Source organism: Paenibacillus sp. P4_A9 (assembly GCF_056402415.1).
This window is the reverse complement of the sequence record NZ_JBFUHL010000024.1, coordinates 1-57671: the sequence shown is the minus strand read 5'-3', so window position 1 is coordinate 57671 and position 57671 is coordinate 1. Positions and strand designations below refer to the sequence as shown.

Here is a 57671-nt window from a genome sequence, read left to right as displayed (position 1 = left end):
GGTATGACGAAAGTAAGAAACCGAAGCCAGAAATGAGCTTCAGCCCTACGAATGTGCCTGTTTATCTCTATAGCGTGATGAACCCAGAGCCTGCAAATAAAAACTTGAACGCACATAATAATGCGTTGAGTGCGATTGCTTCAAACGATCCTTCTAAGCTGACAACGGAAGAGAAGGGTTACTTCGACAAAATCGTGGACTTCCGTAAAGGAAACAAAGCGAATTGGGGAACAGAGCGCGTATTCGGTACGCCAAGCAGCTTCGACGTAATCAGTAATTACGTGAAAGACGATAACTATCTGCTGGATGCTTTCTACGGTGCAGCGACACCGACTATGGTAGAGAAGAATGCTTCGCTACTGAAGTTGGAAGAAGAAGTATTTACGAAGATTATTATGGGCCAATCCATCGATACGTTTGACAAATTCGTTGAAGACTGGAAGAAGCTTGGCGGAGAACAAATTACGAAGGAAGTCAACGATTGGTACGCAAAAAGTAAATAAGAAGTTGACGGCTTAATACGAGATTGGAGCTTAGGGGGAAGCGGTCGTAYACTGCTTTCCCCTTCGTTATTTGTCCTTATATGCAAACGGAGAGGAGTAAAAACGGAGATGAATAAAAAACTGCAGGAAATTCCTTTGCATCTCATGCTGTTACCTGGTGTCATTCTTACGATTATTTTTAGCTATGTCCCCATCGCGGGGATCGTTATTGCTTTTCAAAAATTTGTACCGTCCAAAGGGATCTTTCATTCCAAATGGATCGGACTCGATAATTTCCGCTATATGTTGGATATGCCTAATTTTTCGAGTGTTGTGTGGAATACGGTTTTCATTGCAGTGATGAAGATCATCGTACACTTAATAGTTCCAGTTATTTTTGCCCTGCTTTTAAATGAGGTCGTGAGTTCGGCCTTCAAAAGGACCGTACAAACGATCATTTACTTTCCTTATTTTCTGTCCTGGGTTATCTTGGGCGGCATTCTGATTGATATTCTCTCGCCTTCAGGTGGCATTGTGAATCAGATGCTTGGCCTAGTTGGCATCAAACCTATTTTTTTCCTTGGCAACGAAAACTGGTTTCCATTTACACTTGTCGCATCTGACACGTGGAAGGAATTCGGATATAGCACGATCGTTTATTTAGCCGCCCTGACGGCAATAGATCAGTCTTTGTATGAAGCTGCGGTTGTGGATGGAGCTAATCGTTGGAAGCAAACACTCCACGTTACAATTCCCGGCATGCTGCCTATTGTCACACTGATGACTGTTCTGAGCTTAGGAAATGTGCTGAACGCTGGGTTCGATCAAGTGTTTAATCTGTACAGTCCGATGGTTTACAGCACAGGAGATATTATTGATACGATGGTTTACCGGATCGGCTTAGTAGATGCGCAATACGGCGTAGCGACGGCGGTAGGATTGTTTAAATCCGTTATAGCTTTCATCTTAATTGTGATTTCGAATAAGCTTGCCAATCGGTATACCGGCTATCGGATATTTTAAGGTAAGGGGGAAAGGCTATGCAGAAAGTTTCAACAAGCAGAAAATTATTTCTGTTCATTAACTATCTATTGTTGGGTTTGATAGCATTCCTATGTCTATTGCCGCTTATTAACGTGCTAGCTGTCTCCTTCAGCTCTAGCAGCGCTGCGGCAGGGGGCTTCGTGAAGCTCTGGCCAGTAGATTTCACTATAGCCTCGTATAAACATGCTTTAACGAAGAAGGAATTCATTGAAGGTTTGTTTGTTTCGATCCAAAGAGTGACGCTTGGTTATGCGATTAATATGGTGATTACGATCTTGATTGCCTATCCGCTTTCGAAAGAAACAACTACGCTTCGTGCAAGGAATGTATACGCTTGGTTCTTTATCATCACCATGCTATTCCACGGCGGACTTATTCCTAGCTATATGACGATGAAAGCACTCGGGTTRCTGGACACGATTTGGGCGTTGGTGCTTCCCGGAGCTGTACATGTATTCAATATGATTTTGCTGCTGAACTTTTTTCGTAATTTACCCAAGGAAATTGAAGAGGCTGCGTACATTGATGGAGCGGGTCATTGGAAGGTGCTTTGGAGCATGTATATTCCATTGTCCAAGCCTGCGTTGGCAACAATTACTTTATTTACCGTGGTCATGCATTGGAATTCGTGGTTCGACGGCCTAATTTACATGAACTCGCCTTCGAATTATCCACTGCAGAGCTATTTGCAAACGATTATTGTTAATCCGGACTCTAGTACACTTTCGTCAACTGAACTGTACATGTCAGAGGTATCAGACCGTACCTTCAAGGCGGCGCAAGTATTCTTAGCGGCATTGCCGATATTGGTATTCTATCCATTCTTGCAGAAATATTTCATGAAGGGCCTAGTCATGGGCAGTGTGAAAGGATAACGGGGTGGGCTGCCTAGGGCAGTCCATTTCTTTTAGGGGAGGCATTTTACATGAGTGAGAATATGATAGATCGGCTTCGCGGGATATCCGTGGAGGAGCAGTTAGGTCAGCTGAAAAAGGCGACAGATCGCGATGTGCTTAAAGAGTGGCAACGATCCGGGGTTAAGTTTACATCGACGGGCGGTCGTCTGGAGGAAACGTATTACAATGCGCTGGGCAAGCTGTTCGATTGCATTGTACCTACAATGGGGGATGCGCCTGTGCTTCACGAGGGTGGCATTTATTTAGGCTGCTGGATGGAAAGCACGGGAACGATCAACAATGAACTGCTGTCGCGTTTCCTGCCAACGGTGTCGGAGGATACCTTTCAATTGTTCGCAGATTACCAGAAGGAAGACGGTCAGCTGCCATATAAAGTGACGGAAAATGGACCGGCCTATCGGCAGATCCAGATGGTGACCCCGCTTGCTCGAAGCGTGTGGAACCACTATGAGTTGAATGGGCGAAACCAAGATTTTTTGCGGAAAATGTATGAGGCGATGGTGCGATATGATGAGTGGCTTGTGACTTATCGCGATACTAGAAAAACCGGCTGTGTGGAGGCATTTTGCACGTTCGATACGGGGCATGATTTGTCTCCGCGATTCTGGCATGTGCCGGATTCCGCACATCTGGACGATGCTCGGCAGTATAATCCAGACTCACCGACCTTGCCATTCTTAGCGCCCGACTTGACGGCGAATGTATACTGCCAGCGTCTCTATTTATCGCGCATGGCGCTGGAACTAGGGGATGATCAGGCGGCGAAGGCGTGGGAATTTAAAGCAGAGATGAGCTTGAAGAGCTTGTTCAGTTATTGCTTCGATGAGGCGGATGCTTTTTTCTATGATCGGGATCGGAACGATGAGTTTGTTCGCGTACAGTCTGATGTTTTATTGCGAGTGCTTGCCTGTGAGGTGGGCGATGGTGAGTTTTTCGCGAAGTCGCTTCGGAAGTATTTGCTTAATACAAGTAAGTTTTTTGCTAAATATCCCTTTACATCCGTCGCTATGGACGATCCGCGCTTTGACCCGTTCTCCAGCTATAATACGTGGGCAGGCACGTCGAATTTCTTGAGTTTGATTCGTACGCCACATGCCTTCGAGCATCATCATCGCTATGTGGAGCTGACTTGGGTACTGAACCCGATCATAACTGCGTTGGCACAGATGACACGATTTGCCCAAACCGTAAGCCCATGGACGGGGAAAGAGGGATATACCGAGAGCTATTCGCCAGCCCTATTGTGCCTGCTTGACTTCGTTGAGCGGCTGAGTGGCATTTTGCCTAGACCAAATGGAGAGTTATGGTTCACTTCGTTGGTGCCATATCCGCAGGATCACGGAGAGGTAATGGCTGCGGAGACTGGCTACAGTCGAATCGTCGATGGGGTCATTTTCGAATTCGTAACTACGAGAGAAGGAAGCACCGTTTATCGCAATGGTGGGGCTTATTTGAAGATACCATTCGGGACTAGGGCAGTGACAGACCGTAAGGGGCAACTGAAAGCCATCATCGGGATGAGTGTTCGCACGATTGAGGGGACTGTGTGGTATGAAGGGCACGAGATTCCTCTGATTGTGAAGGGGAATGAGCAGATAGAATTGACGGATGGTCAATTTATTAGTGTACGCGATTTAGGCGTTATTTATCCAACATATCGGTAATTGGGGAGGTAGCTAGGTATGGCGATGATTAAAAATAGTGATATACAGATTAGGGACCCTTTTGTTGTACCTGTTGTTGAGGAAGGACAGTATTATCTGTTTGGCAGCACCGACCCGAATATTTGGGGCAAAGGGACTGGATTTGATGTCTATGTGGGACGAGACCTGCAGGAGTGGGAAGGGCCTTACACGGTCTTCCGGCCTGAAGCGGACTTCTATGCGGAGAACAATTTTTGGGCGCCTGAGGTGCACAAGTACCAGGATCGTTATTATATGTTCGCGACCTTCCGCCGGAAGGACAACAATTTGCTGGGCACAGCTGTCCTGGCAAGTGACAGTCTGTTAGGGCCTTTTACACCGCACAGTGAGGGACCCGTTACGCCGAAGGACTGGTGCTGCTTGGACGGGACGTTGTTCATCGATGAGGAGGGGCTGCCTTGGATCGTGTTCTGCCGTGAATGGCAGCAGGTCGCTGATGGTCAAGTTTGCGCAGTAAGATTGACGCAGGATCTTAGCGGCACAATCGGTGAGCCAGTCGTCCTTTTCTCCGCTTCACAAGCGTCTTGGCCGACATCCTTCCAGCATCCGCGTTTCCCAGGTCAAGATAACTACGTGACGGATGGTCCGTCCTTCTATCGCGCAGCGAACGGTGACTTGCTCATGCTGTGGGCCAGCTTCATTAATAATACCTATGCACTGGGAGTAGCTGCGTCCGCATCGGGTAACGTGCTGGGTCCGTGGGTGCAGGAGGAGCAAGCACTCTTTCAGAGCGATGGTGGGCATGGGATGCTGTTCCATGCGTTCGATGGAAGCTTGATGCTAGCTGTCCACACGCCGAACCAGACGCCGAATGAGCGGCCGCTATTCCTGAAAATCGAAGAGGTTGCGGGCAAGCTGAGGGTGCTTGGAGTTTAAGAAGTTAGGTTGAAATTGGAAGAGCTACCGCGAGGTAGCTCTTTTTGTGCATTAGTGCTGAAAAGAGAGGAGTTAGTCGAAAAAGTCGAGTAACTCGAGCACAGCGATCGTGCCGTTTGGAGTTGAGATAGTCGATGAAATCGACTAATTCGTACGCAAGAGTGCCATTTGGAGTGGAGATAGTCGATGAAATCGACTAATTCATGTGCGTCGTGTCATCTGGAGTGTAACTCGCATACGAATAAATAGGCTGTCCCAAAGTAGATTCCGCTACTCCAGGACAGCCTAACCAATTAAGGGACTATAGTTCCCATTCGATGTTCATTTCTCGCATTCAGCTACAATGGCGCATGCTAGTTCTCTTTCCTAGCAGCCAGCTTTTGGCTTCCTAAATGACACCTTGTGCAATCATGGCGTCGGCCACTTTGGTAAAGCCAGCAATATTGGCGCCTACGACGAGATTGCCCGGATGGCCATATTCTTCTGCTGCTTGGACAGCGCTTCTGTAGATATTTTTCATAATAGCATGAAGCTTGTCATCTACCTCATGGAACTGCCAGGAGTATCTCATGCTGTTTTGTGACATTTCCAGGGCTGATACGGCAACACCGCCTGCATTCGCTGCCTTAGCGGGTCCAAACAACACGCCTGCTTGCAGGAATACATCGATCGCTTCCAAAGTAGATGGCATATTCGCGCCTTCCCCGACTGCCTTTACCCCGTTGCTGACAAGGATACTCGCTGAAGCCTCATTAATCTCGTTCTGTGTTGCGCTCGGAAGTGCGATATCACATGGAATGGACCATATGCCGTTACAACCTTCCTGATAGGTTGCGGACGGATGCTCTTTAACATACTCGCTAATTCGCGTTCTTTCCACTTCTTTCAAACGACGAACCGTCTCAAGGCAGATTCCGTTTTTATCATAAATATAGCCATTGGAGTCGCTGCAAGCTACGACCTTAGCGCCTAACTGCACAGCTTTTTCAATGGAATATATGGCCACGTTGCCGGATCCGGAAACGACCACAGTACTTCCCTCGAAGCTAAGCCCCTTGGATTTCAGCATCTCATTCACAAAGTACACACAACCATATCCAGTCGCTTCGGTACGTCCCAAGCTACCGCCATAGATAATCCCTTTGCCAGTCAATACACCGGCCTCATAAGCTCCGCTAATTCGCTTATACTGACCGAACATGTAACCAATTTCGCGAGCGCCTACGCCAATGTCACCAGCGGGAACGTCCGTATCTTGTCCGATATATTTATAAAGCTCTGTCATGAAACTTTGGGTAAAACGCATGATTTCGTTATCTGACTTTCCTTTTGGATCGAAATCGGATCCGCCTTTACCGCCGCCGATCGGCTGACCTGTAAGGGAGTTTTTGAATGTTTGTTCAAAACCAAGAAATTTGATAATACTTGCATTAACGGAAGGATGAAAACGTAACCCACCCTTATAAGGCCCGATTGCACTGTTAAATTGAACACGGAAACCGCGATTCACTTGTGTTTTCCCTTGGTCATCTACCCATGGTACTCGGAAAGTGATTAAACGCTCCGGCTCCACGAGTCGCTCAAGAATACCGTGTTTCATATACTTCGGATGCTTGGAAAGAACCGGTATCAGAGACTCGAGAATTTCTTTTACAGCTTGATGGAACTCAGTCTCATACGGATTACGTTTGACTACGGTTTCGTAAATGCCATGTACGTATTCCTTTGCAACTACATCATTGTCTACTTGAACTAACACCATGTCATCCACCTTCGCGATTCAAATATAATAAAAAAGATTATTAGTATAGTTTTACCCTATTACAGCCATTTGGGCAACTAAAACTTACATGTTATGTAAGTTTACAAGCTTGTGTGATTAAAGTGCCCATATAAAATGGGGGATGTTACTTTTGTAATTATATACGGATAATCGAACTCCACGCTATTGGCAAACTATGGTATGATTTTGAAATAAAATAAAATCTATCTCCGATAACTGCCATTTTCATAGTAGCATGTGATTCTCCTAAGGACGGTGTCTTAAGAATGAGTAATAAAAACAATCAAATTCAGAGCTATCTGGATCGTATCGGTTTTAAAGGATCGCTCAATGGCAGTGCAAAGACGCTTGCCGACCTGCAAGAACGACATCTGTACACGGTTCCATATGAGAATTTAGATATTTTGGAACATAAAGCTTTATCCCTTGATCCGCAGGATCTGTATCAGAAGATCGTCATGCGCCATCGTGGTGGGTACTGTTTTGAGTCAAATGCATTATTCGGTTGGCTGCTGCGGGAACTTGGTTACAAGGTAACTGACTTGGTCGCCCGTTTTTGGCGCGACGAGCCGAATCAACCGCCAAAAAGGCGCCATCACGTCCTGAAGGTAGAAGCCGAAGGTGTCGACTACCTGTGCGATGTAGGTGTGGGCGGGATCGTACCCCTCAGGCCCATTTCTTTAATCGAAGGACTTGAACAACAGCAAGGCGATGAGTGCTACCGCCTCGAAAAAGATCCGTATTATGGCTGGGCCCTATGTGAACAGAAAAACAAGGGATGGCATCGCATTTACTCCTTCACAGAGGAGCCGCAACTACCAAAAGACTACCTATTTGCGAGTTTCTGGTGTGAAAATGCCCCTGATTCGATTTTCAACAAATACCCGATCGTTGCGATACGCACGCCGGAGGGACGGAATACACTTGCTGACCGCGAGTTCCGCATTTTCACCTCTACAGGTGTGAGGACCTTCACCCCGGAGACAGATGAAGCTTATAAAGAAGCTTTGTTAACGTATTTTGGGATTCAACTAATCTAAATTGGAATGAAAGCGCGGCTATCCCAAGCCGCGCTTCTTCAGCTCGCGTAGACAGTAATTGAAAATTGATCGGAGGACAGCTGTGATGAAACGTATGGTAGCCTTGTGTCTTTTGCTGCTAATACTAAGTGGATGTAGGGAATCTTCCCAGAGCTCCTTATCCGAAACAACAAGTTCACCATCACCAACACAACTTGCGGAACCAACGGTGCAGACAATAACTCAATCACAGGAGTCTCCATCTATGAGAATCTCCAAAGTAGAGGAAATCACGGGGCAATCCTTTCAGGTGGATTTGGAATCTTGGGGGAAAGTTCGGTTCGTTTCAGCCAAAAGTGTTAACGGGGATGGTACGACAGACCTTCAGCTCACTTTAAAGGATTTGGAAGGGAATCAACTTTATACGTTCCCGAATCCAAAGATAGTTGAAGGGTGGGATTTCTATTCCGTTAAAGCTATTTCCTTCAAAGATGTAAACCAAGACGGAAAAAAGGATGTTATCGTTTTGGCCGATTACTTAACAGGCATAGGTTCGGAGGGAAGTGTGCCATTTACGGTTCCAATGATTTATATTCAGAAGGGCAAGGAATTTCTCTCGGATTACAATGTGGATAACAGTTTGTCCAAATCTGGAAAAGTAAATACGATCGATGATGTTGTCACATACTTTAACCTGAAATTGCAGTCAACGGTTACTCCAACACCTGTGTCAGCAGTTCAATCTATAGAGGAAGTAAACAAACGGTTATGTAATTATGTTCTCGCTTCTAACTTGACCGAAGATGAGATCATCCATGCTTACTATACGGAGTACACCAATCAAAAGTTGGATCAATCCGAAGCTGGACAGGACCAGATGTTTGGTTATTTAGGCGAGTGCTTTGAACAAGAGATGGACAAACAACTTGCAAATCATAGTGAATTGAATAGCAAAGTGGAAAAGATTTATAAGACACTCGGGGAATGCATTGCACAACTTTCTACGATTGATTACATTCGCAATGGAGGTGGTACCATGTGGGGGCATAATGGGAATAGAGAATTAGGTTTGTATAAATATTACATGAATACGTATGTGAAAATGAAGCAAAAAGGTCCTTCAGCAACGCCTGGGAAATATGAACAACTTGCTAACACGCTGGACTCTCAAATGGACAAATTAAAGTCTCAAGGTGTTAAAGGTTTGGAAGAGTTTTTAGAACCCAAGAAGGTGAAAGAAGCTGAAAAAGACTTCGAGACAGCGTTCTTGCGTTTAAAAGAAGTCGTCCAGAGGTTTAAAGAACTGACAGCAGAAAAAGACGAGGCCTCCTTATTTTTATTGCAACATGTAGTGGACCGCGTGGGTTATTCAATTAATGAGTAATTATATGCTTATTTGAAAAAACAATTGTTTGGGGTGGGCGAAGCTCACCCTTTTTTGGTCAGGTTACCAACTTGGATGGTAATCTTTTTTTCGTTCAGCATTCTCACCCCTCAACGTCATCCTGTTAACCCAACGAAAACATGTATATTGAGCCAGCCGTTCTATCTGGGTATGCTTGGAGCATTCAACGGATGGGAGTGTACAGATGATGACAAGAGAACAATGGATAGGAGATGCCTGGGAACAAGGCGTCCGAAAAGTGAAGAACACGAGTCTCCGAGTAGGTGCGGGATTCCCGCATGGCTCGAACGAGGGGCAATTTCAAATGACCAGTCCGCATTACTGGACAGCAGGCTTCTGGCCTGGGATATTATGGCTCATTTATCAGGATCGGCAAGATGAACAACTACGCCTCTTGGCAGAGAGCTGTGAAACACAAATGGATGCTGTGATTGAGGCCTATGAGCCCTTAGATCATGATATGGGCTTCATGTGGACGCTAACTTCGATAGCGAACTGGCAACTCACAGGCAATGAGCAGTCCAAGCGCCGTGCTTTGAAGATTGCCAGCCATCTAGCTGGGCGATTCAATATCAAGGGAAGCTTCATACGCGCGTGGAACAGCCCTGAGCGCATCGGATGGGCGATCATCGACTGCATGATGAATTTGCCGCTGCTCTACTGGGCATCGCAACATACAAATGACCCTCGCTTTAAGCATGTCGCTGAAGCGCACGCCTTAATGGCTGCGAAGCAGTTTATCCGCGAGGATGGCTCCGCGTATCACATTGTTTGCTTCGACCCGGAGACAGGCGAACGCGTCGGCGCTCTTGGCGGCCAAGGCTATGCGGAAGAATCCGCATGGGCGCGGGGTTCGGCATGGTCGATTTATGGCTCGGTGCTCAGCTACCGCCATACCGGCCGTGCCGATCTTCTGGAAGCAGCGGAGCGTGCTGCCGCTTTCTTCCTGGCACACCTCCCCGAGGACCGTGTGCCATACTGGGACTTCCGCTTGCCGAGCTTCGAGGCGGCATCGCGTGATACGAGTGCCGCAGCGATTGCGGCAAGCGGGCTGCTGGATCTGGCTGCGCTCTGTGCAGGCGATCGCGCACTCTTTTATAAGGAACAAGCGTGTGCAATCTTGCAGTCCCTATCAGGCCATTACGTTGCAGATGATTCCGAAGAAGCAATTCTACTCGCTGGTACGGGCAACGTGCCGATGAATCAGAACATCAACAAGCCGCTCATTTACGGCGATTACTACTACATGGAAGCTTTAGCGAAACTTCAAGGATATCCCTCATTCTGGGAGCTAGGAGCACCAAAAGCTTAATATATCTAGCAAAATTCACATGTATATCCCTAGAAAAAGTGTATATCAGACAGCGAATATCCGCATTGTATAAGCCTGTTAACTGATCGAAATCATGTATATTGTACGGATGGCGGATCAGCAGGTACGATGAGTTCAAATTACAGAGCAAGGATGTGACAACATGAATCAAGCACTACCGCCTGCATCATCAGAGATAACAATCGAGCATGAGCGCAGAGTGAATTCCAAATCCAATTGGTTGGTTAGGAAGTATGGCAAACGCGTTCTTAAACAAAACATTCCCTTGTACATTATGTTTCTGCCCATCATTGCTTTCTTCCTTATATTTAAATACTACCCGATGACGGGGCTAGTTATTGCCTTTAAGAAGTACAGCTTCATTAAAGGGATCTGGGGCAGCCCTTGGGCAGGCTTCGACAGCTTTAAAATGATCTTTCAGAATAAACAAATTTTTGGTATCGTGTGGAACACTTTAAAACTGAGTGGGTTAAGCATCGTTATTGGTTTCCCCATGCCTATAATATTGGCGCTGTTGCTCAATGAGGTAAGGAAGATCCAGTTCAAACGGTTGGTACAGACATTGGTCTATCTACCGCATTTTCTTAACTGGGTTATTGTTGGGGGCATCGTTGTTACTGTCTTTTCACAAAGTACAGGTACGCTCAATCATTTTGTTGAAAAGATTTTTGGTGAGTCATATCCGTTCTTATATAAGGAATTCTCATGGATTGCCATCTTTCTGACATCGGGCGTGTGGAAGGAAGCAGGCTGGAACGCGATTATATATCTCGCTGCGCTAACAGCCATTGACCAAAGCTTATATGAAGCATCAAGCATAGATGGCGCCAATAAATGGCAGCAAACCATACGGATTACATTGCCTGCGCTTTTGCCAACAATCATTATTATGTTGATTTTGAAAATCGGACATCTGATGGAATTAGGCTTCGATCAAGTGTTTGTCCTTCAGAATAACGCTGTATTGGAAATCTCTGAGGTGATTAGTACATTCATGTACAAAATTGGTATTCAGCAAGCGAATTTCAGTCTTGCGACAGCGATGGGATTGTTTGAATCCTTGGTAGGGTTAATCTTGGTGTTATCTGCCAATCGCATTGCACGCCATTTCGGCCAAGGCTTATGGTAGGCGATTACATATCGCACTGACATCGTAAAGAAGGAGAAACTTATGAAACATACCCGAGGAGAGAAGTTATTTTACAACCTCAACTATATATTTTTATTGATTATTGGTCTCAGTTGTTTGTTACCTATTGTTCATATTTTAGCAATGTCACTTAGTGATAAGCATGCGTTGATGTCGGGAACGGTTAGCTTTTGGCCTGTTAATTTGAGCTATGACGGCTATAGGGCGCTGTTCAAGGAAAGCCCAATCGTCCAGGATTTTACCAATAGTTTGATTATTACAGTGGTAGGGACATGCCTGAACATGGTGTTCACAATCCTAGCTGCATACCCCTTGTCTAAGCGTTATTTTATCGGACGTAATTTCTATTCATTCGCTATAATTTTCACCATGATTTTCTCAGCTGGTCTCATTCCTACTTATTTACTGGTCCAAAAATTGGGGCTCATCAATAGCTACGGCGCTCTGTGGCTGCCTGGTTTGATTACGGTGTGGAATCTCTTGGTTTTGAGAAGCTTTTTCGAAGGATTGCCGGAAGAGTTGGAGGAGGCTTCGCGAATTGATGGTTGCTCGGAATGGCGCTTGATCATTCAGATCGTGTTGCCATTGTCATTGCCAGTCCTAGCTGCGTTATCCTTATTCTATGGGGTGGGCCACTGGAACGCCTTCATGAATGTACTGATTTACATCAATGATTCCAGCAAGCTGAATTTAGCGGTACTCGTGCAACAAATGATTCAGAATCAATCCTTGATGCAGGAGCTGACGAATACACAGCCTGAATTAGCAGCAGCAATTACGCCAGAGGGGGTTAAAGCGGCAGGGATCATTGTTATGACATTACCGATGTTGATCGTGTATCCGTTCTTACAACGCTTTTTCGTCAAAGGTGTCATGATCGGCGCTGTGAAAGGATAATGGTAATTCTATGAAAGGGGTGATGTGCAGCGCTAAACATGGTAGTCTTAGTTTTACAAGTAGATGATTTAATCGGGGTTATCTTAAAATTGCACGTACAAAACATGAGGGGTGACTTATTCATATGAATAAAATCAGCAAAATGAAAGCAACATCCATTTCCTTAGCTTTGGTACTTTCAAGCACGACGCTACTTGCGGCTTGTGCATCGGATAAAGACAAAAAAGATAGTGCAACGACGACACCAGGCGCTGCAAGCACGGTTGCGGCAAGTGCGACACCGGCAGGACCTAAGCCGAAGATTACGGTTTCCATTTATGATCGTAACAATGTACCTGAGGGTGAAGGCACGATTACGAATAACCGCTGGACAAAGTGGATTAATGAAAATGCACCTGTGCAAGTTGAGTTTATCCCTGTTCCACGCACGAACTCTTCGGAGAAGTGGAACGTCCTGTTCGCTTCGGGCCAAGCACCTGACTTAGTCATGGAATTCTCGAATCCCTATATGAAGGATTTGGCAGCCAAAGGGCAAATTATTCCGCTCGATGATGCCATTGCCAAGTATTCCACGAATTACAAAAAGGTGATCACAGGCAATGAGTCTTTACAGAAATTAACGAGATTTTCTGGCAAAACATTCTTCTTCGGTCGCACATTGCCGTTTACAGCCAACCATTATGTGATGATTCGCCAAGATTGGCTGGATAAATTGAAGCTTCCAATGCCAAAAACAACAGAGGAATATCTCCAAGTTGCGAAAGCGTTTACTGAGCAAGATCCTGACGGTAACGGCAAGAAGGATACACTTGGTTCGACTTTCTACGATGTGGACTATTTCTTCCAGTTAGGGCAAGCGAGTGATGAGACATTACCAATGATCACGTCTTATCATCTGAACAATGATCAATATCTACGGACATGGGATCGTCCAAAATCAGATTTAGCATTTAAAAAGAGTCTGTATGATGCAGGCGCTATCGATAAAGATACGTTCACAGATAAAAATGGTGCTAAAATGCAACAGGATTGGGTAAACGGTAAGCTTGGTATTTATGGTTCAGATGTGTTAGAAGGAATTAAAGGATACGATGTCTACAGTGCGCTGATCAAAAATAATCCAGATGCCAAAGTGACGATTCTACCGCTTCCGAAGTCTGAATTCGGTCAATTCTCACCTGCCGGTGCTGTACCAATGCAATTTACGTCTGCCATTAATGCTACAGCGAAGAACGTAGAAGCCGTTGTGAAATACGTCGATTGGCTTATGCAACCTGAGGTTCAAACGACATTGATGTATGGTATGGAAGGCGTTCATTACAAGATGGTAGACGGCTGTCCGAAACCAATCGACACGGAGAAAAACAAGAAAGAATTAAATTGGAATGGTGATTTCCAAATGATGTCTCAGACAGGCACGATGGGGAAATGTGTGGAGTATACGAACACATTGGATCCTTCGAAGCCGGTTGATAAAGCGTATATCGATTTAGTCAAGCAAGGTAGAGCTGCGTATATCACAGCGGATCGTCCTACAACGTCTGAAGTCGTGCTTCCAGTTACTCTAACGGATGATCTGACAGTTATTAAAAACACGTTGAAGAATACACTAACGAATATTTATACAAAAGCTGTTGTTAGTGGAGCAAGTTATACGGTTGAACAAGCGATGAAAGACGCACAAGAGGCTTGGGAAAAAGGCGGCGGTAAAAAAGTCGATGACTTCTATACAAAAGCCTATACGGATAACAAAAAAGACGTTATTTACACGAAAGATTATTATAAATTGTTGACGAAGTAACAAGTAATTAACTGAAATCATTTACGAAATAAGTTAATTTCCATGCGTTACTACATCATGTGCTTCCTTCCTGCTGCAAGTTAATTCGGGAAGGAAGCATATTTTGTATATATGACAACTCGAAGGGGCACTCCCTTCCATGATACGTGGAACAGAACCTTACCGGATTGAAGGGGTTACCTTTGATCAGATCTATATGACGGGAAGCACGAAGCCGGCAGCAACTTTGGAAGAGATGAATATACGTAATAACGAACTATATATTTTGAATGATATCCGATAATGACTGAAGGAGGTGATCTTATTGCGCATACTGCTAACGGATTTACCTTATAGTGGACAAATAGAAAGAAACCAATCACAAAAACCTTGGGAGCAGACGACGGGTTGGCCTTGCCGTTGGGTATCATGCAGTGAGGCCGGACAACCTCCATTCGTCATCGTTTACCGTTGCAAGTTCACTTTAAGTGAAGCTCTTCGCGTAAGGATACACGTATCTGGAGACGAAAGGTATGAGCTGTTTCTGGATCATAAAAGGATCGGCCGAGGCAGCGAACGTGGAGACCGCAGCAATTGGTTTTATGAGACTTATGAGGTCGAGCTCGCTGCAGGAGAACATCAATGGATTGCGCGCTGCTGGGCACTTGGCGAGCATAAGCCTTGGGCGCAGGTCAGCGTAAAGCCAGGCTTCTTGCTTAGTCCGGATGATGAAGCACTCGCACCGCTGATGGGGACTGGTGTTGCTGAGTGGGAAGCGAAGCCTATGCCGGGCTATCGTTTTGTGCCGCTGCCCTCCAGCATTGGTACCGGTGCAAAGTTGGACATTGACGGCGCTTCTTACGATTGGGAGGCTAATCTTGGGGAAGGCGACGGTTGGTTTCCGGTACAATTGGGAGAGTATGCCTACCATAGCACGGACAATTATCATTTCTCGTCGACACAGCGGCTTATGCGACCGGCTACCTTGCCTGCGATGCAAGAGGTTAGCTTCAAGCCGAGCACTGTGCGCTTTGTTGAGCAAGCAGGTATCTCGGGATCAGAAGGACAACCGATCGACGCAAGTCGCGATTTAATGGATGAGCATGAGCGTTGGCATGGAGTACTTAATGGTCAATCGATTTACATTCCTGCTCATACCCGAAGACGGGTCATTATTGATTTAGATGACTATTATTGTTTCTATCCTGAACTTGTCGTATCGGGAGGGAAAGGTGCTGTTATTCAACTTCATTGGGAGGAGTCCTTTTACGATGAAGCGGAAGGCGGACGCAAGTCGAATCGGAATGAGATTGAAGGTAAATGGTTTAAAGGTTACGGTGATACATTTCGTCCGGATGGCGGAGTGGACCGAAGCTTCGATACGTTGTGGTGGCATGCGGGACGCTACGGCGAGTTGATCGTAGAAACGGAAAGCGAAGCGCTACACCTTAATGAGTTTAGACTGTTGGAAACGAGATATCCCTTGGCAATGGAGGGTTTTATTGATAGCAGTGATGCACGTCTAAATCAAGTCGTTGCCAAGTCTTTCAGGACTATGCAAATGTGTGCACACGAAACTTACATGGATTGCCCTTACTGGGAGCAGCTCATGTATGCGGGGGACACGCGCATTCAGTCGCTTGTTACTTACGTGAGCACGCTCGACGATCGATTACCACGTAAAGCACTGGACATGTTCCGTGCTTCCCGCAACAACCATCTTGGACTTGTGAATTGTGCTTACCCGGAAAACGGCGGCAAACATATTTCCTCTTTCTCCCTATGGTGGGTGGCGATGGTCTATGACTATGCCCTTTGGCGAGGCGACTCGGCATGGATTCGTTTCATGATGAGCAGTGTACGGGACGAATTGGATCGGTTATTGCAAAATCGTTCATCGAATGGGGCGGTAAAGCTGCCTGTTTCATGGAACTTCATGGACTGGCAGACTGCGCCTTCAGATGCATGGAGCTCTGGTACCCCGCCGCATGGGGCGGATCGATTGAATGCGGCATACAACCTGCAGATGATTCATACGTTGGAGCTGGTCGCCAAGCTTGAAGCCTACTTAGGTGAACCAGAGTTGGAATCACGTGCGAATCGGCTGGCAAAGGATTTGAGCAGAGTGGTCCTGCAGCTGTTCTGGAATGAGGAGCGGGGGCTGTTTGCGGACGATACTGGCCATCAGTATTATTCGGAGCATGCTCAGGTGCTTTCCTTATTATGCGAATCATTTTCACCTAGACGAAAACGACAACTAGTGACTGACATGCTCAAGGCATCCGACTTGATGCGCACAAGCATTTATTTCGATCACTATACGTTCGAAGCGTTAGCGTCTGCAAATCACATTGAAGCGCTGTTGGGCCGACTCGAGCCTTGGTTTGGCATGGAGGCGAATGGTCTACGGACGACGCCGGAAATCTTCCTGGATTCGACGCGTTCAGACTGTCATGCTTGGGGGGCTCACCCGATCTACCATCTCTACACCAACTTGCTTGGCATTCGCCCGGCGTCGATGGGTTTTGACTCGGTCGTGATTCGTCCACAGCTCGGATCTTTAACCTGTCTGCACGGTAAGCTTCCGCACCCGGCTGGCTTAATTGAAGCGAAAGTGGAGAGCCTGGGAAGCCATTGGCTTGTTGAGGTTGCACTGCCCCAAGGTTTGCCTGGCACTTTGGTTTGGGGCAATGACATCTATCCCTTGAACGAGGGACAGAATGAGTTCAAATTTCCCTTAATTTTTTGATGCGTAATCGAAGTATTGAATTTATGTGTAAGTGCACCCGCAAGGGTGCGCTTACGGTGTTTTTGCGAACTTCAAAAGCCTCTTGCAGCATTGCTGTAGAGGCTATTTTTATGTATGGAGTAAGTCGATAATCGGCTTACTCGGTGGAAAAGGCAGTCAGCGGCCCGGAGATAGTCGATAAAACCGACTAACTCGGTGGAAAACGCGGCCTGCAGGCTGAAGATAGTCGAAAAAATCGACTAACTCGAGCGAAAACGCGGCCTGCAGGCCGGAGATAGTCGAAAAAATCGACTAACTCGAGCGAATACGCTGCCTGTAGGCTGAAGATAGTCGAAAAAATCGACTAACTCGAGCGAATACGCTGCCTGTAGGCTGAAGAAAGTCGAAAAATCGACTAACTCGAGCAAAACGCGGCCTGCAGGCTGAAGACAGTCGAAAAAATCGACTAACTAGAGCGAAAACGCGGCCGGCACAACGAAGTTGCTCGAAATCATCCATTTATGCACCATTATGGGATATTCTCATTGGGAACGAACCCCATGTTTACTCCGCGAAAGGATGTATATTGCTCGTTCACTCTTTCAAGGATAGAATGGTAAGATAAATACCCTTTTATGATGAAGGAGAGAGCCCAACTTGAGAAGAAATTGGTTCCGTCGCTTGCTACTTTCCTATGTCCCTGTACTTATTCTTATCGTTTGTTTATTCATATTTATTGGGGTCGTTCAGCTTAATGATCTGTCCCGCAAAGAAGCCCTGAAATCAAGCGGCGTGTATGTGCAAAATATCCAGAATAGCATCGACATGTCGTTGAACTCCATAGAAATGATGATGCTGGAAACGATAACTCGGAATATGAAGCTGACGACCTTCGCTGGCATGCAAAGTGATACGGTCTTTTTCATCGAACTTTCCCAATTACTTCAAAGCTTAACAGCTACCAATCCGTGGATTGATTCTGCCTATTTGTATCGGGCAGGTGATGGAACGGTTATTAGTGATAAAACAAAGGTGAATGTCGAGCAATTTGCAGATAAACCTTTCATAGAAAGTCATTTAGATCATCCCGAACTAGACAACTGGAGTCTGCCTCGTCCCTATCGGACGTTAAAAGATGGAAATCTGGAAGGTACAGTCATTTCCATGGCCCAAGGTGTTCCTTTGCAAAGTAAAGGGATTGCTATGCTCGTTATTAATGTGAAAGTGGGCGCCATTCAAGAGTTTCTAAGTAAATACGGTATTTCAGAAGTGAATCAGATTGCGCTCTATGATAGTCAAGGACATAAAATTTTCGAGCAAAATGGCAAAGATCCAAAGATCGATGATATTACGATCATATCCAACTATACAGGTTGGACCTATACAAGCACGCTCAAGAAAGAAGAGCTAGGCAACATTTTCAACTATATGAAGAGCGGTTGGTTTATTGTTGGTTTCTTAGGTCTGCTGCTAGCTATTGGTTGGATTGTGTATATCACACGTAAAAACTATAAGCCGATCGAAACGATCATGTCGCGTATCGAGAAGTACAATCAGGTGCACAAAGAGCATCCGATACAAGGACCGACGGTCGATGAGCTAAGTTATATTGATTACACGTTGAGCAGCATCATTGAGGTTAGTCAGGAGTATCAGAATCAAAGTCTCGTGAATCAGAAGTATCGACGCATCCAGCTATTTCACGAAATCGTAGATGGAAGCCGCCCGCTAGAACAGGCAGATTGGCAGAATGAGTTGATGGAACGTGGCATGAAGCAATTGGGAAGTGCCGCAGTCAGTATAGTCGAAATTGATAAATATACCGAGTTTATTAGTAGGCATTCCCGTGAGGATCAGGGGCTTTTTAAATATATTTTGAAAAAAGTAGTGGAAGAATCGGCAGAAGCCTGTGGTTTGCGCATTTGGCAGGAATGGGTCACGAATCATCGGTTATGTATTATTATTCTGGAAGAGCAGCAAGAGATTCCACTGGAGTCGATGATGCTGACGCTGACAGATCAGGTCCGTCAATGGATGCAGAATAATTTGAAGCTGACCGTGACATTCGGTTTGGGCTGTACGGTACAAGAGGTTCAAACGATATCCCAATCTTATGAATCTGCGGCAAAGGCGCTGGATTACAAGTCGGCGCTTGGCAGCAATCGGGTAATCGGCCACTGGGAAATTGAGCTATTGTCGCATGATGATCTTTACGTTTACCTGCAGTATGTACGAACGATTGCTCAAGCTTTCCGGGTCGGCAATGATGGGTGGCAGGAGCAGCTGCAGCTGCTATTTGAGGGTTTGCGCAGATTGATGCTTCCCAAAGAAGAGATTAGCGGGATCCTTAGTTATATGAACTATTATTTCTATCGGGAAATGATGGAGTTGCCACCTGAATATCAAGAGTTGTGGAATCGGGAATTCCGAACACCTTGGGATGAGAATATGGAAACGCTCGAAACGTTAGATGAGCTGGAATCCTTTTATCTAGTAACTATTTCTTCCTGTGCGAAAAAGATGGAAGCCATTCGTGTCAGCAAAGGCAATCACGGTGTGGTTCAAAAGGTACGTGACTATATCGAGGCTAATTTCAGTGACCCAGATCTCTCCTTATCGAGCCTTAGCGAACAATTTAACATGAATTCGTCCAGCTTAAGCACGCTTTTCAAAGAAGATTTCGGTGAGAAGTTCGTTGTGTATCTGTGCCAAATACGGATGGAGCATGCGAAGGAATTGTTAAGAACGACATCCCAGCCAATCCAAGAAATTTCGGAGCGAGTAGGATATTTGCATCAGATGTCTTTTATTCGGGCATTCAAGAAAATGGTTGGAACGACGCCGGGGGATTATCGGAAGGTCCACCAATAGGATCGGCATGCATGTTAATTGAACAAAGAATTGTAGATTGATGCGAACCTCCGAAGTAGGTAAAGTGAGTGAAAAGTGACGCGATGTTGCTTCTCACCTACAACTACTACGGAGGTTTTTATGTCTAATATATGGGACCAATTGCTTCATCCAACTAATAACTATCGGTCGATCCCTTTTTGGTCATGGAATGATAAATTGGAGATTGCTGAATTAGAACGGCAAATTGAAGAGATGCATAAAGCGGGGATTGGCGGCTTTTTCATGCATGCGAGAGGTGGACTTCAAACCCCTTATATGGGTGACGAGTGGATGGAAGCAATTCGCGCCTGTATTGTAAAAGGCAAAGAATTAGGTATGTCGCCCTTGCTATATGATGAAAATGGGTGGCCCAGCGGATTCGCGGATGGCCAGGTTCCTGCCAAAGGTTTAGCGTATCAGCAAAAAAAGCTAGTGTATGAACACGCGCCGTTCCAAAGTCCGGCTGATCATACGATTACGTATTATGAGGAGACGGAGAGCGGGTATAGGCTGCTAGGGCAGAAAGATGTAGGGAAGGCAAAGCTCCGAATCTACTATGAGGTGAATCCATTTTATATAGATACGCTAAGTAAAATGGCGGTTCAAGCGTTTATTGATTCCACCTATGAAGTTTATTGGGAGCGCTTCGGGGAAGAATTCGGCGATGTGATTAAGGGTTTTTTTACCGATGAACCCCAGTTTGCTCGCGGGCATTTGCCGTGGTCATTTGAGTTAGAAGCGGCCTTTCAAGCTGCCAATGGGTATGATTTGAAAGAAGCTTTGCCTGCTCTATTCCTACAAGTAGATGGTTGCGCGAAAGCCAGATACGACTACTGGGCATGCGTAACTGACATGTTTACGAAGGCGTATGCCAAGCAAATCGGTGATTGGTGTGAATCTAAGGGCTGGTCATTCACGGGACATGTCGTTGACGAGCAAGCCTTGATGATCCAAGTGACCTCCGTTGGGGATCCTATGGCGTTCTATGAACATTTACATATGCCAGGCTGTGATTGGCTCGGCCGGTTTATTGGCGACGAACCGATTGTTCCGAAGCAGGTTGGATCGGTGGCACATCAGCTTGGGAAAAAGCAATCGATCACCGAGACCTTCGGTTGCTCCGGCTGGGATATTAGCTTCGAGGATTTGAAGCGAATTGGCGAATGGCAGTTCGTGCATGGTATTACGATGATCTGCCAGCATTTGCAGAGCTATAGCTTGAAGGGGCTGCGGAAGCGGGATTATCCGCCGTCCTTGTTCGTCCAACAGCCTTGGTGGGAGGACTACAAGGGCTTTAATGATTATTTCGCGAGATTGTCGATGCTGCTCTCGGAGGGAACCAGACAAGTCGAGGTGCTGCTCTTGCACCCGATTCGCAGTGCCTGGACCTTGCAGCGCGGAATAGATCGCTCTGAAATCACGCCGTTCCACACGGCGTTCGCCCAGCTGTCCCGCTGGATGTGCCAAGCCTTTATCGAGCATGATTACGGCAGTGAAAGCATCATGGAGGGGCATGGGCTCGTGAAGGACGGACAGTTCATCATCGGAGAGGCGGCCTATCGTGTTGTTGTGCTGCCGCCAAGTGTGACGATTAGTCGAACGACACTTACGTTGCTGAAACAATTCGTGCAGCAAGGCGGACAGCTGATTGCTTGTGCGCCATACCCTAAGCTTGTTGAGGGGGAGCTAAATAGTGAACTTGAGCAGATGCTCGTTCAAGCTAGTAAGCCGGACTGGTCATCGGAAGCAATCGTCGGCGCGATCACGAAGGTAAGTGCGCCTTCGATTCGGATGACAGACGAAAACGGGGCTGCGGTCGCTGTGGATACCGTCAATGTGCAAACCTTGGAGCTCGAGGGATCATGCTTGTATTATGTCGTCAATTCGGGTCAAGAGGGCTATGCACAGGTTGAGATCGAGCTGCTTCGTAAAGGGAAAGTAACCCTTATTGACCTTGCGAGCGGAGAGATTGGTTGTCTTGAACAGGAAGAATCAGCCGATGGCATCCGGGTCCAGCTTCCGCTTCATCCAGGTCAATCTTATATGCTGAAGCTGGAGCCACAGCTTGGTCAGCAGGCTAGGGAAATTGGGCATGCCACTGACACGGAGAAGCGACAATGCATACCGTTATGCACGCTAAGTCCCAATTGGAACGTCGTTTCCCTCACACCAAACAGCCTAACCCTAGACACGTGTCGCTTACGTGTGGAGGATGGCGAGTGGTCCCAACCGCAGCCTGTTATTCTTTTGCAAGAACAATTACTGGGGCTAGGTCGACCTGTCCATATCGAATTAGAATTTCCATTCCAAGTGGGCTGGGAAACAGGTTATAACCGTGAACTATATGTTGTTATGGAAAGACCCGAACTATTCGCCATCGAAGTTAACGGTACTCCTGTCTCGTCTGTGAGCTGCGGTACCTGGATAGATGCCGCTTTTCAGAAAATCGATATTAGCGGTAAGGTTCATAAAGGGGAGAACCGCATTCGATTGCGAACCAACTTCGCTAACTCGCCTGAAACTTATCAAGCGATTGAAAATGCTAAGAAATTTGAATCAGAAGGCAATAAATTAACCTTTGATACTGAAATCGAGAGTATCTATCTGTTGGGTGAGTTTGGCGTTGAATCCACTTCAAATTATGCCTATGGCGAGCGAAATGCTGTACAGACGGAGGGGCCATTTGTCCTCGCAGAGCTGCCTTCTGTCGTACATACAGGTGATTTGGCACGGCAAGGCCTTCCGTTCTTCGCGGGCACGATTCGCTTGCGGCAGCACATCGAGTTAGTTGGGATAGAGGGAATAAGCGCGAAGTGGTTCTTCCGAGAACGACCCCTTGCCGCCGTCACGAAGCTTTGGATCAATGGGCACGAAGTTCGAACCTTCCTGTGGGCGCCCTATGAGGCGGATATTCGTGAGTGGCTGATTGCTGGGGAGAACATCATCGAAATCGAGCTGACAAACAGCTGCCGTAATCTGCTTGGACCTCATCACCATATCCTAGGTGAGATTTATAAGGTAGGACCATCGAGTTTTACAGATACGCCTGGATGGACGGATAAAGATGTAGCAAAGGGAACTCACATGTACGTGAATCGCTATTGCTTTGTTCAATTTGGATTACAGGCCTCACCCTATATAATAAGTCGCCCCCCTTTTTAAAATATAAAACTTAGACCCTCAGTCCATTGCTGAGGGTCTCTTTTTTGGTATTTAGGGATCCGCTGGTCATTAGGTCGGCGGCAGCAGGTCGGTTATCCCGTTTGTCGGGGTACACAGCTACTCCGAACCAACCTCATTAAAAATGCTTAAAGGTAAGTAGGCCGAAACAATCCAGTTAGGCGAATCGACGATCTCGCTGATCTTAAGATCCACAACAACGGAACACAGGTGATAGGACTCCTCACGCGTCAGATTGTATGTTCGCACAAGATGATCGATCATATATCTGATTGACTGCTTTGCTGCCTCCATGAGGTCAGGTTTGATACCAGTCGTAGCAAAATAGCCTTTGGTGTCAGCTTTGGTAAGTGGACTAGGCGTAATAAATTGAGGTGCAGGGATCGTATGGCCCTTGCGGAGCTGAAATCGCAGCGTGACCTGCATAGGTGCCTCGATGCCGGTAATACAAACTTCACCATCACCTTGAGCAGCGTGGCAGTCTCCGGCAGAGAAAAGAGCACCGTTCACATATACGGGAAGGAAGAGAGTGGAGCCTGCCACAAGATGGCGTATGTCCATGTTTCCTCCTGAAATTCGGGGCGGGGTTGTGTCGTGTGGACCAGGATCGGCAGGCGCGACACCCATACAGCCGCAGAAAGGCTCCAAAGGAATGCGAATACCTGGCTTGAAATCTGAAAAATCTTCCTTCAGGTCCCATAGGGTGATATAATCCGTGAACTCGCCTGGGAGAAGACCACCAACCGGAATACAACGGGTCCATCCCCACCCCTTGTGTTGAAACTTTAGAATTTCCACGGCGATACTGTCGCCTGGTTCTGCACCCTCAATGTAAATAGGGCCAGTTAATGGATGCCCTTTCGTTTCTCGAGGACCAAGCATTTCTTCGATGGGACGATCCGGACGGATATGGCCATCGGATGCTTCCCGGCAATCCATAGTAACCATGTCGCCCGGCTTGATCGTTAACCTCGGTTTGAGCGAGTTATCCCACGTGTGGTGAACGAAAGAATCATTGAGAAAATGGGCAGTCATATATAGCCACCTTCTATTGTTTTTTTAATTATTATTCTATTCATTTTAAAGTATACCTCTGTTCATGTCTGTTGAAGAAAACCGTTTGCGTGCGGGTACGATAGCTCGACAACAACAGGCTACCGATCTACTTTCAACGAAAGGTGAGAAGAGAGTGGTGACAACTGGCTGCTTTTATATGCACTAATTCATTTATGGTACGGTTCACCGTATTGTAGCCGACAAACTTACTGAGTTGTTGGCTAATCTGTCTAGGAGTTCTGATATTGTTATGTAGTTAGGGGTGGGGGTGGTTTTCATCCTGATGAAGTTGTTTGAATGGTGAAAGGGGCATAGCACTTCCACCGCTCGACTATAAGTGAAATTTGAAGCGATACGATAAAGAAGTTTGTTCCAGTATATGGTATTATTGCTTTAATGAAAGAATGATTTTTTTAGATTGTGGAGGAATTTGTTTATGAAAGGTTTGCAGTATTCCATTTGGATTGAAGCTGAACAATGGGTAGAAGGAGAATGGAACATACACGATGATAATACTGATGCAATAGTTACATTTGAAGATGGGTCAAGATGGGTTGCATCATTTTTTACATATAAGAACATACAAACGCTCGCTGAAAAGAATAAGCAAACTGGCGAGTGCCTACATGGTAATTATTTTTGGGGAAGTGACATGGTTCTTGTGGATGAATGTAGTCGTAACCGCATTGAAGAAGTAATTGAACATCTAATAATCAAAGGTGACTTTGAAATGATATTTGATAAGTGTGATGAAGTCGATTGGAGCGAATGAAAGCATGATTTCATAGAAGGTAGGAAAATAAATGAATTACATTTGTCCTATTTGTGGTTTTGATAAATTAGTTATTCCACCTTATGATGAAAAAGGGAATGAGTCATATGATATTTGCTTATGTTGTGCATTTGAATATGGCGTAGATGATTTTAATTATGGACTCGTAAATGTTTTTGAAAGATACAGAATGGATTGGATTAATGAAGGTGCGAAATGGTTTTATCCTTCTCTTAGGCCAGTGAATTGGAATTTAGATAAACAATTATTAAACATTGCCAAAATTGAACCAATACATATGCCATTTTACCTCCGTGATAAGAAATAACAATAAAATCAAGAGCAATGTTATATCCTAGAGAGGATTACAAATGAAAACAAAAGATATTATTTATATGATTTATAACGAAAAGGAACAGTCAGTAAAATCAATGGGTATCGAATTTATTGATTTTGTTACATCACTTTCTACTGAACTAAATAACGTCTTACTACTTGCATCTGGATATACAGGAGAAGATTTTCATTATGGGCTAAGATTAGAGTTTGTAAGAAAAGAACATTTGAGTGACTTGTACGAAGAAAATGTTTATTCTTATGGTGATTTTTGTTGGATGGATTTTCAAGACATTACTTCCCTTGATAATCTCGAACCGCAAGAGAAAGCCGAGTTATTGTATTTAGGGCATTATAAAGAAGCATTGGGCAGTCCATTTTTTAATAAACTCAATAACAAGTTTGTATACTTAGCCCATGATGATGGATGGTACAACAAAGTTATTTATAAAGATAAAAATGATTATATTGATGTATTAAGGCATCTAATTCCTAACAGATTAAAATCTTATAAGAAGTTTGTGCAACCATTATGTCAGGACATTGGACAACAACTTGCGTTAATGGCTAGTGATGGAATACTAATTGATATATACAGGATTATTAAATCAAGAAATAGTGTGGAGATTCCTTTTAAAGTTATTGGTAAGATAATGGACTTTGACGATGTTTATAACAACATGGAAAGACACAAGGCAAAAGCAAATTCGGAGTATTGGCTTATATATAAAAACAATCAATGGATGATAAAGTCTTATAAATAAAACATGGATTTCATTCACAGTCTTAAAGGAGGTTCAATTGGAAAAAGAGAAGATTCCTGACGAAGTTTCTATAGAATTGAGAGAGAAAATGGAGAATACTTGGGACATAAATTTACGACATTACTGGTATCCATTATCAAAGTGCAAAAGATGTGACCTTATTGCTTTTGATGCTGATTATATTGAGGATGATAGTAGTAAGCTTAATTGTATTATAATGCTGTTAAAGGAACATGGAGTAAGCCAGTTATATGAATTTCTTGAATCAGGTCATGCTTACAAAATACAAATATCAGAACTACGTCCTTTCTACGCTTACTATAATGCATCAACAGGTGGAGAAGGTTTTTGGTGTTCTGAGGAAATGGACTGGATTATATATGCATCCCATGAAGGGACAATAACTTTTGGTGGGGAGTGGTTAGTAGAAGGACTAAAGTCATTATGGTCTGATTGGAAGAATCATATTGAATGGGATACAAAGAACTAAATAAAAGAGAAGTTCTATCCAAAGAAAACCACTCCAATGTAAGGAGTGGCTTCTTCTTTATACTTGCCACCGCTATCTACTCGATTCAATGTCTTCGGTTACTACTTCTTACATTTAGCTCCTGCTCTCCTGATGCGCAATCAGATCTCGATACCAATAACCGCTGTCGCGGACCGTCCGTTGCTGTGTCCTGTGATCGACCTTTATGATTCCCATGGGGCAGGATAAGCCGGAGCTCCACTCAAAGTTGTCTATCGTCGCCCAATGGAAATAGCCCCGGATATCGGAACCCTCGTCAATCGCTTCTTTCAGTGCTTTTAAGTAATAGGACATGTATTTGATGCGGTATGCGTCGTCGGTTCGACTCGTTTCCTCCAGGTTATTGCCTGGTTCAGTCGTACCGTTCTCGGTGATGTAGACCACGGGGTTTCCGTATTCCTCGCGGTATCGTCTTGCCAGCTCTTTAAACCCGTCAGGATACCCCTGCGCACCGAGTACGGGATGAACATACCGCTCATCGGAATGATTCCGATCGACCCAGGTTTTTAAGAACGGAATATACCACTTTCTTGTCGCGAACAATCGACTGTAATAATTGACGCCGAGGAAATCAATGGGCTGCTGGATGGTTTGCATATCTCCTGGCGCAATCTTCGGTACGATCGGCCACAGTCGAGAAAACAGTTTCTCGGGGTAGTTTCCTTTGTACACGCCGTCCAGATAGAACCGATTCACAAACATATCCGCCATTTCGACGGAATCCATTTCCTTTTCATTCGGATTAAAGCTCGCCGGGTAGACTGGAAATTGACTTAGCGTGATGCCGATATTCAAATCGCTTCGTTCGCTCCGCATCGCCTGCACCGCTAGGCCGTGACCCAGAAGTTGGTTATGCGCTACCTTGAAGTAAGTCCACGGGTTTTTGATGCCTGGTGCGTGCTCGCCTAGGAAGTGCCCGAACATGGCGTGCTCCCAGGGCTCATTCAACGTGATCCAGTCTTTGACGCGGTCGCCAAGCCTGTCGACGACAAGCCTCGCGTATTCCGCAAAGTACTGGGCAGTCTCTCTGCCGGCGAATCCTTTGTATTGTTGAAATAACGCATAGGGCGTGTCCCAATGGAAGAGCGTGACAAAGGGCCGGATGCCCTTTTCAAGCAGGGAGTCCACTAAGCGATCGTAATAATCCAATCCCTTTTGGTTGACCGAACCTTTTCCTTCCGGCAGGACTCGCGACCAGCTAACGGAAAACCTGTAGGCATCCATCTTCAGGCTGCTCATCATCTCGATATCGGTCTGAAAATCGTGATACGTATCGCAGGTTACATCTCCCGTGCTGCCGTCGCGAATCTTCCCTTTGGTATGGGAAAATACATCCCATATTGACAGCCCTTTGCCGTCCTCGTTCCAGCCGCCTTCAATCTGATATGCCGCCGTGGATGTTCCGAATATAAAGTCCTTGTTAAATTGAGTAAACATATTCGCACCGCTTTTCTAAACAGGATGGGTAGTTTATTATAACATTTAAAAGAAAACGCTTTCAATAAATTACTGCAAATTATATAATATTGTGTATCAAAGCTTGTGCGAGATGGAAAGCAAGTATAGGAGGCATTCTATGGGTGCAATCGAAAACAATATCTCACCCGGGTTGACGGGATGGCAGAAATTTCTGATTTCCTTTCCTACGATGCCTGGCAATTTGAGCACGGTACTGATTCACAACGCGTTTTTGAAATACTATACGGACATTGTTGGTCTTGACCCGAAGTATATCGGTATCCTGTATGCGATTTTCGGGATCTGGAACGCAATCAATGACCCGGCCATAGGCGTGTGGCTAGACAGATTTAAATACACTAAAAAAAGGGGCAAATACGTTTATGTGATGCGCCTAAGCGCGCCCGTTACGCTAGTTGCGTCCATTTGTATGATCTTCGCGCAGCCATCCTGGAGCCAATGGGTTATTTTCGCCTTTATGCTGATCTTGCTTTTCATTTACGATACGACAATGACCACCTTCAATATCGCGCACGCCAACTACAAGCTGCTTGCCGCCAAGACCAGCGAGGAGCGAGTGGATGTGTCCGTATACACCAGTTATATCGCAAACATCGGAGGCTTTTTGGGTACGCTGATACCGACATTGCTTTTGGTAGGCGATAGCGATAAAACATTAACGACCATTCTGTTCTGCGCAGTTCTGGCAGTGAATGCCATCCTATATTTTGTTGCACTCAAGCCTTTGAAAGACACGGAAGAAATGTACTTGAAGGAAAATGTCCAGATTTCAGAAAGAAAAGGCATCTTCGGTGACGTTTTTGACAATGTAAAAGAGGCCGCGAAATCACGAGCATTCGTGACCTTCGTTTTAGTGCAGATTCTGGTCGGTGGTCCAAGCGCCTTCTACTTTACTCCCTTTCTATATATGTCGGATTACGTGTTAAAGCTGCAGGGCATACAGGCAACCCTTATGGATGTGCTTATGGGACTTTCCTTGTTTGCGGCGGCACCATTTTTGGGCAAGTTTATTAAAAAACGAGGAATGAAACATGCCATGCTCTTGGCGTTAGTTCCAAGCGCATGCGGTTTTTTACTTTTGGCTTTTGTCCATAATTACTACCAGGCCATCGCGGCCTATATTATCATGTACGTGTTTACTCAAGCCGTTAGCATTGCGAATAGTCCCATGCTCGGTGCTATTATTGACGAGGACGAACAGCGCACGGGTCTGCGAAAAGCGGGCATGTACACCGGGTTGAACGCGCTTTTGACGATTCCTATGTCCGGCATTCAGGCTTCGCTCTTCATGGGCATCATTAGCTATTTCGGTTTCCAGGCAGGCTCCGATGCGCAAAGCGCCAATGCTTTGCTTGGAATCAAAATTGGCGCGGGCATACTGCCGTTCGCATTTATACTTCTGGGTATCATCCCGCTTTTGTTTTTCCCAATTAACAAGAAAAAGGAAATGGCACTCTCGGAGTTTTCAAAGAATAGGCAAATAGAGCTTACTAAACATTAACAATGTACTTTGTGAAGAGGATATGAGTGCAGCCGGCCAATGGATCGGTTGCACTTTTTTGCTATTAACAAAAATGGACTTTTTCCAATAATTGTACCAGTATTTTGAAGACCTGTCGGGGAGTATCATATTTCTCATCGATAATCATTAGCTCAGAAAACCATGTAATATGATCTAATGATTGTTTCGGAACCAGATACAAAGCTGATAAGCTGATGAGGCTGTTGGAAATATTTGTCCAGTTTTGAACCTAGATGGTGCGAAGGGGGGCTAAGCAAATTTCTTAGAAGTTGAAAGCGGTTTCGAAGTTATCACAACCACTTAAACGCGGGAGGAATTACATTGAAAAAAAGTATTGAAAAGGTAACGAGTTACGTTTTATTGTTTGCTATCGTGCTATCTGTAATCGCAAGCGGAATGTTCAATACGGCAGCACATGCAGCTGCTCCTTCATTATCCAACAGTGGAGGCTGGAATGAGACGGCCTATGTAGAATGGTCACCTGTAAGTAATGCTCAGGGGTATAATGTATATGTTAAACCTGCAAGTGCAGCAGATTCTCAATATGTACAAATTGATACGCAATTAATCCGTCAATACCCTACATATTGGAGAGCGGATGCTGTAGGGCTTGCAGCTGGAAGTTATGTAATGAAAGTTGAAGCCGTATTGTCAGGTGGTACAAAAGAAAGTACTGTTTCMAGTGCGATATCAGTAGCGSCACATGACAGATCTGGATTTGCTTTTGCARATCAATCACCWTTTGGCACAGGTTCAGGTGCTTATAATGAAGATGGTACACTTCAGAATGGTGCTCAAGTTATTTATGTAACATCTGCGACTGCACAAACAGTAACTCTTGATGTTATAACCAGTAGCTCAGGTACGAAACAAACAGGTGTTGGTATAGGTCCAATTCTGGCACTAAGACAAAAAGGCTATGATMAAACACCACTTGYAATTAGATTTATTGGAAAAGTTACAGATGCTGACATGGGTGCATCAATWAACAGCRGTGGATTYCTTCAAGTAAAAGGTAATTCAAGTTATACSGAAATGAATACTACAWTMGAAGGTATTGGAAAAGATGCTACTGTTTATGGATGGGGATTYCTACTTAGAAATGTCGGTAATGTAGAAGTAAGAAACCTTGGTATTTTGTTATTCCAAGACGATGCCGTTTCAATGGATACWGGCAATGTTAATATTTGGGTKCATAATAATGATATTACCTATGGAAAAGCAGGATCAGATGCTGACCAAGCAAAAGGTGATGGTTCAACTGACCTTAAAGGCGCATCAACGTATACGACAATATCTTATAATCACTACTGGGATTCCGGAAAAGCTGCTCTAATCGGTTTGAGTGAATCAACAGAATTCTTTGTAACCTTCCACCATAACTGGTTTGACCATTCAGACTCTCGTCATCCACGTATAAGAAAAGGAACTATTCATATCTATAATAACTTCTTTGATGGAGTCTCCAAATATGGTACTGGTATTACAACAGCAGGTTCAGCCTTTGTAGAATCAAATTATTACAGACATTCAAAAAATCCAATGTTGATCTCCTTACAAGGTACTGATATTGCRGGTGGGTCAGTAGGTACATTCTCCGGTGAGAATGGCGGTATGATTAAAGCATACAATAATAGYATCGTAGATCTTGTTGGAGGTCTTATTTATGCAAACTCCAATGCAGGGTCAGCTCCAGCTAATGCAACATCATTTGATGCCTACTTAGCTTCGACAAGAAAYGAGACAGTTCCAAGTTCATACAAAGCATTAGTAGGTGGAACATCTTATAATAACTTTGATACTACGATCGATACRGGAGTACTTGCRGCTAACATTGATAGCGTAAGCACTGTTGAACAAGTGGTTACRGCAGAAGCTGGACGCCTAGGTAATGGAGACTTTACATGGGCATTTAATGATTCWGTTGATGACACRTCGTCTGACATTAATTCACCACTGATGACTAAAATACTAAATTACACAACTCAACTTGTATCTGTAGGTGGTAATTCAACACCACCAGGGCCAACACCGACACCAACACCACCAACGCCGACACCACCAACGCCAACGCCAACGCCAACACCACCAACACCAACACCAACACCAACACCACCGTCTACATCGACAACTGTTCACAACTTTACTACAAGTGGAAAAACAAGCAGCTTCTTCACGATTGTAGGGAACCTTTCAACAAGTAAGGGAACAGTGGCATATGATGGTTTAACACTAACTCAATGTTTAAAAATAGAGAGTACAACCAATATTGGGTTTACCACAACACAAGCTTCAACATTAACATTAGTGTTTAATCCAGCAAACGGACTTAAAATCAAGATAGATGGAACAAGCTATGCAATGACAAATGGTATTATCAGTGTATCACTTGCGCCTGGCGCACATACCATTACAAAGGATGATGTTACAAATCTTTATTACATGAAACTCGCAAGTATGGAGAGCGATACGACACCTCCAGGGGATGCAACTTTTACAGCTGATGTGACAACTCCGACCAATACCGATGTGAACGTAATCATTCAGTACCCAGATGATGCAGCTGTGAAAGAATATAAAGTGGGCACTGAAGGCGCATGGACACCATACACAGCACCGATAGTTATGGCAATAAACAATACGATCTTTGCCAGAGGTACCGATACAGTTGGGAATACATCGAACGTTAGCAGCTATATGGTAAGCAACATCGACAAAACGCCTCCGGCTGACGCAATGTTGTCAGCTGACGTTACATCAATAACCAATATGGACGTTACTGTAACAATTAGCTATCCGGCAGACGCTTCGTCGATGGAATATAAAGTGGGAGCAAGCGGCGCGTGGAAAGCGTACACTGAACCAGTGGTTGTTTCCGATAATGACACCGTGTATGCAAGAGGAATTGATGCCTTAGGAAATGTATCGAATGTAACCAGCATTACGGTAAGCAACATCGACAAAACGGCTCCGGCTGACGCAACCTTGTCAGCTGACGTTACAGCGCCAACCAATCAGGACGTTACCGTAACGATCAGCTATCCATCCGATGTGACGGTGAAGGAGTACAAAGTAGGAGATATCGGGGCATGGACGGCATATGGCGCTCCAGTGGTTGTATCCGAAAATAGCACGGTTTATGCTAGAGCAACAGATGCTGCGGGCAATGTGTCGAGTGAGACGAACTACTCAGTCAGCAATATCGATCACATAGCACCTATCGATGCAACCTTGGTTGTAGATACAAATACGCTGACTAACCAAGCTGTCAACGTAATCATCAGCTATCCGGAAGACGCTTCGTTGATGGAATATAAAGTGGGAGCAAGCGGCGCGTGGACAGCTTACACCGCCCCAGTGGTTGTCTCCGACAATGATACCGTGTATGCAAGAGGAACTGATGCAGTAGGAAATGTATCGAATGTAACCAGCATTACGGTAAGCAACATTCATAAAATAGCTCCTGTAACAACCGCTACTCTAAGTCCGGTTGCGCCTAACGGCAAGGACAGCTGGTACACAACTGATGTGACCGTGAGCTTATTCGTAAGCGACATTTACGGAGGCTCAGTAACAACGGAATACCAAGTGAATGAAGGTGAATGGATCATTTACACTGGCTCCATTCCAGTCTTCGGTGACGGAACTTATAAGCTCGGATATCGCAGCAAGGATCAGGCAGGCAATGTAGAACAAAACAAAACCGTCGAATTCAAAGTCGACAAGACAGCACCAGTACTTTCCGTCCAGTTGGATAACACGTCGATTTGGCCAGCAAATCATAAGATGGTTACGATTAATGCCACGCTGGATTCTAGTGATGCTACATCGGGCGTTGAATCCGTGGTGTTAACGTCCATAACGAGCAATCAACCGAATAGCGATCCAAGCGATATTCAGGTCAATTTCGGTACAGCCGCCACTTCCTTTATCTTACGTGCGGAGAAGTCGCGAATCTATACCATAACTTACACGGCAACTGACAAAGCGGGCAACAAAACGGTTTCAACAGAAACTGTCACAGTGCCACATGATCAATCCGGTAAAAATTAAGAGGTAGGATATCCCAGGAGGAAGACATCAGCCCCTTCCTCCTGGATATGTTATCCATTTCATTGGCTTAAAATTTGGTGGAACGATGTGCTTAATATCAGGACTGATTTCAACAGGTGAATACCGAAGAGGGGTTATTTATAATAAAACGAATTATATTATTATTGAAAAAATGGAAGGATTGAATTTTCAAACATGAATAATAAAATCACTTTTAAAGATAATCCTTGGAATGATGGACATCGTGTCTTGGAATTTATTTGGAGTGGTCACATTAATGAAGCTGGACTCTGGTTTGATTTACATTTAAAATCTGCCGAGTACGATGAAGAAAATAGTGATTTAAATTTTCAAGACGATGAGGAAGTATCTGACTGGCAGGCAGAAATCGTTTGGAATAATTATCATAAATGTACGCTATCATCCACTTACTGGGGAGAAGCCAGTGGATTTCTGGTGGGGACCAAGCTTAATCAATTTAATATTAGGCAACTTAGTTCAATGGTCTATAATGTGGATCCGTTGTCAAACAATGATTTTGACAATCCGGCTTTTAACATTTATTTATTAGGACACGATTCTGTTGCTGAACATCGGATACATTTCTCAGAGAATGAAAACAAACAATTTGATATTAAATGGGATGGGAAAATTGCTCGCACCTATGTGGGTCAATATGAATTTCTACATTCATTTGAAGCCAATTTATTCAATGTAAGTTTTCTAGGGTTTGATATCCCTGAAGAAGTATCGGATAAAAGGGCGCTTGAATTGATAGAAATATTTACAGTTAAATCTGACATTTATACCATCTCAGAGGTCAATGGACAACGGAAGATTGTTATCAATTGAAGTCGAATAAAAGTGTGTACACCAACAACTCAACGGGCTGTTTATTCCATATTGTATCATGCCAAAACATATGATACATTTTGTATAGATGAGGTATCGCTATGTACATAAGCATAAAAGCGATTTTTCATGTGCCGGAGTTTATCGTTTAAGTGGAGGTGGTCCGAAAATGAGTGTGCCACTACGGGCAGTTGTAATTGGTGCTGGTTGGGCTGGCGAAGGTCATACTGTAGGTCTGAGAAGTGTTGGTGTTGAAGTGGTCGCTATTTGCGCTCGTAACGCTAATGTTGTAAAAGGCGTTGCAGACAGGCTCAATATTCCTGTAGCTTCGACGGATTGGCGTGCCACAATACGTGAATTGAAGCCTGATATCATTTCCCTGGCCACACCTGCTGCATTACGAGAGGATGTTGTCCTTGAGGCACTGTCCCAAGGAGCGCACATTGTTTGTGAAAAGCCACTCGCAACATCTGCAGCTGAAGCAAAACGCATGCTGAATGCGGTTGAAGGTGCGGGTGTTAAGCATGCTTACGCAGCCACTCAAGCGTATGATCCTTCTACCTCTTGGATTCAAGAACTTGTTCGTACGGAAGCAATCGGACGGATAAAGGCGGTAGAGATTTTCGCCTTCATACCCAAGTACAACTCGAACTCCCCATGGACGTGGTCAAGTGATCTCTCGCTCGGCGGTGGGGTGCTGCATAATGCTCTGACGCACTATCTAGGGATCCTGACAAAGGTTTTCGGCAGTGAACCCATCCGCGTGATGGGTGAAGCGCGACTCGGTAGAGAAAAGGCCCCTGTTCTTGGTGAGATTCATGATCATCGGCAATCCTTAGAGATTCCTAGCACTGAGGCGCTTGCAGCCGTCGAATGGAAATCGGTTGATGCAGAAACAGCCTTTAATGTCATAATGGAATATCGTCTTCCATCAGGAGACAGCTTTACTTGTGTTATTCAGCTAGACGCCATGGTGCCATTCTCTCCTACCAACCCGTATTTTCGAATCTATGGCGAAAAAGGAGCGATAAATGCAAGCGGTTTCTTTGCTTATGATGTAAGTATTGTTGGCCCTGAGGGAACTATTTCTAAAACACTGCCGGAACGATTCAAAGAGGGATATCCGGATACTGGTAATGGTGAGCAGAATAAATGGAATGTCTTTTTTCGGGATTTTGTTGCCGATATCAAGGGTGAGACTTATCAATCCTATCCCACTTTCCGAGAGGGATATCGCGATCAACGTATTATTGAGGCGATTCGGACGGGAAGGGGATGGACTTCACTGGCTGACTGATAGCGCTTGCCAGTTGCAAGAAGTCTAATTACTACAACACAAGGGGCTAATTAACCCATGACTGATTATACGGAACGTAACCGCGCGCATTGGAACGCTCGCACAGCCGTCAATGCCGCCAGTAAAGCCAGATACGATATCGCAGGGTTCAAGGCGGGCAAATCCACCTTGACCCCGATTGAACACGAGGAACTGCCTGATGTGGCTGGTAAGTCGTTGCTGCATCTCCAGTGTCACTTTGGTTTGGATACACTCTCCTTGGCTCGTCTCGGTGCGCACGTTACTGGGGTGGATTTTTCTGAGGATGCGATTGCGCTCGCCGAGCGGTTGAGCCAAGAAACAGGGCTAGACGCGCGTTTTATCTGCACGGACATCTACGAGCTGCCCCAAGTACTCGAAGATACGTTCGATATCATCTTTACGTCAGGCGGTGTCTTGTGCTGGCTCTCCGATCTTGGTCGGTGGGCGAAGATCATCGCGCATTTCCTCAAACCAGGCGGCGTCTTGTATCTACAGGAGGAGCATCCGTTTCTCAATGTCTTTGATGATTCTGCCGATGTGACGGATTTGCACACACGCTACCCTTACTTTCACACGGAGCAACCACTTCGGATCGAGGGTCTCCTGCCATATTCTGATCCAGCGGACAATCAGCGGAGCGTCGAGTATGCCTGGAGCTACAGTTTCAGCGATATCCTGAATGCCTTGATTTCTGCTGGCCTGCGCTTGGATTATCTCCATGAGTTCACCCACGGGGGAAACCGACGTTTCCCGTTCATGGCGCAGGGCGAGGACGGGCGGTGGCGATGGAACGACTCCACCAACGATATTCCCCTCACGTTCTCACTGCAGGCCACAAAGGTATGAAGAGGATTGGCACCGACTTAATCCCCCGTTGAGGGGATATTTTTTTTGATTTATAGATGGATATAATTACCATGAGTCTAAGGCTTCTCTAGGAACAATTACGTGCATAAGATTCATCATGGGACAACCGCACAGAAAAACGGTAAAAGCCCAAATACATGCACATGGAAGGAGTTCTCAATGAAGAAAGTATTGATCTTTTGGATAATGGTGCTGTCTCTGTTGATCGGTACAAGCTTAGCTTACGCAGAAACATCCCAATTGACAACCATTGTCGAGAACGTGGAGGTTGGATACTCCTATGAAATCGGTGTAAATATAAACGAAACGGGGATCAATTTTCGTTCAGGCCCGGGAACGCAATTCGATCGTATCCGTTATTTTGCTCCAGGAGAAGAATTCAGAGTCATAGAACGTGTAACCGGAACAACATGGGCGAAGGTAAAAGATGCAGCTGGCATTGTTGGCTTTGTAACTACCCAACCACAATATACACACTTTCGAATTGTAAAAGTTATCCCCGCTTGGGAAGTAAAGGCGGATGCAATCATTGCTACAGGAAAGGAATACCTTGGCATTCCTTATAAATTTGGTGCTGAGTACGAGAATGAAGGACTCTTTGATTGTTCATCCTTTACGCAATACATATTTGGTAAACATGGTATTGTTTTACCTCGAACTTCAAAATTGCAAAGCCAAACAGGAAATACAATTTCCTTTGAAAACGCTCGCAAAGGTGACCTGATTTTCTTTGATGTGGTTTCTAGTCGAGAGGGTATAGACCATGTAGGGATCTATATGGGCAACGACGATCAGGGACAGGAAATCATGATTCATTCAAACCCAAGCGGTGGAGGCGTGAATATCAAGGTGCTGGATCCATTGTGGAAGGGACGTATAGTCAAGGTCCAGCGATTAATTCAACCATAGCAGCGATGGGGACTCGGTTATCGCGATTTGATCGGGCTCGTTGATCCGTTGAACTAAGGATAACGATAGTTAAGGGGGCTTGCTTCGCGGCAGCTCCCTTTTTGTTTATTAATACGAAAGAGCAGCAAATTAAACAGAAATGTCCGAATTTTACAAAAATGTGTCAGTATAAAATAAATACGAGACGTTTGGAATGATCTATAATTACTTCAATTGCCCCCACAATATGCGGTGATGTTATGTGAAATCCCCATTATTAATTCATATAGAGGTGTATTATGAGAGATCATCATTCAAAGTCCGAATTKGAATGGCCGAACCTGGAAGAGGTCATCGTTGTCTGCAAGACACATTTTGACATAGGCTATACGCACCATGTCAAAGAGTTCGTCCACTACATCCGCACCTCCATGATTGATAAGGCAATGGACATCATGGACCAAGGGGAAAAACTACCCCCAGAGCAACAATTTGCTTGGACCGGCCCTGGCTGGGTCATGTCCAGGGTACTTGAAGACTGGAAGGGTCAGACGCCAGAGCGCAAAAAACGCCTCGATGACTATGTGAAGTCCGGCCGTTTCAAGTTCCATTCGTTACCGTTCACGCTCGAGTCTGATGCTTGCGAACCGGAGGAAATGGCCCGCGGATTAGGCTTCACCTCCGACCTCTGCCGTAAGTACAATATGCCTTTGCCGATTTCCGGCAAAATGACCGATGTCCCCTCTCACGGTGGAGCATTGGCGACGGTGCTTGCAAACGGTGGAGTCAAGTTTATGCACATCGGCTGCAACTGGCCGAGCGGCTACGTCACCACACCAGGACTCTTCTGGTGGGAAGGCCCTGATGGTTCTCGTATCCTTACCTTGTACTCCAGCACCTACGGAACTGCCACTGGGCTTAATTGGCCTGAAGAGTGGGGAGGTGGTGAGCCTAACATTGGCCACAACTTTGTCCCGCCTAAAGATTGGCCATACAAAGTCTGGCCTGCTATTCTTGTAACCCTAGACAACTCCGGACCCCCGTCTTCCGAAGATATAAATAAACTTTTCGAGGAAGCACAGATCAGGCTTCCTGGTGTCAAAATCCGTATGGGCACGATGGACGATTTCGTAACCGCTATCCTCGCCGACAAACCAGAACTTCCAGTTGTTAGTGGAGAAATGCCTGATACCTGGATCCACGGTATAATGTGCGACCCTAAAGGTATTCAGACGTCCCGTACCGTACATCCGCAACTTGCTGCAGCCGAGGCTCTGAACACCCAGCTCGGCTTATGGGGTGTACCGCAGCCATCAGTGGCCACTGATGTTGCACGCGCTTATGAAAATATCCTGCTCTACGGAGAGCATACCTGGGGTATATCGCCGGACATCAAGCAATACGGGGACGAATTTAGTAATGCCGATCCTGAACTTGTGGCACGTCTTGAAGCTTCATGGGAGGATAAAACTGATTACATACGCACCGCCGCCAATATTACCAGTACCATTTCTAACGCTAACCTCAGTGCACTTGCCGAAAATGTAAATACCGCTCAAGGCGACATCATTGTGTACAATCCATTACCTTGGACTCGTTCAGGGATTGTTGCGGTAGAGTCAGTAAATGAAGTATTTTCATTGATTGACAATAGTGACGGGGAAGAGATTTTTGGAGAATGGAGTGACAGTCACTTTGTCTTCTTTGCCAAAAATGTACCAGCCTGCGGATACAAGACCTACACACACGCAGCTAACTCAAAATGCGAACCTGGAACTAGTCAAACTGGAAACTCTCTTGAAAATGAGTTTTTTAAGATTATTCTAGACCCATCCACCGGTTCTATAGCCTCCCTAATTGATAAGCGCACAGGTCGTGAGTGGGTAGACTCATCCGCTGCACAAAAGCTCGGACAATACCTCAACGAACGTTTTACCTTCGAACAGACGCTAAACTACACGATGACCTACCAGATGGATCGCGCTAAAGACTGGCCACATCCTGGTATTCACAAAGGTGGTATGATTTCTGAAAAACAGGTACCGTACCGCGCTGCCTCTTGCGCCAAAGGTATCGTTAGAATCGGGGTGAGCTCTGCTACCATCGAGTGCCCTGCCGACCCAACCAACCACATACCGGCTACAGTGCTTAAGATCACTCTGGATAAACACCAGCCGTACATAGACCTTGAGCTGACAATCCAGAACAAAGAGAAGGATAACTGGCCCGAGGCTGACTGGCTCTGCCTGCCGTTCAAGGTAGCTACGCCGCAGTTTCGTGTGCACCGCCAACTTGGTGTCATGAATCCCGCAACAGACATTCTTCCGGGGGCTAATCGGGACCTATTCTCGGTTGGCCACGGTGTGACCATCACTGACGCTGATGGTGCCGGCATCGCTGTTTGCCCGCTAGACCATCCATTGGTCAGTCTTGACCGTCCCGGATGCTGGAAGTTTTCTAAAGATGCTACTGAGTTTACACCTAAAGAACCTGTCGTATATCTCAATCTCTACAACAATCAGTGGAACACTAATTTCCGCTACTGGTACCCCGGCACCTGGAGTTCGCGTGTTCGCCTTTGGACCTTCGACACCAAGATGTCCAATGACGCCGTCATAGCCACACCTGCGCTTGAAGCCCGCAATCCATTTTTTGTGACCTCAGCCACGGGCATGGGCAAAACTCTACCTACAAAACAGTCTGGTGTCAGTGTCTCTCGTAAGGGTATACTTTTGACTGCATTCGGACCCAACCCCGATGGAGATGGCACTCTTCTGCGCGTATGGGAACAAGCCGGTGTCTCGGGTACACTCACCGTCACCCTACCAGTTGCTGTGAGGTTCTCTACCGCGATGCCAGTCGACCTCCGAGGAGAAAAGGTCTGCGATTTAGTGGAAATTAAGGACAACCAGCTGACGTTTGAGCTTAATGGATACGCACCTGCAAGCTTCATTATCAAATAGAATGACAGAAAACCGTATTCTCTATTTAGGAGGACGGTTTTTTTTTTTTTTTTTTTTCCTTCCATCAAGCAGCCTGACTTACGTCCAAGCAATCACTATGTAGGGCGCATATGATTATATCGTAATGAAAATTCACTGAGGGGAATGAGTAAATATGAGCGGAGTAGGTACTAGCGCAGCAGCTGTTTTGGTTCTTTTTATTCTTTTGGTAATCATCTTATCAGTAACTTGCGTTTGGTAATCATCTAATCAGCAGCTTTTGTGTTCTAAAATTCTTTAATCCAACACGAATATCGAGAAAAACAAAAACGGTTCCTATCGCGAAATAGATGCGCGAACAGGGATCGTTTTTTCTCGTTGTTGGAAACTAAAAAACAATGCTCTCCGTGATGATTGTTTTTAGTATACTAACGTCATTCTATTTTATTGTTCGAAAAATAAAACAGCGGTACTCTTAGACTTTATTTCCCGGTCCAAGGCTGCCGCTGTTCTCTATATGGGGGTCAGTCTACAACGTATCCTGAATAACGGAAATCGTATTTTCCCCGCCTACATAAATGCGATTCGTGCGCGGATTTAGCAGCAAAGCACCGGATCCTTTGCCAAGTTGGAGCTTGGTGAGCGGCTTCAAGCTGCTGCCATGATAAACGATTAATGGAGCTGTTCCGGACTCAGTCGATTCTAAAATGAACAGGTGGTTGGTTTGCGGATTAATAAGCACATCCGCAAACGCAGGCACGGTTAAAGAGCCAATGACTTTGTTCGTGAGACTATTGATGACAAACACTCGGCCCTTCACGGAGATTTGTGCGCTGGAGACATAAACCCGACTCGTAAAGGGGTTAATCGTGATTTCCCTTTGTAGTTTGCCGAGCTGAATCTTGCGAACTTTCGTCGTTCGGAGGTCGACAACCGAACAGTAACGACTTAAGTTATTTGCAACAAATAGTCGATTCGTTTTCCGATCTAGGGCGGGCTGTATGACGGGGTTTCTTCCGACTTTTACAGTAGTAAGGATCGTATGCGTATCGCCACTAATGATGGCTAACGTATCAGTGGTCGTATTCGTTACGTAGATACGATTGGTCGATTCATTTACAACAATATGAGAAGGGCGTCCACTAAAAGGTATTCTAGTTTGTATTTTATTGGTAGCCCCGTTCAGGACAACGAGTTTACCGTTCTTCGAAGATAAGGAGGTCGTCGACACATAGATGAGATTTGTACGAGAGTTGACCTCAATATTGTCACAGCGTTCCCCCACTTTAATCGTGGAGATGACTCGGTTCGTAAGTCCGTTTACGACGGAAACGGTACCATCATAGAAGTTGGATACATAAATACGATTCGTCCGCGTGTTGACGGCCATGTAGTAGGGCATTTTGCCAATCTTCATAGTGGTAAGGATTTTGTTTGTTTTTGTGTCCAGAACGGCAAGGCTGTTGTCGCCCTGAATGACGTATATGCGGTTCGTTATTGGATTAATGGCAAGGTATTGGGCTGGACTGCTTACAGGAATAGTTGCAATTAGGCGTGGCAAGGATGCTTTGATTCTTAGCTTTGAAACTCGGACAGCTTTACGGATCAGCATGCTGAATCCCCTTCCCTAAGACATGTGGTTCTTAAATCATATTCATGACCAAGAAGGTAGGGAACTGACATAGGGGATGAAGGGCCGTGCAATACGTCGAAGGGCTCTTATTATGTTAGTAAATTTAATTGACTGAATTTTTGAGGTAAAAGGTTAAAAAATTATTCATATTGGTCAATTTGTTTTCTTATCCCGCATTCTTAATCTAGTTATGATGAGAGAAGAATCACCAAGCGGACAAGCTGCCGTTAGACAAAGAGCAAAAGAAAGGTGGGGCTAATCATTTTTGTGAAAGCGCTTAAGAATATGTCATCAGAGACACACGACAACTTAGTTCATATGGAGGTGGGGACATGTTAAAAAGAAGTTTATCTGCAATATTAGCTTTCACTATTTTATTTAGCCTATTTACGTTTGGATCAGGTGTATCCCTTGCGGCTGGGCCAGATCAACCCGTGGTTACAACAACAACCAATTCAGCAAGTTTAGAGTGGACAGCCGTACAGGGTGCTGATAGTTATAATGTTTATCGTTCGTTAAGCAGCAATGGTGCATTTGCCAAGGTCAATACCTCGGACATTGTAGTAACGAGCTACATGGACGCAGGTTTGACGTCGAATACGAGATATTTTTATAAGATCTCTGCTGTAACTGGTGGCGCAGAATCTGCTCTTTCTGTGGAAGTCTCAGGGCTAACAGAGCCTTATTTCGGTCCTAATGTTTTTGTGTTTGATCCTTCGACACCAGCTGCGGACATTCAAACGAAAAGTGACCAATTATTCGCGCAACAAGAAACGAATCAATTCGGTACGGCTAGGTATGCCATGCTCTTCAAGCCAGGCGCCTACAACGCGAATATTAAAGTGGGCTTCTACACGCAATTGTCTGGTTTAGGGCAACTTCCGGATGATGTTACCATCAGTGGCGGCGTAACGGTGGATGCCAACTGGATGACGAATCACAACGCAACTCAAAACTTTTGGCGCTCGGTTGAAAACTTGGCTGTAGCCCCTACTAGCGGAGATATGAAATTTGCTGTCTCACAGGCAGCGCCTATCCGACGGTTGCACGTGAAAGGCAATTTGTCCTTGCATGACCAAGGAGGATGGGCAAGCGGCGGCTACTTAGCCGATTCATTAGTTGATGGTACTGTGAACTCAGGATCACAGCAGCAATGGTTCACGAGAAACAGTAAATGGGGTACCTGGAACGGATCATTATGGAATACAACAATTGTCGGTTCCGAGAATGCACCTGTAGAAGATTGGCCTACGAAAGCTTTCACAGTCGTAGACAAAGTACCCGTGATTCGTGAAAAGCCATTTTTAACCTTCGATTCAGTGACGAAAAAGTATAAAGTGTTTGTACCGGATGCGGTATCCAATAAAAGTGGAACCAGTTGGTCAACAGGGACGACGGCGGGATCTTCTATCGCGATTGAAGATTTCTTGATTGCTGATCCGACAACTTCGGTTACTACCATTAATTCTGCGCTTGATCAAGGCAAGAACTTGCTGTTTACGCCGGGCGTTTATCATTTCACGGATACGGTAAAAGTAACAAAGCCTAATACGGTTGTGCTCGGTCTTGGACTTGCAACTTTGCACTCAGACAATGGCATTATGGCCCTTTCTGTTGCGGATGTAGACGGCGTGAAAATTGCCGGTCTCCTATTTGAAGCAGGAAGTGTGAACTCACCTGTCCTCATGCAGGTTGGTCCTAAAGGCAGTTCAAATRATCATTCAGCTAATCCGACATCTTTGCATGATCTTTATTTCAGAGTCGGTGGCGATGCGCTTGCCAAAGCTGACGTTTGTATCGAAATCAACAGTAACAATGTCATCGGTGACCATTTCTGGGTATGGCGTGCCGATCATGGTACGGGTGCTGGATGGGATTCCAATACGACAATAAACGGGATGATCGTCAATGGAAATGACGTGACCATGTACGGACTTTTTGTGGAACATTTCCATGAGTACCAGACCGTATGGAATGGAGAGCGGGGCCGGACTTATTTTTATCAAACCGAAATTCCCTATGATGTTCCGAATCAAGAAGGTTGGATGAGCAACAGCGGCACCGTGAATGGTTACGCTTCATATAAGGTAGCCGATTCGGTAAATTCGCATGAAGCTTATGGCCTAGGGATATATTCTAATTTCACCGGCGGTATCGTTTCGATGGAGAGCGGTATTGAAGTTCCAGATAAACCAGGGGTTAAAATTCGTCATGCAACGACGGTTTCGTTAAATAAAAGAGGTGAAATATCACACATCGTTAATGCGATGGGATCTCCAGTGAATACAGCAACTATGCGAGCAACGCTTGGAGATTATGTGCCTAGAACGGTTGCAAGTGTAATCGGGTTAAATGCTGCGACAATTGCAGGGAAATCCCCTGAATTACCGATTGTGGTTACGCAAGTGTTTACYGATGCAACCACGAAGCAGGTACCTGTGACGTGGGACAGTATCGATCCTTCGAAGTATGCGTCCATAGGAAGCTTTACTGTGAATGGAACGATCAATGGCAGTGCAATCCTAGCGGTAGCGAATATTACTGTAACTGCAGCTCCGAATGAAGCTGTGTCAGGTATTGTCATCTCATCTGCAGGTAACGCAAATACGATCGCAACCAAGGATGGCACGCTGCAAATGTCTGCAGTAGTTACACCTATGAACGCTGATAATACAACGATTACCTGGTCTGTTGTCAGTGCGAATGGAACGGCAACGAATATGGCCACGATTAGCAGTGATGGATTATTGACAGCGATGAAAGATGGATCTGTGAAAGTCATTGCCACCGCTAATGATGGCTCAGGTGTAACGGCAAGTCAGATGATTAATATCAGCGGGCAGAATCTAAAAGTGAAAAGTATTATTGTAACTGGTCAAAACAGTGTAACGGCAGTAACCTACAAGGGCGCTACACTTCAAATGCTTGCCGATGTACTCCMCGCAAATGCAAATGATAAAACGTATACGTGGTCTGTTGTGAACGGTACGGGTACAGCGTCAATTGACACTTCCGGCGTTTTAAAAGCACTTACCGATGGAACAGTTAATGTCATTGCCACTGCAAAAGATGGTTCTGGTATAACTGGCACACAAACGATTACTATAGTCGGACAATCATTGGTACTAGGTAGTGGATGGACTTGGGTGAGAGAAAGTCGAGATAATTGGGCTATCAATCCAGCGAATCCGAATTTCATGAAATTAACTACGATTGAGGGAAGCTGGGGCGGGACTAAGCCTAGTAACATACTTCTGAGGGACCCAGGCGTATCTGACTTCTCGATTTCTACAAAGTTAAAATTTGATGCGGATAAAAGCTTTGAATGGGCAGGCTTGATTATTTATCAAGATGACGGAAATTTAATCTCATTAGGACGTCAAGCGAATGGAAGTCCTGCTGCCAAACAAATCCGCTTTTCACAAGTGAAAACCGGCACACAAACAGATAAAAATTATTCAGATCCTGTGGCACCTGGGGATATTTATTTGAAAATTGATAAAGTAGGAACGACCTATAAGGGGTATTACAGCTCTGATGGTGTTACCTGGACACAGGTGGCAGACACCTTTACGATCACTTTGACAACTCCTAAGGCGGGGGTATTTGTCAGAAAGCTAAACACGAGTATTGCTGCTAAGCCAGCAGAATTTTCAAATTTTAAAGTGGGCAGCTCAGTCATACCTTTCTGGATTCCTACCACATCTGTACAGATTTCAGCTGAAGCAGGAGCAACTTCTATCACTACAGACAACGGCACGTTGCAAATGACTGCACAAGTCTTGCCTGTGAATGCTAGCTCGAATTCCGTCACTTGGTCTGTCTATAATGCAGACGGAAGTGCCACCGATAAGGCAATGATCAGCAAAACCGGATTATTAACCGCAGTTAAAAACGGTCAAGTGAAAGTAGTTGTGAACGCGTATGACGGTTCGGGTGCGACTGCAAGCACACTGATTGACATTTCAGGTCAAATACTTACTCCACCAACTGTTGAGTACGCAATTTCCGGAGATGGACAAGCATGGATCGGTTGGACACCGATGGAGGGTTCAGTTACTTATTCGGTCTATCAAAGAACAGCTGATACGACTTACGTAGATGCTGTGTCTACTGTGAATGGAAATGTGTATAGCTATAATGTAACAGGCTTAACTAACGGAGCGACGTATTATTTTGTTGTTAAAGCGAATTATCCAGCGAAAGTCAGCGACGCTTCGAATGAAGTAATTGCGACGCCGCAAGCTTTAGTGCTGAATATTGACGTAACGGGTATCACTCTAAACCAATCAAACCTTAGCTTGAAACAAGGCGCTTGGAATACGTTGACAGCAACTGTTCTTCCGGCAAATGCGACTAATCAAAATGTAATTTGGAGCTCGAGCAATACCGAAGTTGCAAGCGTTGATGCAAATGGGAAAGTAACGGCGATCTCAGTCGGTACAGCGCTGATCACTGTAAGTACTGAAGATGGTGATTTCACTGCAACTTGTCTCGTAACAGTAAGCGGCGATGAAGTTGAAGGCGAAGCCGAAGTTCCAACAGGTTCTAATAATCAGGGCAGCAACAACACGCCTTCCAATGTCATCACCATCAAACAAGATCAACTAACTAATAGTCAAAACGGCACAACCATTGTTGCGATACCGACTGATACTTCAGAGATCAGACTTCCTGGGAATGTTACCGACATAATTTCTCAGAACAATTTGGAGATCAAGTCAGACGCATTGACCCTTTCGTTCCCATCCGAAGTACTTAACCAATTAACGGATAAGCTCACATTGGATGAAGTAAAGGGGAGTACAATATCGCTGAAGCTAGGCATAATTGGCCAAGCGGAAGCGAAAAATCTCATCAATAGCAATAATGCCAGTACGGAAAATAAATTAATCGGTGATGTTTACGAATTCCATTTGTCCCTTCAGACTGCTGACGGGAAAACAGTTGAACTTTCGAAATTCAATCAGCCAATTACGATTGAGCTTAAGGTTCCAGCTACTGTGAACCCCTCATTGGCAGGTATCTATTATATTGCGAATGATGGAACGCTTGCTTATGTCGGAGGCAAATTAAACAAGGATGTAATCACGGCGGAGATCAATCACTTTAGTAAGTACGCTGCGCTTGAAGTATCGAAGACTTACGCTGATGTGCCATCTGGACATTGGGCTTCAAATGTGATTAAAGAGCTTGCAGCTAAGCAAATCGTTGAGGGTACAAGTGCAACAACCTTCGAACCTGAGCGCAGTGTAACACGTGCCGAATTCACAACGCTTCTAGTAAGAGCTTTGAAGCTTACGGAAAAAGGCGAAATGGCATTTGCCGATGTGAAAGTAAGCGACTGGTTCGCTGATGCGGTTTCCATCGCAGTGAAGGCTGGTATTGTACAAGGAAGAAGTGCAACGATATTTGATGCAAACTCACAAATTAGCCGTGAGGAAATGGTTACTTTACTTCTGAGAGCTTATGAATTCAAGAATGGAAAAGTCACCAACACAACTACACAAAATTTCGCAGATGAAGATCAAATCTCATCTTGGGCGACTGAGTTTGTGAGATCGGCAGCAACGCTGCATTTGATTCAAGGACGTGCAGCCAACCAATTTGACCCGAAAGGTATTTCAACTCGTGCAGAAGCAGCTCAAGTTCTATTCAATCTATTAGTAGCTACGAAGGCGCTTTAAGAGGCCACTAGCTCTCATATCTTTCGAAACCCTCAGCTCAAATAAGAGCTGAGGGTTTTTCTTTGTAATTGCGGCCCTCTAAGCAACTCCACGACATAATTACTTAGGGTAAGCAGCTACCCGCACTCAAGGCGAATACTGCTTGCGGAACCGAAGTGGCGAGATCCCTGTAGCTGCCTTGAAGCAATTGGAGAAGTAAGGTGCATGGAGAAAGCCAATATGCTCGGCAATTCGCGCGATGGACCACTCCGTTTTGATTAGGAGCAGCTTTGCTTGCTCAATTCGGTACGCATGCAGATACGCCATTGGCGTGCAATCATAGATCTCCTTCATACACCTGACGATATAATTAGGATGAAAATGAAACTCCTCGGCGAGTGAGCTATTCGTCACATCGGATTGATAATGCTGACGCAAATAGGCTTCGATCTTGTCAGCAAGCTTCAGGGCAGGGGATGCATCGCTGCGAGTCTGACCAGCATCCAGCAATCGCAGCAACTCCAAGAAGAGCTGCTGCTCACTCCAAAATGTCTCTGATCGATGATGAGCCGAATCAGCCAACAGCTTGCGGAGATGTCGCTCAACAAGCGCGAACTCAGGGTGGGAGCTATACTGCGGGATGCGGATTCGATAGTGATTTTCCCACGACTTTCTAACCTGGGAATAAACCGTTACTTCGTCATAATCAGATATAGGGTGCCAAACACCTTTAAAGTCGAAATGAATCCAATAAAAAACGGTCTCTGTTTCACAAGCTTTGACTGGATAATGGTAACGGTCTGGCAGCAATAATAACGATTGACCCTCCGCAATCTCCCACTCTTTATCATCTTCACCGATAAATAGCGTACCTTTAATTACTAAGAGAAGATCGAAAATACCAAGATTTCGGCGGCTCGGGTGCATTTCGCCTGGACTGTAGGTAGACAAGCCGATCATGAGGTAATAAGGAAGTGGCGGGAGCTCCATCGAAATATAGCCATGTTCACCCATTGATACTCCTCATTTCAATTAGTGTTAAATTTTATATAAAATAAGTTGAGTTTATTCATAGTTTCTCTTTATTTATAAGGATAAACTGTAAGTAGATGATAATCAAATGTTATATAAAAATAGCATGATAAGAGGAGAATCTACATATGGTGAATTCGACAAATACGCAAGCTAAAAACTACAAGGTGCGTATTCAAGACCTATTTTGGGACACATTTACGGAACTTGTTCGAGGGACGGTTATTCCGTATCAATGGGAGGCGTTGAATGATGCCATTGCAGATGCAGAGCCAAGTTACGCCATTCGCAATTTCCGCATCGCAGCAGGGCTCGAAGAGGGAGAGTTTGGCGGGTTTGTGTTTCAGGATAGCGACTTAGCCAAATGGCTCGAAGCAGTTGGCCATTCACTAGCGAATACGCCCGATCCACATTTAGAACAAACTGCCGATGAAGTCATTGATTTGATTGCAAAAGCGCAGCATGAGAACGGTTACTTGAATACTTATTTTACAATTAAAGAACCTGGTAAGGCTTGGACGAATTTACATGAAGCGCATGAGTTGTACTGTGCAGGACATATGATGGAGGCGGCTGTAGCTTATTTTGAAGCGACGGATAAACGAAAACTGCTCGATGTCATGTGCAAATTCGCTGACTATATCGAAACGATCTTCGGTCGTGAGCCTGGTCAACTGCGGGGCTATGATGGACATCAAGGAATCGAGCTGGCACTCGTCAAGCTTTCTCAAGCTACAGGGGAAGAACGCTATTTGAAGCTGGCGCAATTCTTCATTGATGAGCGAGGTGCCGAGCCGAACTTTCTGATTGAAGAATGTAAGCAAAGAGACGGCATCAGCCATTGGACGCAAAAGAAACAACCGATCCCGACCGTAGCGCAAATGGCGTACAATCAGGCACATCAGCCAGTTCGCGAGCAAAATGTCGCGATTGGGCACTCGGTGAGAGCAGTTTATATGTATTCAGCAATGGCTGATCTTGCAAGGTTGACGGGAGATCAGGAGCTGCTCGCTGCATGCCGCCGCCTATGGGATAATACAACTAAGAAACAGATGTACATTACGGGGGGCATTGGCTCCACACATCACGGTGAGGCGTTCAGTTTCGACTATGATATGCCCAACGATACGGTGTACGCCGAGACATGTGCATCGATCGGACTCATCTTCTTTGCCCAGCGTATGCTGCAGCTGGAAGCGAAGAGCGATTATGCAGATGTTATGGAGCGGGCGCTGTACAACAATGTCATCGGCAGCATGTCACAGGACGGCAAGCATTATTTTTACGTGAATCCGCTGGAGGTTTGGCCGAAGGCTTCTGAACGGAATCCAGGTTGTCATCATGTCAAGGCAGTGCGGCAGAAATGGTTTGGCTGCTCTTGCTGCCCTCCGAATGTGGCACGACTGCTTAGTTCGTTGAACAACTACATTTACACCATTTCTCCTGAGCAAAATATAGTCTATACGCATCTATTCATCGGCAGCGAGGCGCGGTTCGAGCTTGCCGTTGGCGAAGTCGCATTTACTCAACAATCTAAACTCCCGTGGGAAGGTTATGTTCGCTTAGAGCTAACGACGGCTCCGGAAGATAAGTTTACTCTAGCGCTGCGCATCCCTTCATGGAGCTATCTTGGCGCTGTTTTGAAAATCAACGGTGTTCAGACGACGTATGAAACGGTAAATGGCTATGCATCGGTTGAGCGGCAATGGGTGCAAGGAGACATCGTGGAGTGGGAGCTTATTTTGGAAGCTCAGTTGACCACGGCACATCCCGAGATCAGAGCTAACGCTGGCAAAGTTGCCATTGAACGAGGGCCACTCGTTTATTGTCTGGAAGAAGTGGACAACGGGACTCCGCTGGCATCCGTATCGATTACAGCCGCGCACAAGCTGGAAGCGAATTACGAGGCAGGCTTGTTAGGTGGAGCCATCGTAGTTGAGGCAGAAGGCCTGGCCGATGAGTCGGCATCGTGGTCGGAAGAAACGCCGTACCGTCCACTTACTCAGCAGAAGGCATCTGAGCGAGTGAAGCTGAAGGCGGTACCGTATTACCTATGGGGCAACCGTGGTGTAGGCGAGATGACAGTTTGGATTCGCAAGGGTGGCGAGTAACCTGCGAGTAAACCCAGCGAGATTGGTAGACCCTTCGGGAATCCGAAGGGTTTTTTGCTGATATTTGTGAGTGAAAATGCTTGGCTATTGGTCGAATAGGTGATGGTGAGTTGCGTGTTTGGAACTGTTCGACTGTTGTGGTTGGAGTAGTTTGTTTGGATTGTTTAATTAGTCCATGTGCTCGGGCCTTTCCGCCAGCCAATCCTCCAACGATGCGACACGTGATGGATACTTGTAGCTTCTGGCAAGAAATCCGACCCCATGCTGAAGCATGGGATCTTGATCCGTAGGCTGATATCGCAGATCAACACTCCAGCGAACCTCATTGGACATATTCGGGGTAGACATATGGAGACAGCGATCGTTGAACAGAATCGCGCTTCCTGCGGGTACAGGCAGGGCAACGGTTTCTGTTTTGCCAAGTTGACTATCTTTGAGCGCGGTATACCCTGTTCCTGTTTTAGTTTCACGATGCCACTTGAGCACACGTTTGCGATGTGTCTGGGGCTTGATATGGAGGCACCCGTTCACTTCAGTGGCGTCCACAAGAGGGATCCATACGGTAATAACGGGATTGGCATTCGCATCTGGCCAGTAGGATTTATCTTGATGCCAAGGAACTGCGCCGGCAGCCACTTTCGGAACCTTTGGTCGCACGTTGTACACTGGATTAGCGAATAGCTCTCCACCAATCAGAGATTCTACCGCGTCCAAAATTTTCGGATTGCTCATCAGCGTGAAGTAGCCTGGGATACGTTCACGCCAGCTTCGGCCGTATTTCAGGAAGTTTTCGGCAGACAAATCCTGAAATAGCTCAGCTATGCGGTTTGGGAATGGCCGATCCTCAAGCTTATCCGTGATAAGTCCATCTGCGAACAGCTCATCCGCAATCATGGAAACCTTCTGAGTCATCGCTTCGCGAGCAGAGGCTAAGTCCTCCTCCGACAATAAATGAGGGATGATGAGATAGCCTTGTTCCTCGTAAAACTGAGATTGCTCGGTAGTTAAACTTCCGCTGCTATTTTGATTGATCATCCTACTCACCCTCCAAGATGTGTTGTAATATAGAAGATAATAACATTTCATGTGGCAGTTGTATTTGCTTCTGCGTTCGTCAATTGATCAATTCTTCCGATCATTCATTGCGGTGCATTTCCTAACGATTGCGAGGATTTATATGACTTCCTTATCTTCCGTGAATCCCTTTGTACGAGTAGGCCATTATTATCAATTTCCTGTTGTACGAAACCAAGCTGAGGTCGGAAGGATTGGGTACTGCTATGCCTTTCATTTCGTTGCCAGTGGCAAAGGGACGGTTACCGCCCGGGGAAAAACATTTCCTGTGAAGAAAGGTGATCTGATCTATTTTCCACCTGAGATGGGTCACTCCTTTTACTCCAATCCCGATCAACCGTTAGCGACCTACAACCTGTATTGTGATCTCTGGAATTATCAATTGGAGAGCAGTCAACATCTCGTTTGGGACGAGTCTGACTTCGATCGTGACTTGCTAACACCTATTGTCCCGTGTCCAGAGTTGGCATTGCTCCCTATTGTTACGCCAATCCAGCATGATGCGTCACTTGGGCAATTATTCATACACGCTGTGACCCAGTTGAGGAAAAATGCTCCCTATACCGATATAATCGTAAGCAATCTCGTCAAAGTATTCCTGTTAGAGCTTGTGCAAATCGCTTCTACGACCTCATTTATCGATTACCGAATTATCTCTATTATCGAACGAATGGATCGAGAAGCGAACGCAAGTCGAGGCTATGACGAATGGATGAGCCAATGTGGGCTCCGCAAAACCCAATTTCATTCGCTTTTCAAGCAAGCTACCGGCATTTCGCCCAAAGCGTATTGGACCAAAGCTATCATGAGGCAAGTGGAAGCAGCCCTGTGGGAAAGCAACCGCTCTATTACGGCCATTGCGGAGGATTTCGGGTATTCGTCGGTTCACCATTTTACGAAACAATTCACGCTATTTCATGGTGTGTCGCCAACGGAGTTTCGGAGGCGGAAGAGTTAGTAGGCTGAAATTGTACTGGTGATGTCCGCTTGCCAGTCAAGTTGTCATAGAACTTATCCGATCGAAGTAAGGTTAAATAGAACAGGAAGGGGGCGTAAGAACATGCAAACATCCGATATGCGTTGGCATTTAGGCAAAGAAGCTGGAATCGTTTGGGACATTCAACTTGGCGATCTTGCTCACCAAGATCATGTAGAAATGAGCGGCAAAGAGATTTCCTTGATCGTGACGTACGGCATTGACTCGGAAGGCGGCGTTATTCTAAAACGCAAAGTGGTGTGGCCTGGACTGCGCACGATCCCGAATGATACGCATGCTAGTTTAATAGAGAAATTTGGACAGGAGCTTTTGCCGAGTATACGTGTAGGGGGTCAACCTGTTCAAGAAAAACTATTCAGAATCACGTTCGATGGGATCCTTCAGATGTCATCTGTATCTGATCAAGGGGTGTTGGTACGTAGAACTGTTTTTCCGGCGCGAGATAAACCTTATGCGCTAGAACGCGTACAGGTTCAGAATATGACGGAGGACGCCGTACAGCTTGAGACTGAACGGATCGCAAGATCCCATTATCGCAGAGGTACGAAGGGGATTTATGTGGTGGACACCGGACATGATGCGCCAGCCTCCGTGGTACTGGAACCAGGAGAATCGTTGGAATTCATGGGTTGGATAACCGCTTCTACAATTCAGACGCCCCAAGAAAAGCTGGACGTCGTCGTAGAGGAAGCGAAGCGGCGGCAATTCTTGCAGGAGCTCGGTTCGTCTTTGCAGCTCGAATCGCCAGAGCCCCACTTAAACCGGATGTTTGATTTGGCCAAAATTCGCGCGGCGGAGAGTATTTTTCGTACGAAGAGCGGTTTGATGCATTGTCCAGGAGGCGGATCCTATTACGCCGCTGTCTGGACCAATGATCAAGCGGAATATGCTGGTCCTTTTTTTCCTTTTTTAGGTGATAAGGACGCGATAGAAGCTTCACTGAATGCCTATCGACTTTACATGCCGTTCATGGGGCCCGACTACCACCCGATTCCATCCTCCATCATTGCGGAAGGGGTGGATATATGGGAAGGGGCTGGAGATCGAGGCGATGCGGCGATGTATGCCTATGGTGCGGCGCGTTTCGCGCTGGCGAGCGGAAGTCAGCATATAGCCGAGCAGCTGTGGCCTGCGATCGTATGGTGTCTAGCATTTTGCAGGCGGAATCTCACCAAAGATGGCGTTATTGCTTCCGACTCGGATGAACTGGAGAATCGGTTTCCCAGCGGTGACGCGAATCTTTTCACATCGTCGCTTGCCTATGGAGCGCTGCTTTCCGCGGAAGAGCTTGCTCGAGAATTAGCAAAGGCGGATACCGCCGCTCGTCTAGAGGAAGAAGCCGCTACGCTTCGTCAAGCCATTGAATCCCATTTTGGAGCTAGCGTTGAGGGGTATGAGACGTATCGGTATTACGAAGGGAATGAGATTCTGCGTTCGTGGATTTGCGTGCCGCTGACGATGAATATCTTGGATCGCAAGGAACAGACCATCGCTGCCTTGTTATCTTCCCGATTGTGGGTAAACGGCGGACTTGTCACACAAGCAGGTGAAACCACGTACTGGGACCGATCAACCTTGTATGCGCTGCGCGGTATTCTCTATTCGGGCGAAACGGAGCAAGGCATAACACGACTCCTCGAATACTCCCGCAACAGGTTACTTGGCGAACATGTTCCCTATGCGGTTGAAGCTTTTCCCGAAGGCAATCAACGGCATCTTTCCGCTGAAAGTGCGCTATACGCGCGAGTGATCGTCGAAGGGTTATTTGGCATTATTCCCACAGGTCTTAGCTCTTTTACATGTTGTCCCCGACTACCCGAGGGGTGGGACACGATGGCGCTACGTTCAATCCGAGCGTTCGATTCTTGTTTCGATCTTGTCGTATTCCGATGTGAGCAAGGGGTAATTGTAGAATGTATGACTCCTGATAAAAAGGAAACCTATCTGTGGAATCAGGATTCCCCAATTGCGATCAAGCTAAGATAAGGCACTTTGATGCCCTGATTAGACAGGACAGGGACATCGAAGCCGTTGCTCTTGGTAACTTGATAGGTATCATTGGCATGTACTTTCCAAATCGAGTTCAATTGGCAGGAAGGAACTTCTGATTTGTCATTTAATCCATATGGAATGTTCATATAGGACACTAAGTTTACACTCCCTTGAATTGTTCTGACATACATGTAAAACGTGAATTTATCGTAAAATTAGTATCATTTATGTACAATTATACATGTAAAACATACAACGATCCATGGATGATTTCACACTATTCCCTTACATTTAAATCATAAGTCATTCATCAATCAATGGGGAGTGTATGTACACATGATGGTAAAAGTAGGAAGCCGCGAATTAGAGCTGAATGGTCAGCATTTAACGGAGCTAAGAAGTTCGAATGATATTTTCCATGATATTGAAGCGTTACGTGAGCGGATGGAAGAAGACGGTTACTTACTTCTACGTGGATTTCATCAACGGGATATGGTGATGGAAGCGCGGCGAAGTATTTTGGAGAAAATGGCCCAGATGGGCAAGCTCGATCGGGATACTCAACTCGAAGAAGGCATCATGGCTGACGGTAGCAAAACCATTTTCATGGGTGGGACTAATGAAGACTTACCTGCACTGTTGGACGTATTAAATGGCGAGCATATTATGCGCTTTTTTGATGAATTCCTGGGTGAACCATCGCTAACATATCATTACAAATGGCTTAGAGCGGTTGGCAAAGGGGATTTTACAGGCGCACACTATGATATTGTGTATATGGGCAGAGGAACGCAGAACGTGTACACGGTGTGGTCGCCACTCGGAGACGTGTCGTATGATATGGGAGGATTGGCCATATGCCTAGGCTCGCATCGATTTGAGAAATTGAAGCAATCCTATGGTTCGAAAGATTCAGATCGCGATGGGGGTGGACATTATACGGATGATCCGCTGCTGATTACGGAGAAATTTGGGGGCAAGTGGGCTACAACCCAGTTTGAAGCAGGGGATGTCCTTATTTTCGGCATGTTCTTGCTGCATTGCTCACTCGAAAATACAACTAACCAGTATCGGATCAGTGTTGATGCGAGGTACCAATCCGTAAATGAGAAGGTAGACGAAAGATGGAGCGGCAAAAAGCCGAAGGGCCACTCCAAATAAAATCCTATTAGCCAATCGAAACATTTTAATTTAGCATGAAAATAGGTTATGATAGGGAATGACATCATAATAGAAAGTGGGATCCATAGTGGGACGTAAGTGGAATAACATAAAAGAGAAGAAAGCTTCAAATGATGCAAGCACGAGTCGCGTTTACGCGAAGTTCGGACTTGAGATTTATGTAGCAGCACGTAAAGGTGAACCAGATCCAGAATCCAATCGCGCGTTGAAGGTCGTCCTTGAGCGGGCTAAAACCTATAATGTGCCGAAAGCGATCATTGATCGCGCAATCAATAAAGCCAAAGGCAGTTCAGACGAAATTTATGAAGAGCTTCGTTATGAAGGCTTTGGTCCTAACGGTTCCATGGTTATTGTCGACACATTGACGAATAACGTGAACCGTACAGCGTCCAGCGTACGCGCAGCTTTTAACAAAAATGGCGGTAATATGGGCGTAACGGGTTCAGTTGCGTATATGTTCGATGCCACAGCTGCCATTGGGATTGAGAACAAGAGCATAGATGAAATCATGGAAATTCTAATGGAAGCGGATGTCGACGTTCGTGACCTACTTGAAGAAGAAGAGATGGTCATGGTTTACGCCGAGCCAGAACAATTCCATGCGGTTCAAGAATGCTTGAAGAAAGCTGGCATTACGGAGTTTACCGTTGCGGAACTGACGATGATTGCTCAGAACAACATCTCTTTATCAGAGGACGCGCAAGTCCAATTTGATAAAATGATTGATGCTCTGGAAGATTTAGAGGATGTACAGCAGGTATATCATAACGTGGAGTAAGCAGATTAAGCTTTCATGAAGCTTGATTATCAATGTTTATGGTCATTTTGCTTTGTTCMCGTCTGTTCAAAATATGTTTGAACGCATATTTAAAGATTAGCCACCAGAAATGGTGGTTTTTTGTTGTTTTAGGTTATTTCAAATTGGATATGGGAACAACTTATCATGTATCTAAATGCAGAAAACAAAGAATTTTTTCATGGTGCTTGGAATTAAAAAATCAATCAAGGGAGATTTTTTATGTGTCGCATGTAGTTGGGAGTGCAATCTTTGCAATAATAGGATTTTTGGTGATTTTTATTATTTTTCTAATTGGCTTTTTTATATTCGACTTCCATTTATTAAAGGAGTTAATAACAAAACTACGTTCTAGACCCATATTATTAATTCTTATACTTCTTGGTTTATTTATATTTTGGATAATATTTAATCTTTTAACTGGTTCGTTACAGATTGTACCCTAACCTATTAGCCACCTTTTGAGGTGGTTTTTTGATGTATATAAAAGAGGTGTGGTTTACATCAAAATGAGGCTGTTTAAGTGGTGAAAAGGGTATAGCACTTCCACCGCACGACTATGAGTTGAATTTGAAGCGATACGAATAAAGAAGCTTGTTCCAGTATATGGTATTATTTACC

At 45.3% G+C, this 57671-nt stretch carries 39 protein-coding genes (1 of these 39 running past the window's edge); 32 read left to right on the top strand and 7 right to left on the bottom strand.

The window, feature by feature from the left end; genetic code table 11:
- From AC1DVJ_RS16675 to AC1DVJ_RS16655, 5 genes are all read left to right on the top strand, one after another.
- A protein-coding gene (locus AC1DVJ_RS16675; protein ID WP_477592362.1) for an extracellular solute-binding protein crosses the window boundary here: on the top strand, window positions 1-503 show its 3' portion. 1162 nt of this gene lie to the left of the window's left edge; the window shows 503 of its 1665 coding nt (coding positions 1163-1665); the start codon falls outside the window, past its left edge; the stop codon is at window positions 501-503.
- A 108-nt stretch (window positions 504-611) separates the two neighbouring features.
- Window positions 612-1505, top strand: a complete 894-nt coding sequence (locus AC1DVJ_RS16670) for an ABC transporter permease (protein ID WP_477592361.1) — start codon at window positions 612-614, stop codon at window positions 1503-1505.
- Window positions 1506-1522: 17 nt separating this feature from the next.
- A complete protein-coding gene (locus AC1DVJ_RS16665; RefSeq protein ID WP_477592360.1) occupies window positions 1523-2401 on the top strand; it encodes a carbohydrate ABC transporter permease in 879 nt (292 codons plus the stop codon).
- Window positions 2402-2451: 50 nt separating this feature from the next.
- Window positions 2452-4107, top strand: coding sequence for an MGH1-like glycoside hydrolase domain-containing protein (locus tag AC1DVJ_RS16660; protein ID WP_477592359.1), 1656 nt, complete (start codon window positions 2452-2454; stop codon window positions 4105-4107).
- Window positions 4108-4131: 24 nt separating this feature from the next.
- Window positions 4132-5022, top strand: a complete 891-nt coding sequence (locus AC1DVJ_RS16655) for a glycoside hydrolase family 43 protein (protein WP_477592374.1) — start codon at window positions 4132-4134, stop codon at window positions 5020-5022.
- Window positions 5023-5410: 388 nt separating this feature from the next.
- On the opposite strand, the gene gdhA is transcribed toward AC1DVJ_RS16655, so the two are convergent.
- Window positions 5411-6781 (bottom strand): NADP-specific glutamate dehydrogenase, encoded by a 1371-nt coding sequence (gene gdhA / locus AC1DVJ_RS16650; protein WP_477592358.1) that lies wholly within the window; start codon window positions 6779-6781, stop codon window positions 5411-5413.
- Between the two features lie 290 nt (window positions 6782-7071).
- Between gdhA and AC1DVJ_RS16645 the strand changes: the two genes are divergently transcribed.
- The 10 genes from AC1DVJ_RS16645 to AC1DVJ_RS16600 all read left to right on the top strand — a co-directional run bounded on the left by AC1DVJ_RS16645 (window position 7072) and on the right by AC1DVJ_RS16600 (window position 23171).
- Complete coding sequence (locus AC1DVJ_RS16645; RefSeq protein WP_477592357.1) at window positions 7072-7845, top strand: arylamine N-acetyltransferase family protein; 774 nt, start codon at window positions 7072-7074, stop codon at window positions 7843-7845.
- A 244-nt stretch (window positions 7846-8089) separates the two neighbouring features.
- Entirely contained in the window at window positions 8090-9208 is a 1119-nt protein-coding gene (locus tag AC1DVJ_RS16640) for an FG-GAP repeat domain-containing protein (RefSeq protein WP_477592356.1), read from the top strand.
- 208 nt (window positions 9209-9416) lie between these two features.
- A complete protein-coding gene (locus AC1DVJ_RS16635) occupies window positions 9417-10541 on the top strand; it encodes a glycoside hydrolase family 88 protein (protein ID WP_477592355.1) in 1125 nt (374 codons plus the stop codon).
- A gap of 163 nt (window positions 10542-10704) precedes the next feature.
- On the top strand, window positions 10705-11691 hold the full coding sequence (locus AC1DVJ_RS16630) for an ABC transporter permease (RefSeq protein WP_477592354.1): 987 nt from the start codon (window positions 10705-10707) through the stop codon (window positions 11689-11691).
- Between the two features lie 42 nt (window positions 11692-11733).
- Entirely contained in the window at window positions 11734-12609 is an 876-nt protein-coding gene (locus tag AC1DVJ_RS16625) for a carbohydrate ABC transporter permease (RefSeq protein WP_477592353.1), read from the top strand.
- A gap of 124 nt (window positions 12610-12733) precedes the next feature.
- On the top strand, window positions 12734-14410 hold the full coding sequence (locus AC1DVJ_RS16620) for an extracellular solute-binding protein (protein ID WP_477592352.1): 1677 nt from the start codon (window positions 12734-12736) through the stop codon (window positions 14408-14410).
- Window positions 14411-14549: 139 nt separating this feature from the next.
- Window positions 14550-14693 carry a hypothetical protein gene (locus AC1DVJ_RS16615; RefSeq protein WP_477592351.1) on the top strand — a complete coding sequence of 48 codons (144 nt, stop codon included), beginning with the start codon at window positions 14550-14552 and terminating at the stop codon, window positions 14691-14693.
- A 21-nt stretch (window positions 14694-14714) separates the two neighbouring features.
- Window positions 14715-17138, top strand: coding sequence for an alpha-L-rhamnosidase-related protein (locus tag AC1DVJ_RS16610; protein ID WP_477592350.1), 2424 nt, complete (start codon window positions 14715-14717; stop codon window positions 17136-17138).
- A gap of 636 nt (window positions 17139-17774) precedes the next feature.
- Entirely contained in the window at window positions 17775-19988 is a 2214-nt protein-coding gene (locus AC1DVJ_RS16605) for an AraC family transcriptional regulator (RefSeq protein WP_477592349.1), read from the top strand.
- A gap of 120 nt (window positions 19989-20108) precedes the next feature.
- On the top strand, window positions 20109-23171 hold the full coding sequence (locus AC1DVJ_RS16600) for a glycosyl hydrolase (RefSeq protein ID WP_477592348.1): 3063 nt from the start codon (window positions 20109-20111) through the stop codon (window positions 23169-23171).
- A 117-nt stretch (window positions 23172-23288) separates the two neighbouring features.
- Here AC1DVJ_RS16600 and AC1DVJ_RS16595 read toward each other — a convergent pair whose 3' ends face one another.
- Window positions 23289-24224, bottom strand: a complete 936-nt coding sequence (locus AC1DVJ_RS16595) for an acetamidase/formamidase family protein (protein ID WP_477592347.1) — start codon at window positions 24222-24224, stop codon at window positions 23289-23291.
- Window positions 24225-24681: 457 nt separating this feature from the next.
- Here AC1DVJ_RS16595 and AC1DVJ_RS16590 point away from each other — a divergent pair, with 457 nt between their 5' ends.
- Genes AC1DVJ_RS16590 through AC1DVJ_RS16575 form a run of 4 tightly spaced genes read left to right on the top strand, consistent with a single transcriptional unit; the run spans window position 24682 to window position 26607 of the window.
- A complete protein-coding gene (locus AC1DVJ_RS16590; protein ID WP_477592346.1) occupies window positions 24682-25017 on the top strand; it encodes a hypothetical protein in 336 nt (111 codons plus the stop codon).
- Between the two features lie 31 nt (window positions 25018-25048).
- Complete coding sequence (locus AC1DVJ_RS16585; RefSeq protein ID WP_477592345.1) at window positions 25049-25345, top strand: hypothetical protein; 297 nt, start codon at window positions 25049-25051, stop codon at window positions 25343-25345.
- 43 nt (window positions 25346-25388) lie between these two features.
- Window positions 25389-26117, top strand: coding sequence for a hypothetical protein (locus AC1DVJ_RS16580; protein ID WP_477592344.1), 729 nt, complete (start codon window positions 25389-25391; stop codon window positions 26115-26117).
- A 37-nt stretch (window positions 26118-26154) separates the two neighbouring features.
- Window positions 26155-26607 carry a hypothetical protein gene (locus tag AC1DVJ_RS16575; protein WP_477592343.1) on the top strand — a complete coding sequence of 151 codons (453 nt, stop codon included), beginning with the start codon at window positions 26155-26157 and terminating at the stop codon, window positions 26605-26607.
- A gap of 114 nt (window positions 26608-26721) precedes the next feature.
- Here the strand turns inward: AC1DVJ_RS16575 and AC1DVJ_RS16570 are convergent, their stop codons facing one another.
- Window positions 26722-28083, bottom strand: a complete 1362-nt coding sequence (locus tag AC1DVJ_RS16570; protein ID WP_477592342.1) for a GH1 family beta-glucosidase — start codon at window positions 28081-28083, stop codon at window positions 26722-26724.
- A gap of 139 nt (window positions 28084-28222) precedes the next feature.
- Between AC1DVJ_RS16570 and AC1DVJ_RS16565 the strand changes: the two genes are divergently transcribed.
- From AC1DVJ_RS16565 to AC1DVJ_RS16535, 7 genes are all read left to right on the top strand, one after another.
- Window positions 28223-29626: an MFS transporter gene (locus AC1DVJ_RS16565; RefSeq protein WP_477592341.1), complete on the top strand. Its 1404-nt coding sequence runs from the start codon at window positions 28223-28225 to the stop codon at window positions 29624-29626.
- Between the two features lie 342 nt (window positions 29627-29968).
- Window positions 29969-33700, top strand: coding sequence for an OmpL47-type beta-barrel domain-containing protein (locus AC1DVJ_RS16560; protein WP_477592340.1), 3732 nt, complete (start codon window positions 29969-29971; stop codon window positions 33698-33700).
- 195 nt (window positions 33701-33895) lie between these two features.
- Complete coding sequence (locus AC1DVJ_RS16555; protein WP_477592339.1) at window positions 33896-34552, top strand: hypothetical protein; 657 nt, start codon at window positions 33896-33898, stop codon at window positions 34550-34552.
- Window positions 34553-34721: 169 nt separating this feature from the next.
- A complete protein-coding gene (locus AC1DVJ_RS16550) occupies window positions 34722-35849 on the top strand; it encodes a Gfo/Idh/MocA family protein (RefSeq protein WP_477592338.1) in 1128 nt (375 codons plus the stop codon).
- A gap of 57 nt (window positions 35850-35906) precedes the next feature.
- Window positions 35907-36716 carry a class I SAM-dependent methyltransferase gene (locus AC1DVJ_RS16545; protein WP_477592337.1) on the top strand — a complete coding sequence of 270 codons (810 nt, stop codon included), beginning with the start codon at window positions 35907-35909 and terminating at the stop codon, window positions 36714-36716.
- A 180-nt stretch (window positions 36717-36896) separates the two neighbouring features.
- A complete protein-coding gene (locus AC1DVJ_RS16540; RefSeq protein ID WP_477592336.1) occupies window positions 36897-37646 on the top strand; it encodes a C40 family peptidase in 750 nt (249 codons plus the stop codon).
- Between the two features lie 278 nt (window positions 37647-37924).
- Complete coding sequence (locus AC1DVJ_RS16535; RefSeq protein WP_477592335.1) at window positions 37925-40588, top strand: glycoside hydrolase family 38 N-terminal domain-containing protein; 2664 nt, start codon at window positions 37925-37927, stop codon at window positions 40586-40588.
- A 508-nt stretch (window positions 40589-41096) separates the two neighbouring features.
- On the opposite strand, the gene AC1DVJ_RS16530 is transcribed toward AC1DVJ_RS16535, so the two are convergent.
- Window positions 41097-42179 (bottom strand): YncE family protein, encoded by a 1083-nt coding sequence (locus AC1DVJ_RS16530; protein ID WP_477592334.1) that lies wholly within the window; start codon window positions 42177-42179, stop codon window positions 41097-41099.
- A 353-nt stretch (window positions 42180-42532) separates the two neighbouring features.
- On the opposite strand from AC1DVJ_RS16530, the gene AC1DVJ_RS16525 reads away from it, so the two are divergent.
- Window positions 42533-47887: an Ig-like domain-containing protein gene (locus AC1DVJ_RS16525; protein ID WP_477592333.1), complete on the top strand. Its 5355-nt coding sequence runs from the start codon at window positions 42533-42535 to the stop codon at window positions 47885-47887.
- Window positions 47888-48013: 126 nt separating this feature from the next.
- Here the strand turns inward: AC1DVJ_RS16525 and AC1DVJ_RS16520 are convergent, their stop codons facing one another.
- Window positions 48014-48880 carry an AraC family transcriptional regulator gene (locus tag AC1DVJ_RS16520; protein WP_477592332.1) on the bottom strand — a complete coding sequence of 289 codons (867 nt, stop codon included), beginning with the start codon at window positions 48878-48880 and terminating at the stop codon, window positions 48014-48016.
- Window positions 48881-49026: 146 nt separating this feature from the next.
- On the opposite strand from AC1DVJ_RS16520, the gene AC1DVJ_RS16515 reads away from it, so the two are divergent.
- Window positions 49027-51009 (top strand): glycoside hydrolase family 127 protein, encoded by a 1983-nt coding sequence (locus tag AC1DVJ_RS16515; protein WP_477592331.1) that lies wholly within the window; start codon window positions 49027-49029, stop codon window positions 51007-51009.
- 168 nt (window positions 51010-51177) lie between these two features.
- Here AC1DVJ_RS16515 and AC1DVJ_RS16510 read toward each other — a convergent pair whose 3' ends face one another.
- Window positions 51178-52044: a phytanoyl-CoA dioxygenase family protein gene (locus tag AC1DVJ_RS16510; protein WP_477592330.1), complete on the bottom strand. Its 867-nt coding sequence runs from the start codon at window positions 52042-52044 to the stop codon at window positions 51178-51180.
- Window positions 52045-52093: 49 nt separating this feature from the next.
- On the opposite strand from AC1DVJ_RS16510, the gene AC1DVJ_RS16505 reads away from it, so the two are divergent.
- Both AC1DVJ_RS16505 and AC1DVJ_RS16500 read left to right on the top strand, forming a co-directional pair.
- Window positions 52094-53041: an AraC family transcriptional regulator gene (locus tag AC1DVJ_RS16505; protein WP_477592329.1), complete on the top strand. Its 948-nt coding sequence runs from the start codon at window positions 52094-52096 to the stop codon at window positions 53039-53041.
- A gap of 102 nt (window positions 53042-53143) precedes the next feature.
- The gene (locus AC1DVJ_RS16500; RefSeq protein WP_477592328.1) at window positions 53144-55066 is read left to right on the top strand and encodes a glucosidase family protein; all 1923 of its coding nucleotides are present in this window, start codon (window positions 53144-53146) and stop codon (window positions 55064-55066) included.
- On the opposite strand, the gene AC1DVJ_RS16495 is transcribed toward AC1DVJ_RS16500, so the two are convergent.
- Window positions 55033-55218: a hypothetical protein gene (locus tag AC1DVJ_RS16495; RefSeq protein ID WP_477592327.1), complete on the bottom strand. Its 186-nt coding sequence runs from the start codon at window positions 55216-55218 to the stop codon at window positions 55033-55035. The two genes, AC1DVJ_RS16500 and AC1DVJ_RS16495, sit on opposite strands and share 34 nt — an antisense overlap.
- Before the next feature lie 190 nt (window positions 55219-55408).
- Between AC1DVJ_RS16495 and AC1DVJ_RS16490 the strand changes: the two genes are divergently transcribed.
- Window positions 55409-56233, top strand: coding sequence for a phytanoyl-CoA dioxygenase family protein (locus AC1DVJ_RS16490; protein WP_477592326.1), 825 nt, complete (start codon window positions 55409-55411; stop codon window positions 56231-56233).
- An 88-nt stretch (window positions 56234-56321) separates the two neighbouring features.
- A complete protein-coding gene (locus tag AC1DVJ_RS16485) occupies window positions 56322-57032 on the top strand; it encodes a YebC/PmpR family DNA-binding transcriptional regulator (RefSeq protein ID WP_477592325.1) in 711 nt (236 codons plus the stop codon).
- Window positions 57033-57671 lie beyond the last annotated feature (639 nt).

Excerpts from the sequence above, each read along its gene's own strand:
- AC1DVJ_RS16670 (WP_477592361.1), top strand. The coding sequence starts at position 612 with ATGAATAAAAAACTGCAGGAAATTCCTTTGCATCTCATGCTGTTACCT.
- AC1DVJ_RS16660 (WP_477592359.1), top strand. The coding sequence starts at position 2,452 with ATGAGTGAGAATATGATAGATCGGCTTCGCGGGATATCCGTGGAGGAG.
- AC1DVJ_RS16655 (WP_477592374.1), top strand. The coding sequence starts at position 4,132 with ATGATTAAAAATAGTGATATACAGATTAGGGACCCTTTTGTTGTACCT.
- AC1DVJ_RS16645 (WP_477592357.1), top strand. The coding sequence starts at position 7,072 with ATGAGTAATAAAAACAATCAAATTCAGAGCTATCTGGATCGTATCGGT.
- AC1DVJ_RS16640 (WP_477592356.1), top strand. The coding sequence starts at position 8,090 with ATGAGAATCTCCAAAGTAGAGGAAATCACGGGGCAATCCTTTCAGGTG.
- AC1DVJ_RS16635 (WP_477592355.1), top strand. The coding sequence starts at position 9,417 with ATGACAAGAGAACAATGGATAGGAGATGCCTGGGAACAAGGCGTCCGA.
- AC1DVJ_RS16630 (WP_477592354.1), top strand. The coding sequence starts at position 10,705 with ATGAATCAAGCACTACCGCCTGCATCATCAGAGATAACAATCGAGCAT.
- AC1DVJ_RS16625 (WP_477592353.1), top strand. The coding sequence starts at position 11,734 with ATGAAACATACCCGAGGAGAGAAGTTATTTTACAACCTCAACTATATA.
- AC1DVJ_RS16620 (WP_477592352.1), top strand. The coding sequence starts at position 12,734 with ATGAATAAAATCAGCAAAATGAAAGCAACATCCATTTCCTTAGCTTTG.
- AC1DVJ_RS16615 (WP_477592351.1), top strand. The coding sequence starts at position 14,550 with ATGATACGTGGAACAGAACCTTACCGGATTGAAGGGGTTACCTTTGAT.
- AC1DVJ_RS16600 (WP_477592348.1), top strand. The coding sequence starts at position 20,109 with ATGTCTAATATATGGGACCAATTGCTTCATCCAACTAATAACTATCGG.
- AC1DVJ_RS16595 (WP_477592347.1), bottom strand. The coding sequence starts at position 24,224 with ATGACTGCCCATTTTCTCAATGATTCTTTCGTTCACCACACGTGGGAT.
- AC1DVJ_RS16590 (WP_477592346.1), top strand. The coding sequence starts at position 24,682 with ATGAAAGGTTTGCAGTATTCCATTTGGATTGAAGCTGAACAATGGGTA.
- AC1DVJ_RS16585 (WP_477592345.1), top strand. The coding sequence starts at position 25,049 with ATGAATTACATTTGTCCTATTTGTGGTTTTGATAAATTAGTTATTCCA.
- AC1DVJ_RS16580 (WP_477592344.1), top strand. The coding sequence starts at position 25,389 with ATGAAAACAAAAGATATTATTTATATGATTTATAACGAAAAGGAACAG.
- AC1DVJ_RS16570 (WP_477592342.1), bottom strand. The coding sequence starts at position 28,083 with ATGTTTACTCAATTTAACAAGGACTTTATATTCGGAACATCCACGGCG.
- AC1DVJ_RS16565 (WP_477592341.1), top strand. The coding sequence starts at position 28,223 with ATGGGTGCAATCGAAAACAATATCTCACCCGGGTTGACGGGATGGCAG.
- AC1DVJ_RS16555 (WP_477592339.1), top strand. The coding sequence starts at position 33,896 with ATGAATAATAAAATCACTTTTAAAGATAATCCTTGGAATGATGGACAT.
- AC1DVJ_RS16550 (WP_477592338.1), top strand. The coding sequence starts at position 34,722 with ATGAGTGTGCCACTACGGGCAGTTGTAATTGGTGCTGGTTGGGCTGGC.
- AC1DVJ_RS16545 (WP_477592337.1), top strand. The coding sequence starts at position 35,907 with ATGACTGATTATACGGAACGTAACCGCGCGCATTGGAACGCTCGCACA.
- AC1DVJ_RS16540 (WP_477592336.1), top strand. The coding sequence starts at position 36,897 with ATGAAGAAAGTATTGATCTTTTGGATAATGGTGCTGTCTCTGTTGATC.
- AC1DVJ_RS16530 (WP_477592334.1), bottom strand. The coding sequence starts at position 42,179 with ATGCTGATCCGTAAAGCTGTCCGAGTTTCAAAGCTAAGAATCAAAGCA.
- AC1DVJ_RS16520 (WP_477592332.1), bottom strand. The coding sequence starts at position 48,880 with ATGGGTGAACATGGCTATATTTCGATGGAGCTCCCGCCACTTCCTTAT.
- AC1DVJ_RS16515 (WP_477592331.1), top strand. The coding sequence starts at position 49,027 with ATGGTGAATTCGACAAATACGCAAGCTAAAAACTACAAGGTGCGTATT.
- AC1DVJ_RS16510 (WP_477592330.1), bottom strand. The coding sequence starts at position 52,044 with ATGATCAATCAAAATAGCAGCGGAAGTTTAACTACCGAGCAATCTCAG.
- AC1DVJ_RS16505 (WP_477592329.1), top strand. The coding sequence starts at position 52,094 with ATGTGGCAGTTGTATTTGCTTCTGCGTTCGTCAATTGATCAATTCTTC.
- AC1DVJ_RS16500 (WP_477592328.1), top strand. The coding sequence starts at position 53,144 with ATGCAAACATCCGATATGCGTTGGCATTTAGGCAAAGAAGCTGGAATC.
- AC1DVJ_RS16495 (WP_477592327.1), bottom strand. The coding sequence starts at position 55,218 with ATGAACATTCCATATGGATTAAATGACAAATCAGAAGTTCCTTCCTGC.
- AC1DVJ_RS16490 (WP_477592326.1), top strand. The coding sequence starts at position 55,409 with ATGATGGTAAAAGTAGGAAGCCGCGAATTAGAGCTGAATGGTCAGCAT.